Consider the following 56150-nt stretch of genomic DNA (forward strand, 5'->3'; position numbering starts at 1 on the left):
ATTTTTGAATCTCCATACGCTGCTTCCGATCAAGTTTCCACGCTGCAAACGTCATGATTCCCGCAACTGGAGCAACTGGCAACAATCCAATCGGAGTAAACAGACCCAAGAAGAACATGCATCCAGCAACGATATACAGAAGACGCGGAAAACTGAACATTTGACGGGTGATATCTTCACCCAGACCTTCGCCGGATGTAGAACGGGTAACAATAATACCAGCTGCTGTGGAAATCAACAGGGCAGGAATCTGGCTGACGAGCGCATCCCCGACTGACATCGTCGTGAAGCGGGAGGCTGACTCAGCAAAGCTAAATCCATGTACGAGCATCCCGATGATGAAGCCGCCAATAATATTGATAATAAAGATGATAATACCAGCAATAGCGTCCCCTTTTACGAATTTACTCGCACCATCCATCGCTCCGTAAAAGTCCGCTTCGTTTTCGATCTTTTTCCGTCTAGCCCTCGCGTCTGCTTCTGTGATCATCCCTGCGTTCAAATCAGCATCAATACTCATTTGCTTACCAGGCATGGCATCCAGGGTAAAACGTGCTGCTACCTCTGCTACACGTTCGGAACCTTTCGTAATAACGATGAACTGAATGATAATCAGAATCAGGAACACTACGAAACCTACTACCTGGTTGCCACCTACAACAAAGCTTCCGAACGTTTCAATTACTTTCCCGCCTTCACCATGCGACAAAATGTTTCTCGTCGTCGATACATTCAGTGCCAGGCGAAAGAGTGTCGTAATGAGCAAGACCGTTGGGAAAATGGAAAACTCCAGTGTTTCCTTTGTATACATGGACACAAGCAAAATGGTCAATGCAAGGGAGATGTTCAGAATCAACAGTAAATCGAGCAACTCCGAAGGGAGTGGGATTACCATCATGACCACAATGCTTATGACGAATAGGATCGTGCCTATTTCCTTGAATTTGAATCCCACCGTTTATCCTCCTTCCTCTTATTTCACTTTCCCCTGCAACTTGTATACGTACGCTAGAACTTCCGCGACCGCTTTAAACAACTCTTCGGGAATTTGTTGTCCGATCTCAACCTGACTATAGAGAGCCCGGGCCAAGGGCTTGTTTTCCATCGTAATGATCCGGTGCTTTTTGGCCACCTCTCTTATTTTTAAAGCAAGGTAGTCTTGTCCTTTGGCCACTACTGTAGGAGCACTCATCGCATTCGAATCATAGCGGATCGCCACAGCAAAGTGCGTCGGGTTCGTAATGATTACATCCGCTTTGGGCAACTCTTGCATCATCCTTCGAATCGCCATGCTGCGCTGCCTTTCGCGAATCTTCCCTTTTATGAGCGGGTCCCCCTCAGCCTGCTTGTGCTCATCCTTGAGATCTTGCTTTGACATCCGCAAGTTCTTTTCATGTTCATATCGCTGGTAAGCGTAATCGAGGATTGCTAGGATCAACAGGAGCACTCCTAGATATAATCCTAGTTTGGCAACCTCTGCTGCCGTAAAAGAGAGAACATTTCCTAGCGATTTTAAAGATAGCTGCAAGATTTGATCGATTTCGTTCCATAAAATGGTGTACGCAACATAAATCCCAGCGCTGATTTTCAATATCGATTTAAGCAATTCAACAAGGGAACGTAACGAGAGGATTCGTTTTGCCCCTTTAATGGGGTCTATCTTCTCGAGTTTCATTTGTAGCGTTTCTGTACTGATATGCCAACCTACTTGCATGTAATTGACTCCAAATGCAACCAGGAATGACAGGGCGAGTACAGGGCCCACAATCTTAACCGCCTCAAAAGCCATTTGAACGACCAACAGCTTCAAATTCTCTTCGTTAACCTGCCAGCTCGTATATGTAGTTAATGATTCTCGCATCAGACTTTGGAAAGTCCCTAGCATAGAAGAACCGAGCATCATCAGCAAAAAAAAGAATGCCGTCAAAGCAATACTCGCAGACAAATCCTGACTTTTTGCAACTTGTCCTTTTTTGCGAGCGTCTTGCTTTTTCTTCGGCGTCGCTTTCTCCGTCTTTTCCCCGTTGAAGAATTGTAGGTCGATCGGATAGGCAAACCTTATTTGCTTCATGGTGAGCCTCCGAGTGCTTTGATCATTTCGGCAAATGCCCGGAACATATTTTCAAACAATCCATTTAATGTAAGCAAAAATGCTGGCATCACGACAATCAGCAGTGAAAAGCTGGCGAGTAATTTTAATGGCAATCCGACAACAAAGATATTAAATTGAGGGACGGATTTGGCGATAATACCTAGAGAGAGATCTACTAGAAATAATGCCACCACAATGGGTGCTGCCATCATAAACGCACTCAGGAACATGTTCATAAACACGTTTACCACAATCATCATGACATTCTCGCTGCCAATAGCAGCCCACATCTTATCAACCGGAATCACTTGATAGCTGCTCATAATCCCGCGGATGAGCATGTGGTGTCCGTTAATGCTAAAAAAATAAAGAACAGCCAGCATGTTTTTAAAGTTACCCGTAATCGGAATGTAAGCGCCGGTTTTCGGATCGATTACGTTTGCCATGGCAAGTCCCATTTGCATATCCATCATTCCGCCAGCTACTTGGACGGCGATAAACATCATTTCACATATGTATCCAAGAATGAGACCTACTAGCGCTTCCTTGATTACGTACACGACAAAGGTCAAATCCATGGGAATCTGGGATTGAACAGGCAGATACTGAAAACTGATCAACGCCATAATAAATGCGAGCGCAATTTTAAACTGATTAGGCACGCCTTTAATGGAGAAAAAAGGCGCAGATACGACAAAAGCACTCATTCTAACAAACGTTAGCAAAAATATAGGCAGGTACATCAGAAAGAGATCCATACGCTACCCAACGAAACGATGGAGATTCCCGAAGATATCCATCGTAAAATCAAGCATGACTCGCAGCATCCAAGGCCCCACTGCCAGGATCGTAATAAAAACAGCTACAATCTTTGGGATAAAGGCAAGTGTCTGCTCCTGAATTTGAGTCGTTGCTTGGAATACACTTACAAGTAATCCAACCAGCAAGGCGATCCCGAGAGCAGGTGCCGCAACGATCAGGATCGTGTAAACAGCATTTTGGGCAATCTGCATCAGTAACTCTTGTGTCATGCTCTATACCTCCTAGGCCCCTACGGAAAATCGCTAAAAACTGGTTAGTAGTGATTTCACTACGAGATACCAACCATCCACCATGATGAACAACAGGATTTTAAATGGCAAGGAGATCATCACAGGTGGCAACATCATCATCCCCATTCCCATTAAAATACTGGAGATGATCATATCAATCACAAGAAATGGGATAAAAATCATAAAGCCGATCTGAAAGGCTGTTTTTAATTCACTAATCGCATACGCCGGGACTAAAGCATTTAACGGAATATCTTGAATCGTCTTCGGTCTTTCTGCTTTCGTAAACTCGAGAAACAGCGCCAAATCCTTTTCCCGTGTCTGTTTCGCCATAAACTCCTTGAACGGGATGACCGCCGCATTAAAAGCTTGTTCTTGTGTCATTTGCCCCTTCATAAAAGGCTGCACTGCCGTTTCATTCACTTTACCAATCGTGGGAGCCATAATAAAAAACGTCATGAATAAAGCGAGTGCGATAATGACCTGGTTAGGAGGCATCTGCTGCGTTGCCAAAGCATTTCGAACAAATGACAACACAATGACGATTCTCGTAAAACTGGTCATCAAGAGCAAAATGGCTGGAGCAACAGAAAGTACTGTTAAGATCAGCAGAATTTGAATCGCCGAGGATGTTTCCTGAGGTGTTCCATTCCCGCCGCCTATTTTCAAATCAATGCTCGGAACGAGTGGTGTTCCCACAGGAGCTGCCAGCACCATGTTTGGTACGGCTAACAGCACGATAGCAAGCACGAGCACCTGCAAAACATATTTCATTTTCGGTCCCCTCTGTCCTGAGCTTCCTCTTTGGTCCAAGCGTCCATTTGAACTGGCCCTTTATTCATATCTTTCCATTGTCCCTTTAACAGCTCTTGAAAGGTTTGTCCATCCACATCAGAGGAAAATAACAGCTCTTCATCAGCCTGCTTTTTCTTTCCAAAAGGCAACCAGCTGAACGTGAACGGGTTTTTCAACGGCTTTATCTCTGCATCGGACAGGATCAGATCGACTTCATCCCCTGGTTCAATCTGCCTAAGCAGTTGAACGTTGTCACCGACACCAATGACGTACAAAGACTCTCCGATCATCACAACCTGCAGAGTCTTCCCATTCCCAAGTGCAGCGGCGCTAATTATTTTAATTGGCCCATGACTTTGAGCAGTTTGTCGCTTACCTAGAAATCTTAGTAATAAATAGATGAGCAGAACGATAAAACCGAGTGAAAAAATAACCTGAACGAGATAGCCAATCATACTTCCTGTTCCGGTGCCCGGAATGGCCGCCGGCTGTTCGCCGCCGGCAGGCGCATTGCTTTTTGGTACATTCCCTTGATTGTACGAATCTGCCACAGTGTCTTCTGCGAGGGTCGCACCTGGGAAAACAAGCAGCAACAGGAGTAGACTCAAGACCCAGATGATCCCTGTTCCTGCATTCCGGATCTTCATCATTAGCTCAAGGTCTTCTTGATCGCTTCCAAAACGCGATCGGCCTGGAATGGCTTCACGATGAAATCTTTTGCGCCTGCCTGAATCGCATCAATAACCATTGCCTGTTGTCCCATCGCAGAGCACATAATAACCCGCGCGTTAGGGTCCATCTTTTTAATTTCTTTCAGTGCAGAGATGCCGTCCATTTCTGGCATCGTGATATCCATCGTTACCAGATCAGGGCCCAATTCCTTGTATTTTTCAACAGCTTGGGCACCATCGCTTGCTTCCCCTACGACACTGTAACCGTTTTTCGACAGGATCTCCTTGATCATCATGCGCATGAATGCTGCATCATCTACGATTAATACTTTGTTAGACATGAATAGTTCCTCCCCAATGCATAAGTGTTGATTGGTTTATTGTAATTTTTGAACACGATCGATCTGACTGATGATATCTGTAACACGTACACCGAAGTTCTCATCGATAACGACAACTTCCCCTTTGGCAATCAACTTGTTGTTCACCAAAATGTCAACGTGCTCACCAGCCAGCTTGTCCAACTGTATGATAGAGCCAGCAGACAAGTCAAGGATATCTCTGATTAACTTCTTGGTGCGTCCTAGTTCGACTGTCACTTGGAGTGGAATGTCGAGAAGTAGGTTAAGATTTTGTTCGTCTCCTGTGTACATCGGAGCCCCGCCAAGTGGAGCAAATTGTGCCGGCTGTACATTTGCTTGGTTCGCAACTGGACTGCCATAATGCTGGGGTGCCGGTGGTGCCATTGGTGGCTGTTGTTGATATGCTGGCGGGTAAGGTGCATAACCAGGCGGCATCGCATGCTGTGCATAATAATCCGGATACATCGGTTGTGGCGGATACCCCATTGGTGGCGGTGCGTAACCCACTTGTGGCTGCTGTTGATACATTTGCTGCGGTGCAGCAGGTGCTTCAAGCGGAGGGGCCACTGGAGGCGTCTGTACAGGCTCTGGCTGCGCCATTTGTGCAGGTGGTGCCGAATGAGTGATTGCTGGTATAGCTGGCATCTCCACGGCTTCCACAGCTGCTGCTGCTTCGTCCTCAGAGCCTCCAACCAGTCTATCAATCATTTTCTTCGCAAAAGAGAGAGGGAGCAATTGCATAATGTTTGAATCAATCAGTTCTCCATGTTCTCCTACCTTCAATCGGAAGGATACTTTTACGAGTGGGCTATCATCGTCAGAAAAGCTGTCTCCACCCTTGCCTTGTGCCAAGTCCATCACATCAATGCCTGGCGGAGTAATGTTGATAAATTGATTGAAAATCGTGGACATGGACGTAGCAGCCGAACCCATCATTTGATTCATGGCTTCTTGTACAGCACTAATATGTAGCTCAGACATCTCAGTACTCTCTGGTCTACCGTCGCCGCCCATCATCAAATCAGCAATAACGGCAGCGTCTTCCATACGGATTACAAGCAGATTGATTCCTTTAAAACCATCTGTGTACTCAACGTGAACCGCTACGTGAGGAATTGGAAATTCGCTTTCTAGCTCGTTAACATTTACAACAGTAACAGTAGGGGTTGTAATGTCTACTTTTTGGCTCAACAAGGTTGATAACGCAGTAGCCGCACTACCGAATGAAATGTTCCCAATTTCTCCGAGGGCATCTTGTTCAAACGGGGATAGATATTCGGCAACATCCTGATTTTCTACCGAATCAGCTTCCTCTTCATCCTCAACCAAGTTGTTTGCGCGAAGCAGCGCGTCAATCTCGTCTTGAGAAAGCATGTCTCTACTCATTTTGTTCCTCCCCCTCCTCTATGACTTCATCAATCTGAACAGCAACGCGCCCTTTAAGCGTTCCTGGCTGACCCAGGAATTTCAAGTGGTTACCCACTTTAATTTTCAGCTTGTTATCGATTGCTTGATCAAGCTGAATCACATCGCCTTTTTGCAGCTGCAAGAAATCTCCTACGGAAATCGTTGCTGTTCCCATTTCAGCGATAATCGGCAGGTTTGCCGTCTTAACGCGTTCTTCTACACGCATGCGCTCGTCTTCATCACGCGTTTTTTTCTGCTTGGAGAACCAATACTGTCCTGACAATTTTGTCATGATTGGCTCCATCACGACGTGAGGTAGGCAAAGGTTAATCATCCCGGTTGTATCGCCAATCTTTGTACTGAACGAGATAACGACCACAATTTCGTTCGGAGATACAATCTGCATAAATTGCGGATTCATCTCCAAGCCTTCTTGATATGGATCCAACTCAATAATTTGCTTCCATGCCTCGTGGAATGTATCCAGTGCTTTACCGAATACACGCTCCATCACCGTTGTTTCAATTTCCGTAAGTGCGCCCATTTTTTCCGGGAGAGCACCCTGTCCACCAAGAAGCCGATCGAGCATGGTGTAGGCGATGTTTGGGTTCACTTCCAAGACCATACGACCTTCTAATGGAGGGGCTTCAAAGATGTTTAGGATCGTCATCTTGGGAATGGAGCGAATAAACTCGTCATACGGTAATTGATCGACGGAGGCAACCGTAATTTGCACGAAGGTACGGAGCTGAGCGGAAAAATACGTCGTCAACAACCGTGCGTAGTTTTCATGAATGCGTGTCAATCCTCGGATCTGATCTTTGGAGAACCGAAGAGCACGCTTAAAATCGTACACTTTGACTTTACGCTCAGTCTCTTCCTTTTTCAGCTCGTTGGCATCCATCTCCCCTGAAGAGAGGGCAGCCAACAACGCATCAATCTCACTTTGTGAGAGAACCTCGGCCATATGTCGTCACCTCCTTGCTATGTATCCATTCATCGCTTCCTTACGACAAGACTCGCTTGGTAGTTACCACTTGAACGATCTTACCTTCTTGCATGAGGGAGCTGATTTCATTCATGATTTTCGCTTCCAGTTTATTGACGCCTTCTGTCCCTTTGATATCTTCTGGTGTTAACCCAGCAAGTGTTTTAATAATCACTTGATTGACCTGTGGCAAACGCTGCTCAAGCTCCTCTTTTGCAGAAGAATTCTCAGCGGTAATGTTAAAACGAACAATCATGTAGTTATTCGTGAGCAGGTTGGTCGTAATCTCACCAGTGTCAACGGAATACTCTTTCATTTCCTTAGCAGTCAACGGTTTCATCTGCTTTTCTTCCGAAGAAGCTGTCTGTGCTCCCGGAGCGAGATAAGTCTGCCAGAGCACAAATGAAATCACACCTAAAAGTGAAATTGCAATAATGATGATTAGAGCCATGTTAAACAAACGATTTTGAAACATCGCACTGCCTCCCGCTATTCATTTGAATCGTCCGGCATTTTGGGTGTTACGGTTGCCGGATGAGCGTTCTGGTAAAAAGCCTGTACACGCTCAGCGATCGATTCTGCCGAATCTTTGACGATGTACTTTCTGTCGTTGAACAAAGTAATAACGCAATCGGGAGTAGCCTCTACCGTCTCAATATGAGTGATATTCAGATAAAACGTGGCGCCGTTAAATCGGGTCAATTTGATCATCGGCTGCTCCTTTCTGGATGAATGGGGGGAAGGACTTTTATGCTTCCCCCGCATTTACCCGTTACCTATTTATCGCTTCAGGTTTACCAGTTCTTCCAGAACAGAGTCGGATGTGGTGATGATACGGGAATTCGCTTGGAATCCACGCTGTGCCACGATCATCTCAGTAAACTCTTCGGAAAGGTCTACGTTAGACATCTCAAGTTGACCAGCGATGATGCTTACATTCGCTTCACCCGGTGCTACTGGTTGATTTGGATCCTCATCTCTAGGTCCAGCGTTCACCGTGTTCTCATACAAGGAATTTCCGATTTTTTTCAAACCGCCTGGGTTGTTAAAGGTCATGACACCCACTGTATTGTCTGACGCAAGCTCTCCTGCCTCATCAACCGTAGTAATTACGCCATCCTTACCAATTGAGTAGGAAACAGCTGTCGCCTGGTCGATCGTAATTACGCCACCGTCTGCGTTCAGCAGCTTCAACCCTTGGGAATTAACAAGGTTACCTACAGAATCACGTGTGAAATTTCCGGCGCGCGTGTAGTAAATGGTTTCTCCATCATCAGGTGAAACCATGAAGAAAGCATCGCCTTCAATGGATAAATCTGTTGGCAGGTTTGTAGTCATCGGGCTACCAGCCGAGAATACTGTATCAACAGCAGCGATAGATGAGCCCAGACCAATTTGCAGCGGGTTTGTACCGCCCTTGCCACCGTCTGTAGGAGCGCCAGCCCCCTGAACGTTTTGGCTCAAAATATCTTGAAACATTACGCGACCTTTTTTGAAACCAACCGTATTCACGTTTGCGATGTTGTTTCCAATCACATCAAGCTTAGTTTGGAAACCGCGCATACCTGAAATACCCGAGTACATGGAACGAAGCATTTTTTGTTTCCTCCTCTTCTATGTCACACGCAAGGGTTACCTCTGTCGGTCGGTAACCGCCTTGGGCTTCCTCTTCGAGGTCCAGCCCTTCTTTTTTGGCGCTATACGATTATGGCGCTATCAATATTCGTAAATACATTGTCTTTCAAGCTACCATCGTCTACGGCGGTAATAATTTTCCGATTCACGATGCTCACGACGTAAGCCACATTATCCATCAGGATGAGAGACTCTTGTGCTCCCTTTGCCGCTGCTTTTTGTACGGCGGATTCTAACCGTTCCAGCTGTGGGGCCTCTAGCGAAATTCCCCTCTGTTGCAGACGGTTGGCTGCATGTTGGCTAAAGCTCAGAGGCGATGTTTTCGCAGTATGGCCAAGCGATTCAGTCAAAAATTGTTGAAACGGTTTACCGCTAGCTGGAGCAGTCTGTACTGTAGCTTTAGTAACGTGATTCGTTTTCGGAGGAAAATAGGGCTGCGCCACACGAAAATGGTTCATGGTGCTTCCTCCTTTATTCCATTCCTAAACGATATCGTTAATGCCGCTAGTCGTTTCTCGGAGACGATTCCATAAGTCTTCCGTAGATTCGGTATTGTCTACCAATGCATCAAGAGCAAATTCTTGTTCCGATTGCTTCTGTTGTTCCTGCTCTTTTCCTTGCTGTCTTGCCTGCTCTCGTTGCTGCTGGAAGCTGAAAGCCGTTTCCTGCTGCTGGTTCACTTCTAAGCGATCGACTTGCAAGCCTTGTTGAGTCAGTGCAGCTCGAAGCTGTGGCAACTGGTTGTCCAGCATGTCCTTGGCAGCTTGAGTTTCAGCATGGAATTGGGCGGTAATCACGCCGTTGTGAGACTTGATCGTAACGTCAACTTGACCAAGCGATTGCGGATTGAGTACCAGCTTCGCTTCATGGACGCCATTTACTTGCTTGATGTTCAGCTTGTTCACAAAAAGCTGTGTCACCTGTTCTGGCAATTGATTTGCATGAACCTGATGTGTTTGTACGCCTGGCTGTTGGAACGTCTGGCCCGGTTGCGCTTGACTCGTTGTTGTCACCACAGGTGCATTTGTAAACGTTAAGCCTTCGTCACCAGGCTTGTCCTGATTTAGTAAGCCTGCTTGCAAAGATGGCTGGACAGTTTGAGCCTGAATTCCTGCCTCTTGTTTATAAGCGGCTAGTCCGGCATTCACACGCATTGGCTGAATGGCTTTAAAAGCATCCTGCTGCGTTGTGTTTGTCCCAGCCATGACCTCGGAACGAAGATGTACTGCACTTGAACTTGGCTTCCCTGTTTCCCCATTCGCTTTTTGGTTTTTCAGGGCCTCAAGCAGAGCTGCCAGTTTTTCCAGTTTTGCTGAGGCAGGCTCCTCTTGAGGAAGCTTCGCAAGCAGTTGTTTCCACTCATCACTGAGCTTATCGACATTCCCTTGCGTCTTACCTAATAATTGCTCAATTGCTGCTGTCTTTTCCTCAATGTGGGGTATGAGCTCTTCTGGGACATGTTGACCAGATGAAAGCAGCTGAGATAGCAGCGCCATCATTTCTTCCAGCGCTTTTCGTTCCTCTTCGCTCAAGCCTTCAGGTGCTACACCAAGTTCATCTGTTGCTGACATGTTTTGAAATGCCGACAGCATTTGCAGAGAAAAAAGGTCACCCAATCCCGTACCTTCCTTGGATGAAGGCACGCCCTGAGCCATTGTTGCACTGGTAGAAGCTCCAACTACGCTGTTTGCAATCATTTCGTTCACCTCCTTGTTTTTTATTGTTGCTATGAAAAACGATAGAAGAGCAGTATTTACTGTCTTTTATCGAAGCAACTCTTCAGTGATGCGTGCCGCCAGGTTGTCGCTATTCTTCTTGTCTGCTTTGGCAATCGCAGCGAGAGTTTGGGCCCGTTTATCCTCGGGCATTTCAGTCATGAGTTTTAATGCCTTCGCCTTATTTGTCTCCATCAGCGAACGGATGAGCGCAGCTGAATCATCAGGTGCCATCGCAGCAAAAGACTTCGCTAAAGAATTGTTGATATCGCCCGCAGGAAGCTGGTCCTGCCCATTTCGCTGTTCGCTTAAAGCTTCTGTCAATACTTTTACGCGATCTTGAAGGGCAGCGATATCATCGTCTTTGGCTACAACAGAATCTTTTAGCAGGATGGAAATGTCAGCAGCGGTTTTCGGATCCATTTTGGCTAGGATGTCAGCTCTTTGGGCAGGCTTCATCTTGCTCATAACTGTCACTGATTCTGTCAATTTGAGATTTTCGATGATCGCAGCGGCATTTTTGGCTGACATGGTAGTATAAACCTTTGCTAAATCCGCATATTGCTGCTGACGTTCAGCCTCTGTTGTCCGCTTTTCTTCCATCATCTTACCCAGATCTTCTATCTGCTTCTCAAGCGCTTGAATCGTAGAGTCCTTTTGGGCGGATTCAGTTTGCAGTGTTGCCAAAGCCTGTTGATTCTTCGCTTGATCGTTCTGCAGGCCCTTTACCTGTTTCATCAGCTCAGGTTTTTCATCCTTCGCGGGAGCCGTCACATAATCGTCCGGGACCAATTTTTCCACGTACGGTATGGAGTTAGCCCAGGTTAGAACATTGCCGAGCACATTGATCCCCAGTAAGCTCAGAAGCACGCCTCCAAGGATACAAGCGAACAGCGCGGGAATTACAATCATGTAAAAAAACCATTCCCACCTGCCGTACTCCCGTTCTTCTTGGATTTCTTCCATCGTGTACCTCCCTCAGTTGCTTCGACGAAGATAGAGCTGAGTGCCAATCTCGTCCAACTCTTTTTGCTCTCTCAGTTTTTCTGCGTCTAGAAATTGATGGAGAGATCGTTCACGCAGTCGATTCCATAATTGAGACTCTTTCATTCGTTCCGTCAGGTGAGTTTGGCAGCGCTCAACGTCTTGCTCACATCCGTGCAGTGTTCTCCGCTGGTTTTTGATAGATCTGGCGACAGACTGTTGATACTGAGTAATTGAAATGAGCTCTGCAGCGCTGCATGTCTGCTCTTGGACATCCTGCAGCAGATTGGTCATTTGGTCATGTTGTTCATTCAATTGGTACAGCTTCCACTCTTCTTCATTTTTTCGTTGAATGGATTTGCCGAATGCCCACTCTGCCTGCTCTTTTTCTTTTTCCTTCAGATCCAATACCTTTTGAAGATGAAACTGAAACACCTTCACACTAGTTCACTCCTCCGAAATGGGTCGTCAACGCTTTTATAGCACTTTGCAACGTAGAGGGCTCGTGCGTCCCTTGTGCCGTAAATTCACGTATAACATCCCGATAACGAATTGCCGCGTCAATTTCTCGGTTAGTACCTGGCTTATACGCCCCAATATTAATGAGATCTTCTGCTTCACGGAAAGTGGCCAAATGTCTTTTAAGCTGTCTCGCTGCTTCTCCATGTGCATCACTTACGATCTCGCTCATTACCCTGCTGACACTCGCCATCACATCAATTGCTGGAAAATGTCCTTTTTGGGCAATTTTTCGGTCTAGTACAATATGTCCGTCCAATATCCCCCGTACCGCGTCTGCGATTGGATCATTCATGTCGTCAGAGTCTACCAATACGGTGTAAAAGGCTGTAATGCTTCCGCGGTCTGCGGTCCCTGCTCTTTCCATCAGCTTTGGAAGAAGCGCGAATACAGAAGGCGTATAGCCTCTCGTGGCCGGCGGCTCACCAATCGCCAGGCCTACTTCACGCTGTGCCATCGCAAAACGAGTGACGGAATCCATCATGAGCATGACATTCAATCCACGGTCTCGGAAGTACTCTGCAATGGAAGTGGCAATCAGCGCACCCTTAATACGAATCATCGCAGGTTGGTCCGATGTAGCTACAACTACAACCGACCTCTTTAGTCCTTCTTCCCCCAGATCACGCTCAATAAACTCCATAACCTCACGCCCACGCTCACCGATCAGCCCTATGACGTTGATATCAGCCGTTGTATTGCGGGCGATCATTCCCATTAGCGTACTCTTTCCTACACCAGACCCCGCAAAAATACCGACACGCTGTCCTTTTCCAATCGTTAAAAGACCATCGATAGCCCGAACTCCGACACTCAGCGCCTCTTTAATGCGAGGGCGAAGAATAGGATTCGGCGGAAGATTGTTTGTTGGATAAGAAGATAATCCAAATGGGAGAGTGCCTTGATACGGACGTCCTAATCCATCTAAAATCGAGCCGAGAATCTCCGTTCCCACTTTCACTTCAAGTGATTGACCAGTTGCCACGACATCACATCCTGGTCCGATGGACGTCAGCTCCCCAAGTGGCATCAAGAGCACTTTGTTTTCGCGAAATCCAACCACTTCAGCAATGATCGGCTCTTTGCTATTCGTAGGATACAGATGGCAAATCTCGCCGAGCTTTACCTCCGGGCCTTGTGATTCAATGGTAAGTCCTACTACCTGTGTTACTTTTCCGTTTACACGCATCGGGTCCAGACCATGCAGCACCTGTTTGTATTTTGAAAGATCGAGGATGCTCATGTCGTCTCACTTCCTCGCGCAATTTCCAGCAGCGCCTGCTTAATTTCGCTTAGTTGTGTATCCACACGTGCATCTACACTACCCAAGTGGGTACGAATGACACACCCGCCATCTTGAACGGTGTGATCCGGATAAATCGCCAGCTCAGCTTGTCCATCGAGCAATTCAAGTAGCTGGAAGCGATGCTCTTGAATGTAATCAAAGTAATTATGATTGACACACACCGTAATTTGACCGTGAACGCGGGAACGACTCAGCACTTTTTTGGACATTTGGAGGACCTGCTCTGGTGATTGCTTCAGCTCTCCGCCAATTACCTTTCTAGCTACCTCTATACTGAGATCAACTAAAAACGGCTCTGCCTCGGCGATGATTTGCTGCTTTTCTTTGTAGGCTTCTTCCAATAGCTTTCTGGCCTTGGTAATGGCCTCTACTTTTTCTTCATAAGCCTGTCGCTTGCCATCTTCATATCCAGCTTCGTAGCCTTCACGTGCAGCTTCTTCCTGTACTTGTTGAAAAAGAGAAGCTGCTTCCACACGCTTTTGTTCCCACCACTGATTGATTTCTTCTTGTACTTGTTCCTTTAACAACTCAGCCTGCTCAGTCGCCTGCTGCAAGATCTTTTGAGCTGTTTCTTCCGCGTCTTCTATAATCGTTTTTGCTTCTATTTCTGCTTGATTAATAATTTGGATATTTTCTTGCAACCTTTCGGAACTTTCTTCCGTCTTTAATGGTACAGGCGTCACCGAGAGGAGCACGGAGTCCTCTACAGGCCGATAATTGGCCATCTTGATGATCCTAGACAATGATATCATCTCCTCCACCGCGAGCGATGATGATCTCACCAGCCTCCTCTAAGCGACGGATAATAGCAACGATACGGGATTGAGCTTCTTCTACATCGCGTAAACGGACGGGTCCCATAAACTCCATTTCTTCTTTGAACGTATCTGCCATCCGTTTGGACATGTTCCGGAAAATAACTTCCCGCACTTCCTCGCTGGATACTTTGAGCGAGAGCTGCAGATCTGCATTCTCCACGTCGCGGATAACGCGTTGGATGGAGCGGTTGTCCAAAGTAGCGATATCTTCGAAAACAAACATGCGTTTCTTGATTTCTTCTGCCAGCTCGGGGTCTTGAATCTCGAGAGAATCCAAGATCGTACGCTCGGTACCGCGATCCACGCCGTTGAGTACAGCCACGATCGCTTCGATGCCACCGGCTTGCGTGTAATCCTGCGTAACCGTCGCAGACAGCTTTTGCTCAAGAACTTGCTCAACCTGCGCAATAACCTCTGGAGACGTACTGTCCATCATGGCAATGCGCTTGGCTACCTCTGCCTGACTCTCCTGAGGAAGAGCTGACAAGATCATAGCTGCTTGCTGCGCTTCCAGATAAGACAAGACAAGAGCAATCGTTTGTGGATGTTCGTTTTGGATAAAGTTTAGAATTTGACCGGGATCAGCTTTCCTAGCAAAGTCAAATGGCCTCACCTGCAGGTTGGCTGTCAGTCGGTTAATAATATCCATGGCTTTGGTTTCACCCAATGCCTTTTGCAAAATATCTTTTGCGTAGGTAATACCGCCTTGCGCGATAACTTCTTTTGCTACCGCGATCTGATGAAACTCTGCAAGAATTTTATCTTTTTCATCCGTATCGACTTTACGAACATTGGCAATTTCCAATGTTAGTTGCTCGATTTCATCTTCACGCAAGTGTTTGAACACCTGGGCAGAGATTTCCGGCCCGAGTGAGATAAGAAGAATTGCAGCTTTTTGACGTCCTGTCAACTCTTTAGCGCCGCGAGCCATACCTTTCACTCCTTAATCTTCTGCTAGCCACGTGCGAAGCAGAACTACAAATTCATCTGGCTTGCTTCGCGCCAATTTTTCAAGCTGCTTCCTGACCATAACCTGGTCGCCATCCTCCTGATAAATCAAATCGGGAACATCCAACGATTGGGATGGAGTCAGCAAATCTTGAACGTCTTCATTTTCTTGCTGCTGTTTGGCTTGGCTACGTCTGCGAACCAAAAGGAATGCAACTGCTGCAAGCGCCAATGCTGCAATACCACCAACAGTCCAAAGTACAGCAGGGCTAAGAGAATTACTTTCTTCTAAAGCCACTTTTCCTGAGAACTCGCGCGGGAAGACAGAAATATGTTTATCCAGCTCGTCTTGGGTCAAATCAATTGCTTGGTTACTCAAGGTAACACGTACAACATTTCGGAGTACTTGTTTGATGCTGTCAATAGTAGCTGGGTCTAACTGAGTGCCAGCTGGTGGTTCAACACCTACGTTAATCGTCAAGTCTTCGATCTCATATGGACTCTTCACGACATTTCGTGTAATTCGATTTACTTCACGGTTAATTGTGTCATTTAACTCTTCATACTGACTGTTGCTGCCGTTTGGAGTATTTGCTTGGTACTGGGGAGAAGAATTATCGCCCGTACCGGTAATTCCGCCAGGCGGTACACCCTGTCCAGAAAATGCTTTAGATAATTTTTGCGATGAAATGATAAGACCTTCGTTATTTTCTTTATCCGGTGCCTCTACGAGATTTTCCACACGGTTTTCTTTATCAAAATTCATTTTAACAAAAGTATGAACAATGACTTTGTCCCGTCCCATGATGGTTCCCAGAAGATTGTACAAATTCTGCTGTATTTTCTTTTCTACTTCAGCTTTGATATCTTCTTGTTGTTTAAAGCTGCTCAAAGAACCTTCACTTTCATTCCCATCCGTGCGATCCAATGAATTGGAGTACTGGTCCGTAATCGCGATTGCTTCCATCGGCAGCTTCGGAACACTTCGTGATACGAGCAAATAAAGGGAATTGATCTGTTTCTGCTCAAGTGTTGTTCCAGGTTCTACATCAACGATGACAGAAGCGGTAGCTGTATCAGGTGTTTCTGTTACCCACAAGCTTTCTTGTGGCAGGGTGATCATGACCTGTGCACTTCGCACCCCTTTAACCCGCTCCAGCATTTTGCGCAATTCCTGCTGCAATGCTTCTTTTTTCATCACATCGAATTGGCGATCCGTAACTCCAAGTGTGTTTGAAAAGATTTCTGAGTTGATTCCTGCCTGACTTGGAATTCCTTTGGCAGCAAGATCCACAATAACATCTTGGGCTACTTTTTCCGGTACTTCAATGCTAGTTCCATTTCCCGTAATTCGATAAGGAGTTTGAGAGCCTTCCAGCTCTTTCTTAATTGCCCCAATCTCTTGCTCACTCAATTGTTGATTATATAGCGGCTTGTATACCGGTTGAGAAGCTATGTATATGTATAAGCCAAGTGAGATGAGGAGAAATAGAGAAATTCCAACAATCATCCATCTTTGTTTTTTTGATAACTGGTTCCATTTTGACGTAAGCTGTTCTCTGAATAATGCCAGACGCTCGTTCATGATTCACCTCTCACAGGATACCAACAACAAATCATACAGACATACGCATAATTTCTTGATAAGACTCGATCATCTTGTTACGCACTTGCAGGGTCATCTGAAGCATGATCGAAGATTTTTGTCCAGCTGCTGTTACTTGGTGAATGTCTTCAATCTCCTTGGATGCAAATTTGTCGCTGAGAATGGCGGACTCAATTTGCGCTTGATTCACTTCGGTGATTGCATCAGATAAAAAGGAGGAAAATTCCTTTGATACTTCCGCTGGTGTTTGCAGCTTGTTCACACTAGGCGTACGAATAGAGCTTACTTGAGAAAGAGCGTTAATATCCATTTGTTACAGACCACCCGCTTTATCTTATTTCCAAAGCTTTCATCATCATCGATTTCGAAGCGTTAAACGCAGTGATATTCGCTTCATAAGCTCTTGATGCTGCAATGAGATCTACAAATTCCTTCATCGGATCCACATTTGGCATCAGTACGTATCCGTCCGCATCTGCATCCGGATGAGATGGATCATACATTCGTTTAAAAGGTGTATTATCCTCGCGAATACCTGTTACCCGAACCCCAAGCTCACCACCGTTGTTGTTAAAAACATTTCCGACAGCCATTTGCAGCATATTGTCGAAAGAGCTGCTCGATCTAGGGGCCATTTCTAACATTTTCCGTTTGTACGGCTGCCATGCTCCATTTACATAAGTGGCTCTCGTAACCTCTTGGTTCGCAATATTGGCAGAAATCGTGTCCAGCATCAATCGATTAGCAGTCAGTGCAGAAGCGCTTGCGTTCATTCCTTGAAACAAACTCATCCTTATTTACCTCCGCCCTCAATTACGCTTCGTAGCTTTTGGAAGGATCCTGCGGTCAGTTGTGTCAAACCACCATACCAGATTTGGTTTTTCGCTAGCTCCGCATTTTCTGCTTCCATGTCTACGTTGTTTCCATTGTTTTGTACATAAGCTGTTGGATTAGATACTTGTTGCGGCATTGCGAAGCCCCCACTATTTTTGAAGGGAATGTGCCGCTCACTTGTTCTGTAGGCTTCCAAATTTTTCTTGCCAATAACCCCATTCAGTTCATCTTGTAAGTACTCTTCAAAGATGACTTGTTGACTTTTGAAATAAGGGGTATTTATATTGGCAAGATTGTTTGTGATCGCTCTGTGTCGCATAGAGGCTGCGTCCATCGATCGTTCTAGGACCTGAAGATGATAGCTATCCAGCATGTTCCTAATCCCCCTATATTTGTCGTCAAAGCTTCCTCAAATCTACCTAAATTTCCTGTATTTTCGACATTTAAGATACGCTTCAATCATAGCAAAACTGTAATAGTGAAAAAAGCCCCTTTTCATGAAGATTTTCAAAATGATTCAATCGCACTAAATCACCTATTAGCCCTGATTTTTTACTGCATTTTACAATTATACGATTGATATTGCCATATTTTTGCATGCAGACTTTGACGAATTTATGGATGAAAATTTGCAAAGTTGTGTCGGGTTTTGTTGATTTTAGGCATTTGTACCCATGAAAAAAGGCGCAGCAACATAAGTTGCTACGCCTTTTGTTTAACCTCGTGTAACTTTAGTCTACGTTCGATTAAGAGGTTTTCAGCTTCTCCAGCTCAGGTAACAGCTTCTCATTCAACACTTTAATAAATGTACCTTTCATTCCAAGGGAACGAGACTCGATCACACCTGCACTCTCCAACTTACGCAGAGCATTGACAATCACAGAACGGGTAATACCTACACGGTCTGCGATTTTTGATGCAACGAGGAGGCCTTCTTTTCCTTCCAGCTCTTCAAAGATATGCTCAACCGCTTCCAGCTCGCTATAAGAAAGAGAACCAATCGCCATTTGGACGACAGCCTTGCTTCGTGCCTCTTCTTCAATTGCCTCAGAGCGCTCACGCAAGATTTCCATTCCTACTACGGTTGCCCCTACTTCAGCCAAGATCAAATCATCATCTACGAATTGATCGTTGATTCGTCCCAAAATAAGTGTTCCAAGGCGGTCACCGCCACCGATGATCGGTACCAATGTTGTCCAACCAGAACGGAATACTTCTTTCATTTCCTCAGGGAAAATGGTGTATGGGCTATCTACATCCAGGTTTGCAGATGTTTCTTCTACTTTCAAGAGGCCCATGCTATATTCTTCAGGGAAACGGCGCTCTTCCAGCATTTTGCGAATACGCGCATTGTCCATCTCTTGGTGGATAGCAAAGCCAAGCAGTTTACCTTTGCGGCTTACAACAAAGGTATTCGCTTCAATTACATCACTCAATACTTGCGCCATTTCATTGAAATTAACGGCATGACCTGCAGATTTTTGCAGCATGCGGTTAATTCTTCTTGTTTTCGACAGTAGATCCATCTTAAATTTCCTCCCAATGTCTGTGTGATTCCTACCCAATGTTCGTTACAAAATATACTGACTTAAGTCTTTGTTTCCTACGATGTTGCCTAGTTTTTGTTTCACATAATCAGGCGTGATCTGCACAACCTCCAAGTGAATATCTGGGGCTTCAAAGGAAAGATCCTCTAACAGCTTTTCCAGTATGGTGTGCAAACGTCTGGCACCGATGTTATCCGTGCTTTGGTTCACTTCAGCAGCCAAGCGAGCAAGCTCATGAATGGCGTCTGGTGTGAATTCAACATGCACGCCTTCTGTTTCCAAAAGGGCAACATACTGCTTCAGAAGTGCGTTTTTAGGCTCAGTTAAAATCCGGACAAAGTCCGGGGCGCATAGGCTGGTCAGCTCCACTCTGATGGGAAAACGACCCTGCAGCTCCGGTATGAGATCGGACGGCTTTGCCATGTGGAATGCTCCTGCCGCTATGAACAATACGTAATCTGTCTTGACTGGTCCGTATTTGGTCATAATGGTTGAGCCTTCAACGATCGGCAAAATATCACGCTGAACTCCTTCACGGGATACGTCGGGACCACGACCATCTTTTCCAGCGATCTTATCGATCTCGTCGATAAAAATAATCCCGTGATTCTCAGCCCTGCGAATCGATTCCTGCGTTACTTCATCCATATCCACCAGTTTTTGCGCTTCTTGTTGAATTAATACCTTTCGCGCATCTTTAATTCGCAATTTTCGCTTCTTGGTTCGTTTTGGCATCAGGCTGCCGAGCATATCTTGCATTTGCATCCCCATTTGTTCTGTACCCGGAACCTGGAACATGTCAAACATTGTTGGGGACTGATCTTCTACATCTATCTCAATGATTTGCTCTTCCAATTGACCATTTGCCAGCTGCCAAGCAACCTGTCTGCGCCCTTGCTCTACCGAAGCCTCTTCTGGATCATTTGCTGGCTGTTGCGACTGCTGTTGCCCTCCGAAGAACATCTCCAGTGGATTTTTAAAAGAGCTCTGCTGTTTACGTGAAGGAACCAAAACCTCTACGATCGCTTCATTCGCAAGCTTTTCGGCTTTTTCCTTGACTGATTCCATTTTTTCTTGCTTAACAGTGCGAATGGAGGCTTCCACCAAATCGCGAACCATGGACTCAACATCTCGTCCTACATAACCAACTTCTGTGAACTTGGTTGCTTCTACCTTAATGAATGGAGCTCCGGTAAGCTTGGCAATCCGCCGAGCAATCTCCGTCTTCCCAACACCGGTTGGTCCAATCATCAAGATATTTTTCGGTACGACTTCGTCAATTATTTGTTCTGGCAAACGGCTTCGACGGTAGCGATTTCGAAGCGCCACAGCGATGGCTTTCTTGGCTTGTGCCTGCCCGACGATGTATTTATCCAAATGCTCTACGATCTTACGCGGGGTTAATTGCTCAAAATTCAGCACAGAAAGTCCTCCCTTTTGCTCAATTCAACTCATCCACAACAAGATTGTTATTCGTGAATACGCAAATCTCAGCAGCAGTACGCAGTGATGCTTCCGCAATTTCTCTTGCACTAAGGTGGGGTGCATACGTCTTTAATGCTCTTCCGGCAGCAAGTGCAAAGCTGCCTCCAGATCCGATTGCCAAGATCCCATCATCTGGTTCGATGATTTCACCATTACCCGATATGAGCAGTAAATGATCCTTGTTCAGTACAATCATCATTGCTTCCAGGCGACGCAAAATTTTATCCATACGCCACTCCTTGGCCAGCTCGACGGCAGCTCGCTGCAGATTTCCGTGGTACTCCTCCAGCTTACCTTCAAACTTTTCAAAAAGGGTGATCGCGTCTGCTACTGATCCAGCAAAACCTGCCAGAACCTCTCCGCGATAGAGACGTCTTACTTTTTTGGCACCGTGCTTCATCACCATGCTGTTGCCAAAGGTTACCTGACCATCTCCAGCCATCGCTACAGATCCATTATGCTGTATAGCAAAGATTGTTGTTGCGTGAAACTGTTCCATCACTGATTCCTCCCGTTTATGGCCGTTTGGCGGAACCGGTATCGCGCGAATTTGCACGCGGATGTGCGGTATCATATACATGGCGTAAGCGCTCTTTGGTCACATGCGTATACACTTGAGTTGTGGAGACATTGACATGCCCCAGCAGCTCCTGAACAACACGCAGATCAGCTCCACCGTTTAACATATGGGTTGCAAATGTATGCCGAAACGTATGAGGCGATACACGCAAATGCAGAGCGTACGTATCAACGTATTTGTCTACAATCCGGCGAACACTGCGGTCGGAAAGTGGTTCACCACGGTAATTGACCAGCAGATTGCCGTGGTCTTCTTTTCCTGCCAGCAGCTTTTCTCTTCCATACTCTAGGTATTGCCGAAGAATCTCACAAGCATAACTCCCAACTGGCACATACCTTTCTTTTGCTCCTTTTCCATATACAAGAGCGACTCCCATGTCCGGGTTAACCGCGCTCACAGAAAGTGTGACGAGCTCCATGACGCGCATGCCACTTGCGTACAGTAGTTCAAAAATCAGCCGATCTCGAATTCCTAGTGGAGTGGAAGTGTCTGGCAGATCAAAAAACGCCTGAACCTCTTGTGGATACAGAAAGGAAGGAAGTTTCTTCTCCATTTTCGGAGTGGAGACGAGTTGGAATGGATTTTGTTCCAGCTTACCTTCACGCAATAAAAAACGATACAAGCTTCTCAAGCTGGAGAGCTTGCGTGCGATACTTCGCCGAGAAAGCCCCCTACCCACTAATTGCGCAAGGAAGGAGCGACCATGCAAATAAGAAACAGCAGCAAATACGGTGATTTGGTGCTGTTCCATAAAGGAGACAAATTCGCTGATATCTGCCACATACTGCTTTACCGTATGAGGAGAGGCGTTTTTTTCGACTCGCAAATAACGGGTAAACATCGCAAGATCCGCAGAATTCTGTTGCGAAATGTCCATACGGGATGCACCCTCCTCGAAGCACCTATATAGTAACACAGTCGAAATTCGGATATCAACGTATATTGTGTCGTTATTGTGTAAAATTCTGAATTGTATCTAGCGCCCGCTCAGCCAATTTTTCATTTTTCTCTCGCTTGTTTCGAATTCGCTCTGGCCACTCAGGAACCAAGCCGAAATTTGCGTTCATCGGTTGAAAATGCTTGGAGTCGGCTGTCGTGATATAACGGGCCATGCTGCCGATGACTGTTTCTGGAGGCAATACAAGCAGTTCCTCACCCTTTGCCAGTCGTGCAGCATTTATCCCCGCCAACAAGCCAGACGCAGCGGATTCTACATAGCCTTCAACACCTGTCATCTGACCAGCAAAAAAGAGGGTCTCACGCTCTTTATACTGGTATGTAGGCTTCAACAGCTTTGGAGAGTTAATGAAGGTATTACGGTGCATAACACCGTAACGAACAATCTCACAGTTCTCCAAACCAGGAATCATAGAGAAAACACGCTTTTGCTCAGGCCATTTCAAATGGGTTTGAAAGCCTACGATATTATATAGGGTTGCAGCACCATTATCCTGTCTGAGCTGAACTACTGCATAAGGCTTTTTGCCCGTTCTCGGATCAATGAGTCCCACTGGCTTTAACGGACCAAACACCATGGTTTGACGCCCACGCTTTGCCATGACTTCGATCGGCATGCAGCCTTCAAAGAAAATTTCTTTTTCAAATTCCTTCAAAGGAACTGCTTCAGCAGCAATCAGCTCATCATAAAAGCGATTGAATTCTTCTTCTGACATCGGACAATTCAAGTAGGCTGCCTCACCTTTATCGTAGCGGGAAGCCACAAATACTTTGTTCATATCGATTGATTCTTTTTCAAGAATCGGTGCTGCTGCGTCGTAGAAGTACAGGTACTCCTCACCGGTTAGGTCCTTGAGCTGCTGGGACAGTGCAGGAGATGTCAACGGTCCTGTGGCAATCACGACGATCCCTTCAGGAATTTCTGTAATTTCTTCCGTAACCACCTCAACCAGAGGATGGTTTCGCACTGCCTCTGTCACATAATCAGCAAATTCATGACGGTCTACCGCAAGCGCTCCTCCAGCCGGAACAGCACAACGGTCCGCAGCACTGATGATGACAGATCCTAGGCGACGCATTTCTTCCTTTAAAACACCAACTGCATTCGTCAAGGTATTCGCTCGTAGCGAGTTACTGCAGACCAATTCAGCGAACTTGTCTGTATGATGTGCAGGTGTCTGTGTTTTTGGTCTCATTTCGTACAATTTCACGGGTACTCCGGCCTGTGCAATTTGCCATGCGGCTTCACTTCCAGCCAAACCGGCGCCCACAACAGTGGTAGTTGGCAATGTCATGCTGTCAATCCTCCAAACCTACAAAAATCTCAAGAATCGCATTAGGAATCTGCTTCTTCCTGATAATCGCATTTGGTACAAACGATGCTTACGCCTTGTTTCTTCCGTTTTTTCTCTATTAACATGCTAGAGCATTTCGGGCATGGTCTTCCAATCGGTTTGTCCCAAGAAACAAAATCGCATTCAGGGTATTGATTGCAACCATAAAAAATTCGGCTCTTCTTAGATTTACGTTCGATAATCTCTCCGGTTTCACATTGCGGGCACTTTACACCAGTTTCTTTTACGATTGGTTTGGTGTTCCGACAATCCGGGAATCCGGAACAAGCAAGGAATTTCCCAAAACGTCCGAGCTTATATACCATGACGCGTCCGCAAAGCTCGCACATTTCATCAGATTCTTCGTCTTTTAGTTCGACTTCCTTCATCTCTTCTTCCGCGAAGGCAACCCGTTTCGCAAAGCCACCATAAAACGCATCGAGGACATTTACCCAGTTGGCGATCCCATCTTCAATACCGTCCAGGTCACTTTCCATATGTGCCGTAAACTCCACGTCAAGGATCTCAGGAAAGAACTCCTCCATCAGGGTGATAACGATTTCTCCTAATTCTGTGGGAACAAATCGTTTTTCCTCGAGCGCTACATAGCCGCGTTTTTGAACGGTTTCCAAAGTAGGAGCGTATGTAGAAGGACGACCGATGCCTTGTTCCTCCAACGTCTTTACTAAACGTGCTTCGGAGTATCGAGGAGGTGGCTGTGTAAAATGCTGCGAAGGTTCGATGCTTTTCTGCTCAAGTGTCTGTCCCTCTTCGATCGGTGGCAAAAAGCCCTCTTCTTCTGTTCCGTCATCGTCACCTTCAATATATACCTTCATGAAGCCCGGAAATTTTACCTTAGAGCCTGTTGCCCGAAAAATGACATCTCCGATGGCGATGTCTACGCTCATCGTGTCCAATACTGCCGAAGACATTTGACTTGCCAGGAACCGTTCCCAAATCAACCGATACAGGCGCAGTTGATCACGGGACAAAAACTCCTTGATCTCATCCGGCGTACGCATAACCGCCGTAGGGCGGATTGCTTCGTGGGCATCCTGTGCATTCTCGTTTTTGGCAGCGGTGCGCGGCTCCGACAAGACATACTCTACTCCAAACTTTTCCAGTATGTATGCTTTTGCTTCTTCTTGTGCGGTAGCTGATATGCGGGTCGAGTCAGTACGCATGTAGGTAATCAAACCGACTGCCCCTTCTTTGCTGCCGACGTCAATACCTTCGTACAGCTCCTGAGCAATCCGCATGGTTTTTGCTGTACGGAAATTCAGCTTTCTCGCCGCCTCTTGCTGCAAGGAGCTGGTAATGAACGGAGGCGCAGGATTCCGCTTGCGCTCCCGCTTCGTTACTTTCCGAACGACATACGGCTGATCCGCCATCCTTTTATAGACTTCCTGAACATCCGCCTCTGACTTCAGTTCAATTTTTTCGTCTCCATAGCCATAAAATTTGGCTTCAAAGTCTTTTCCGTTGCTGTTGAGCTTGCTTGCTATCGTCCAGTATTCTTCCGGAATGAATTGCTGAATTTCCCGTTCCCGATCAAGAATCATTTTTACGGTAACGGATTGTACACGACCAGCACTAAGACCTTTGCGCACTTTTTTCCACAAGATCGGACTGATATTGTATCCAACCAATCTATCGAGAATACGACGAGCCTGCTGCGCATTCACCAAATCCATGTTGATGTGACGCGGGTGTTTGAAAGCTTCTTTGATGGCATCCTTCGTGATTTCATTAAACACGACCCGAAGCGGCTGGTTTAGATCCAACCCCAAGTATTGAGCCAAATGCCAAGCAATTGCTTCCCCTTCGCGATCCGGGTCGGCCGCGAGGTATACTTTTTTCACTTTTTTGGCGGCATCTTTCAGGGTTTTCAATACGTCCCCTTTGCCGCGAATGGTTATGTATTTGGGTTCAAAGCCACGTGTCACGTCCACACCCGTCTGACTTTTCGGGAGGTCCCTCACGTGTCCCATAGATGCTTTGACAATAAATTTGCTACCCAGATATTTTCCAATGGTTTTCGCTTTCGCAGGGGATTCTACGATTACGAGCGTGTCAGCCATTTTTTTCCTCCCCTTTTAGTAAGGAATCTTCCCTATTATTAAATATGCTCATCCGATTTGTCAAACACTTGCAAGACTTTAGGGGGACTCCGGGTACAGAAGATCCAGCCTAACGCTTCGCGAAATACCCCCCAGCCAGAGCAACAAGTGCTCCTTTTGCTTCTAGGCGAAACAAAACCTGATGGAGACTTCTGCGCATATCTGGGTCCAATTGAGCCAGCAGGTCATCCACATGAATGCCTTCATGTGTAACGATACCTATGATCGCCAGCTCATCTTTATCCAATAAGTTTTGGTCCAAATAATCGCGCTGACGAGGCTCGGTTTCGGGAACGAATGGATATCCCAGCTCATCCAGAACATCAAAACCACTTGTTACTAGCTTTGCACCTTGTTTGATCAAGTTATGCGGCCCCGTGCTCAACGATGAAAAAATTGGACCTGGAATCGCAAAAACATCCTTCCCTTGCTCTAATGCACAATCTGCTGTAATTAGCGACCCGCTTCTTTCTGCAGCTTCTACCACTAAAATCCCCATACTAAGCCCGCTAATAATTCGATTTCGCTCAGGAAACAGCCCTGGTACAGGTGGTGTTCCAGGCGGATATTCAGATAGAAGTAGGCCAAACGTTGCAATTTTTTCATAAAGTGCGCGATGACGAGGCGGATAAACCTGATCGATTCCACACCCAAGAACACCTACTGTTTTTCCATTGTTCTTCAGTGTGGTTTCGTGCGCTTCCCCATCAATCCCATAAGCCAAACCTGAAATAATCACGAGTCCTGCTTGCACCAATTCCTTCACTAAAAAAGAGCAGCTCGCTCTACCATATGGCGTAGGCTTTCGCGAGCCGACCACTCCAATCGCTGGCTCTTTCAATATCTGTAGCTCTCCCCGATAAAATAATACAAGTGGAGGATCAGGAATGTGGCGTAGCTGATCGGGAAAATCCTCATCTAAAAAGCATACATACTGTATACCATTTGATATACGCTCACGCAGCATTTTCAATGCAACTGTTTCTTTGCGCAGTTGGTTTCCTTCTTTCATAATAGATGCTGACAGCTTCAGCTTGTGGCTGAGTGAATCCCATTTTTTCATCGCTTCTTTAAATGAACCTGCCATTTCATACATCGCTCTCAGCTTCACTCTTCCCAGCCCAGGAACACTTGACAACAAGTAAAGCCAGTCTCTCTCACTCACCTGGTCCACAAACATGTCTTCCCCTCCTCCATACCTACCGTTTTACAAAGATCGTTGGTATCGAGTGTTATTTTATCGAAAGACAGTGGTCAGACTCAAAAATAAAAACGGACAGGCCTATAACCTGTCCGCTTTTAGCTATTCACAAGCTTATTTGCTCATAACTTTGTCGAGCATGCCGCGCTCAGTCAACAGTTGAACCAAAGTTTCACCGATAACTGCAGGCGTTTTTGCTACGCGAATACCACATTCTTCGAGCTTCGCGATTTTCTCAGCAGCTGTACCTTTACCACCGGAGATGATCGCACCAGCGTGGCCCATGCGTTTTCCTGGAGGTGCAGTTTGTCCGCCAATGAAGCCTACTACTGGTTTTTTCATGTTAGCTGCGATCCACTCAGCTGCTTCTTCTTCTGCAGTTCCACCGATTTCACCCAGCATGATTACTGCTTCAGTGTCAGGGTCTTCGTTGAACATTTTCAGTACATCGATGAACTCCATGCCTTTAACAGGGTCTCCACCGATACCTACAGCAGTGGATTGACCGATGCCGCGAGTAGAAGTTTGGTGTACTGCTTCATAAGTCAAGGTACCAGAGCGGGATACGATACCCACTTTACCTGGAATATGGATGTAACCAGGCATGATACCGATTTTGCACTCACCTGGAGTGATAACGCCAGGGCAGTTAGGTCCTACGAGAAGGGTTTTCTTGCCTTCCATGTAACGTTTTACTTTTACCATGTCCAGAACAGGAATACCTTCAGTGATGCAAATAACCAAATCCAGCTCAGCATCTACTGCTTCCATGATCGCGTCAGCAGCGAATGGAGGAGCAACGTAGATTACGGAAGCAGTTGCGCCCGTTTTGGCTACAGCTTCTGCCACTGTGTTGAAAATTGGAATACCGTCAACCTCAGTGCCACCTTTACCAGGTGTTACACCGCCCACCATTTGTGTACCGTATTCAACGGCTCCGCGAGTGTGGAACAGACCAGTTGCACCCGTAATCCCTTGCGTAATTACTTTTGTATTTTTATTAACGAGAATACTCATCGCGTTATTTTCCCACCTTTTTTGACGTATCTACTCGCTTTTTCTTACTTCACCAAGGATACGATTTTTTCAGCGCCATCTGCCATAGATTCAGCAGCAACAATGTTCAAGCCAGACTCGTTGAGGATTTTCTTACCCAGATCAACGTTTGTACCTTCGAGACGAACTACGAGAGGTTTGTCCAGTTTGATTTGTTTTGCTGCATTCACTACGCCATTTGCGATAACATCACATTTCATGATGCCGCCGAAAATGTTGACGAAAATACCTTTTACTTTTTCGTCACGGAGAATAATTTTGAACGCTTCTGTAACTTTTTCTTCAGTAGCTCCGCCGCCAACATCAAGGAAGTTAGCAGGGTCCCCACCGTAAAATTTCACGATGTCCATCGTAGCCATTGCCAGACCAGCGCCGTTTACCATGCAACCGATGTTACCATCGAGAGCGATATAGGACAGGTCGAACTTGGAAGCTTCGATTTCTTTTTCATCTTCTTCATCCAGGTCGCGCAGAGCTACGATGTCAGGGTGACGGTAGAGTGCGTTGCTGTCGAAGTTCAACTTAGCATCGAGTGCCATTACTTCGCCGTCGCCAGTTACAACCAGTGGGTTGATTTCAGCGATAGAAGCATCTTTATCAACAAAAGCTTGGTACAAGCTCATCATGAACTTGGCAGCTTTGTTAATCAGCTCTTTTGGAATATTGATCGCATAAGCCAGGCGACGAGCTTGGAAGCCGTTCAGACCAGTTACTGGATCAACTACTTCTTTGAAGATTTTTTCTGGAGTATTAGCTGCTACTTCCTCGATGTCCATACCGCCTTCTTCAGAAGCCATCATAACGACGCTTCCAGTTGCGCGGTCAACTACTACACCTACGTAGTATTCTTTTTTGATGTCGCAGCCTTGTTCGATCAGAAGACGTTTAACTTCTTTACCTTCTGGACCAGTTTGATGAGTAACGAGTACTTTGCCAAGAATTTCACTGGCATATGTACGAACTTCATCCAGATTTTTTGCGACTTTTACCCCGCCAGCCTTACCACGGCCACCAGCGTGAATTTGCGCTTTTACTACGTTTACTTGGGTGCCAAGTTCTTTTGCTGCTTCTACAGCTTCTTCAACTGTGAATGCTACGCGTCCTTCAGGAACTTTTACACCGTACTGCTTAAGTATCTCTTTACCTTGATACTCATGAATGTTCATTCTCCATCCTCCTATGGCAGATAAAGATCGGCAGGCTTTTAGACCGGTATGAAGACTCGTCGTCTCCCCCAGTCTTAAAGCACCACTATCAGTGCAACGTTACTATTCTACGACAAAAAATGCAAAAGTGGTAGTGATATGTTGTCTTTATCCTGACCAATAACGACAAAGTTCATCAATGAAAACACTTACTTTCGAAGGTTTTCAAACAATTTCCACACGTTTTGAGCCAGTTCATTGTGAGCATACCACGATTGATCTAGCTTAAAATAGCGTGGATAAAAGACAACGGACCGCTCTGTCCCATTTACCAAAAATTGCAGTTGAAATTGTTCTTTTCCAGGAACTTCCGGCGGCTTCTCCAGTAATGTTCCTTTTTGCAGCAAACGCACCGTTTGATGAGCGATTCCTTGCTCAACGGTGGTTTGCGTGACATCCAGCTCGCGGTTTTCTCCCACCATTTCGCCTGTTGCAGTCAGGCGTATACGCGTTGTCTTAAACAGTCTCTCCAGCGATTGCTCCTCTGTCTCGCTAGGCGGGAGCCATGTCGTCATTCGCGAAAACAATTGGCCATCTACATGAAAAAGATGTTTTTCTCTACCAAAAGGCACCGAGATCATTGTGGGTGTCAGTACAGTTACCTCAAGTGGTTTTTGCGTCGAACCAACACGAATTTTGTAAGTCGGAAATAGCGGGTACTGTTTTGGATTTTTTTCGGTTTCGGGAACGGCGGTATTTAAAACGTTTCTGATTTGATCAAGTTCGGTCCCTGCGAGCACAATCGTTTTGGAAAGGTCATCAGCCGACAACAGCGCGTTATCGAACTTTTGAGCGAGCAGCCCTTTTCCCGTTTGCTTATGAACCCACTGATAAAAATAAATGGCACCATTCCCACGATATGTACTTTCTCCGAACTGGCTTGCTGTTTCTCCCACCGTTACAACCAGTGGGGCCAGTTGCTTGCGATATAATACAAGGGTAAATCGAACATCCTCTTGCTTGAGCGGCTCCGTCGATAGCTGCAGATCCTGTCCTTGGGTAGGCAGTTCCTTGAGGAAAACAGGCAGATCGAGCGCAACCTCCTGTCCATCCGTGGACATGACCGTTACTTTTTCAACGCCTCCCAGCTCTGTTTCCATCCGATCTCTCATGTCACTTTCAGTAACTTTGCTTCCTTGCGCGCATCCAGTCATTACCATGCTTGCCACCAAAATACTAAGCAGATAGGCACGTAAAGACGATTTCATGCAGCAACCTCCTTCGTCGTGTATGCAATCCAATCACGATTATGCTACAGAAGCCCCAATCGACGGCTGATTTCACTGCCCAGCTTTCGTTTTACGTAGATTTCTCCAATTTGATGAGGGTCCTTGACCACGACCGAGCGATTGTTCGTGCGAATAACCACGTACTTTTCCCCGTTCTTGTCCAATCCGCAAATCAATTCGGATGCAACTTCTACAAAGATGGCGACGACATATCTCCCTTGTACTTTTTGCAAGGAAATTTTAGGAAATGGCGTTAGGAATGGCACTGTTTTATCCTGTATGTATTGAGTGATAGCCAGGATATACTTATCCGGATCGCCGTAATGTTCAACTTCATGGTCTACACCGCAAATACTTCCTTCGTCGGTTATGCCGAGAAACAAATTTCCATTATTGGAATTGGCAAATGCCACAATCGACTTGATAATGCCTGTTTTGGATAACAAGAAATCGCGCTTGAATTCAATCATATCATTTTCACCCAACTGTGTAGCTACAAGTGGATCATCGACACGTCCAAGATAACGAAATCGGCTAATGGCCCCCAATCGATAGACGTACTCTTCGAAAAGGTCTGCCGACAAGGAAATATCTTCCAGAACTGCATCTGTATTTTGCCATAACTTATACGTTTGCGGGGCAAAGCACATATCAAAAACCATGTTTGTTCCTAAGGATCGGATGTTCATCCCAATCGCTGCAGGCTTGGCCGCAATCGGTTGATACGGTGGATCACTCTCAACTTCTAATACCCCTGAATGAAATAAATAATCAAAATAATGGCGCGGTAAGGTTGCCCGCTGTTTTAAAAGCTCTCGTACGGTTTTAGACCTTCGGCTCTCTTGGTAAAAGTCAAAACGCACAGATTGTTCTTCCAGGTGAGTTACGATAGCTACAAACGAACAAATTTGGCGCATGATTCCCCTCGTTCTTTTGATTTAGTCACTTGTCATTCATTGGTCATATTTTAACGCAACCCTGAAGGGATTGACTAGTTATTTCTAAATAATGATGGGTCTAATGGAACATGTAGCCATTCCTACTCAGCCATATATTCCGTCTAGATTTTCGATTGCCTCCTCCCGAAAAGTCTATATTTGAAAAGTATGCAGAAGCGTCTGGAGCTTGATAGAAAATAACATATCCCCTTGTATTTTTAATTTACCTGTAATGATAGAAGCAGCCGGATTTAATTGTCCGTTCAACCATTTTAGTAGATCAGCTTCTGACAACTCGACTCTGCATCCTGCATCAAGAGTAAAACCTCTTTGATAAGAAGCACGATCATTGGCGAATATAACCTCATATTCACCAGCCTCTTTGCCTTGAAGAGTAATGTGGTAAACGGCATTGAATCCAGCAATTTCACTAGGCTTTGAATTTGTATTTGCAATAAATTTCGATAAAGCTATCTCCACCTCGGACACCAGAACACCCTGCTTTCTTGCACTTATGAACCAGAATGAATCAAAAAAAAGTTGCTTGATCAGGCTCACTTTACATATGGTTCACTATACATATATTATCATTATTTTCTGGTTGTACATTAGAAAACTTGGCTTTGCAAGCCTTTTAGCGCAGGCAGGGCCTTAGTTGCGCTTATACTATCTTCCTTAGAATTTTAAACTTTCCGATAGTAAAAAAAGAAAGCCGGATATGCCCGGCTTACTTTACACGTACAGCTGTACCCGTCGCAATGACCATCATCATGCCCTCACGCAAGGTTTCAAAATCCAAATCTACACCTACAATGGCATTTGCTCCAATGGAACGGGCTTTTTCTTTCATTTCACGAATAGCCATCTCGCGCCCTTCTGCGAGCTTGCTCTCGTACGTACCACTTCGTCCTCCGATAATGTCCGTAATTCCTGCGAGAAAGTCACGGACAACGTTTGCGCCCATAATGACTTCTCCACTGACAATATCCAGATATTCTTCAATCTCTTTGCCTTGCAATGTGCTAGTAGTTGTAACGATCATTAGTTAGCCTCCCGTACTTCAAGTTGTTCTTTTCAATAAGTATTACGACTGAAGAAGCTACAGGTTGCGCTAGACTTTTACACACTTCTCGTATACTCAGCAATCAGTGTATGCATGAAGAGAAGTGCCTATTCCTGTCCGAAGCACTGATGTAATTTATGTAGCAAATGTAGGATAATCATTTTGTAATTTTGCCGCTGAGGATTCCAGACTCGCTTTTTCCATCAAATCTCTCAGGGAGTATGAAAAAAAATCCGGCTCCTCATACCCATTTACATGGCCGACAGCAGCGGAAATCCTGACGTTTCGTATATGGGTGGGTTGCGTCAGTAATGCAATCCCTTTTTGGACCTGATCCTCTTCCGCTGTTGAAATCATGACGAATTCATCCCCCGCATATCGACATAAATGGTCACCTTTCTCAGACGCGAATGAAGCAAGCACGGAGGAGTACCTTCGAATCACATCATCACCAAAAGGGTGTCCATGTTTTTTGTTGATCTGACCAAAATCATTTAGGTCGATGAAAAGCAAATGAAAAGGGATGTTTTCCTTTAAAAACTGCTCACCAACATACTGAATATACGGTGCTTCGTATAGCCCTGTTAACGGATCAATGAATTCAGCAATTTTCATCCGAACAGCTTCTTTGGTAAGCACTCCGATTAACCGCTCTCCATCCATGATGAGAGCGACCTCGCCATTGTCCTCCTGTAAATAGGAATGCGCCTCCCATACATTTAGATCTGCTGAAAAACGACTCGGATACCCACTCATCGCATCTGCTACGATTCGATTCGGATGCGCGGACAAGACATCGCGGGAGGTAACTACTCCCATAACGACTCCGTGATCTATGACAACCAACCATCGCGTATTACATTCATTCATCTGCTCCGCTGCATAAGAAACACTTTTGCCAGAGGTAATCGTGCTAACGGATGTTGTCATGATTTCGGAGATTGTCATAGCAGATCCACCTCACGTTGAATCGAGACTGCTATTTTCAGCTCAGATCGAAGAACCATTGAATCACTAATCATGCGCTCTGATTCCTCAAGCACAATTTTCATAAGCAATTTCTCATCCAGCATCTGCAAAAGAGTATTTCGAAGCAAGACGGCCTCAATCTTTGGATGATCCATTTTAATTAGCGTAAATTGCTCCGGTGACAGGGCTTCGGCCATTCTTCTGACCGCTTCCGGTCCTATCGGAGCTTTTCTTCCGATAATGAGCATGTCTTGCATTGGTGGAACTTCAAATTCGGATATTTTAAGAGAAAGGGTTGCCTTCCTAGAATAAACATTTTTTTCACTGCTCATATGTATACCTCCACATTCAACACTTGCTTCTTAATCGTCCAACAAGCTACCTGGCTTCCCAAACAGGTATCCCTGACCGATTACGACACCAAGTAAAGAAGCACAAACAAAATCCTCTTCCTCTTCTACGCCTTCAAGAATAAGTTGTGAATCATTTTGGCAAAATTCCACAAATAGTTTTACTGTTTCCTGTTTATCCGTAGAAGTGGACAACTCGTGAGAAAAAAAACGATCAATTTTAATGTAATCAGGTGATATATCAACAATTTTGCGAAACGTGTTCATTCCTTCACCCACATCGTCTAGCGCAATCAAAAAGCCTCTTTCTTTTAAGTCAGAAATTCTCTCTTTAAAGATGGGATCGTGCCAGACCTCGCCTTCCATGATCGATTCGTTAATTTCCAAAACGATCTGGCCAAGAAAGGGATAATACTCGCGGCTGACTTCTTCAATAAAGAGAGGAAAGGATGCGTCTGTAATTGTCGATGGAAATATATTGACGAATAACAGATCCCTTTCATTTTTTGTTGACTGATGAAAAAAGGTAGAGAGGGCATAGTGCAGCGATTGCGTGTCGAGTTCTGGTAATTTCCTGTTTTCCTTTGCCACCTGAAATAAGGACTCAGGATTAATCCCTGCCTTACTTCTCAGCAATACCTCATACCCGATTCTCTGTCTTTCGGGGAGATGGCAAATGGGCTGAAATGCGTGATAGTATTCTCTTTTTTCAAATAGCTCCGCAATGCTCTCCATCAGTTTTCCTTTCCCTTTCCTAGCGATTGATGAACACAAAGAAAAAGCTTCTCCCAATTAATGAGGAGCAACTTATCGCTGACTTCCTCATGGAGAGTGCTGGAAAAACCAACACGCGTTTTTGATAAAAAATTACCACATGAGACGTAATAATTGTTTTTTCTCATTGGTTTTTTAGGTAAAATTGATTACTCTTTAGTGATTCTTTGTCGACATTTTATGTCTTTATCCCTATTCATTCGCTAATTTTTTGCAAATTCCTTTCCATATCATGCTAATTCACGATAAAAAATTGGAAATTTGACAAATGATCGTCGCTGCCATTAATTAGTAAAATATTCAAAAATGTCTTACAATCTTTTCCTATGCATTCGATCACAATAAGAACCAAATTACCCGCATTTACGTATCGTATATCTAGAAGAAACTGGTGGGCGATTAACCTTACGAAAAAAGGACGATGATCCATGCCGAATGTTTCTACCTCTTCTATACACGTATCACCTGGTCATTCTTTTTCTTTGTCCCTTGAGGCAAATCCATCTACCGGATATCAATGGCTTTTATCGAATCCACTAGATGCCAATTTTCTGGAGTTTGTTTCGACTCACTACACCCCCGCCTCTCCCTTACCCCGAATCGGCCAAAGTGGTCAGCAGATCTTTACTTTTCAGCCATTGCGTACAGGCGTTACCTCTATCGCACTGAAGTATTGTCGCCCTTGGGATGTGAGTGATTGCGCCAATGTACATTTTTACGCGGTGACAATAGCTTGATACTGCTTATCTAAACAGGCTTGCGCTAAAAGGTGAGCGCCCTATCCAAAGCTCGGTAGCGAATCGCTTCTGCAACATGCTCAGCAGCAATGTAATCCGCCCCCTCCAAATCAGCGATCGTTCTCGCTACCTTTACGATTCTATCGTATGCTCGTGCACTTAAGCCCAAGGTCTCAAATGCAAGCTGCAGCATTTCCTGCCCTTCCTTATCTAAACGGGCATACCGGCGCAGCTCATCGCCATTCATCACACTGTTAAACGGACAGCTGGTTCGGTATCGATACCGCTGCCACTGGATGTTCCTGGCTTGTTCTACCCGTCCCCGAATGATCTCGGAGGATTCCTCGGCAATACGCTTGTGTAACAGATTTACAGGGACCCGCGGTACTTCGAGGTGCAGGTCGATACGGTCGAGAAGTGGGCCGGAGAGCTTGGAACGGTATTTGTGGATTTGTTGTGGAGTGCACGAGCAGGCTTGCTGATCTCTGGTAGCGAAAAATCCACAGGGACAAGGGTGAAGATAACACCCTTGGAATATCAGTAAAGAAAGTGACATCCTATTCTCCTTTTTTGGACGTAAAAGATGATACTCCAGGAGGTCGACTAAAAGCAGCTCGAATAGCAAAGCACATGTACCTAATCGATCTTTCAACTATTACAGGACTCTGTACTAGAACGATCGGGTTAGTAGAGTCCAATAAACAAATAGCTTCACCTCCAACCCTCAGACTTCTATCGAAAGCTCTTGATGTTCCTATCTCATTTTTAGGTTGCTTTGAGCAATTACCCGAGACAACGTTGGGTAACCGAATCACCAAAGCACGCTTGTATCATGGCTATACAAAGAGAGAATTTGCAAAGCTCTTAGATGTTGATGTCAGAACACTCTTTAACTGGGAAAATGATCGATTCGCTCCCTTAGATTCTCATCTAAATTTATTAACCAGCTACTTAGATATAATAATGAAAGAATAAAATTTTTTGCCGTTAAAATAACAAAAACCGTCACCTAATATGGACGGGTTTTGTATTACTTTTAAGCCTTACGATAACCTTCATTTTGTACGTCCGCCTCTGTACAAAACATGTCTACACTGGTAGTTGTTATATGATATGACTAACCGCCAGGGACATGTACAAACAAAGCGCGACAGGAACTTGACAAGAGATAGCAACGGAAGAAAATCGGTGGTACCATATAGATAGAAATTTCTCTGTAACCTACCTATTATGGGATGTGAGTTAATGACATTTTCTTTTGACCCATATGAAACAAGAAGATGTGATCATTGTTTGAAAATAAATGAGTTTTGGGAACTCGAAAAACTAAAATTACAAAAATGCTCAATCCTCCAAAAAGACGAGACTTACCTATTATGCGAGTATTGCATTGGTGCAATCGAGGCAATGGGTGAAGGTGTAGAAGAAGTACAATATTGGAACGAATGGGTATCCAATAAACGATTAGAAAAAGATAAGTAAGAGTAAACCCTCCTAAAGATAATAGTCCGAAGGAGGGTTTTGTTATGCGTTGACTTTAATTTGGTTTTCTCTGGAGCAGTTACGAGTCAGCTATTTCTTGTATACAATCAGGCATATTATTTTTTCGCGCTGCCAACCAGCGCTATGCAGAAAATATGAATTCGACAAAAACGGGTGACCGTAGCATTCCGCCTTTAGTCCAGTTACGGAATTTGACACGGGCTTTGATAAGCGGCTGAACGTATACAAAATCGCGATCTTCCCCTGTAATCAACAGCTTGGCTACACCATAGAATGCCTGCTTATGAGTTGGTGGTACTCCAAGCTCGATCACACCTTGTGAATTAAACGTAACATATAATTTACATATTGTAATTTATATGTTACGTTGTAATTGGAGGATATGCTATGAAAAATAACGTAAAGCTTGCCCGTATAAAAGCGGAGTTAACACAGCAGGAGCTTGCCGATGTGGTGGGCATTACCCGGCAGACGGTCAGTCTGATCGAAAAAGGAAAATATAATCCATCATTAAAATTGTGCCTACAAGTTTGTTATGCAGTGAATGCCACGTTAGATGAGATTTTTTGGATAAGCAGGGGGGATTTTGATGAAAAAAATCAAGGATGAACGATTGATAGCGCAGAATTTACAAAACACAAGAATAGCCTATATCGTACAAACAATAGGTATTTTTGGTATTCTTGGCTATGAATTTTTCAAAAATGGAATGGAGGGAATGACGAAAAACCCTCTATGGTTGGTCTTTATGTTGACCGCAATCGTTTACAATTACTTAAACATGAGTGTAAGCGTTGAGAACGAAAAAAGGCCAAAAAAGCCAGTCAAGTCGTTTATTATTAGTTTTGTTGTAGTTACAATTATTGCTGTTGCTTTTGGAGTACTCACATCAATTACCCCAAATTTAAATTGGAGCGATGGACTGCTAATAGGGGGTACTATATTTGTCAGTGGGATTATCCCTATTTCATACATTTATCGACTTAGAATAAAACAACAAAAAGGTATGGAAGAGGATGAGTAATATTAAATTAAGCAATCGGGCGCTTTAACGGAGCAACGAAAAAAGCCTAATTTCTCAAATATAAATGTTGAGAAATTGGGCTTTTTAATATGGGAATTTCCTTAACGTTGTAAATCCGCATTTTCCTGACGCTACCCCTATTTGTTCAAGTAACATCGGGTATATAAATTCCATATAGCATCACCGATATAATTGTATCAATTAAGAGTGTTACGAACTCTGGTAAATACTTCGTTTATCACTGACTCTAGCGACGGCGGCTGTATATCTTTTCTGGCATCTATGAATTTTTTCTTAATGTCGCTTAATCTTTTTTGTACTTCCAACCGTAAGGACAGCTCATGTACCCGCAATATGTCCACCTGACCGCGCTGCGACCAAACGATTAAAACCTCGTTTGCTTCTTCTTTTTCCTTAATTACTCGTATTCCGTTTGCTTGGAGCTCTTTTGCTGCTTGTTGTTTTCGCTTATACATTTGGCTGCCAAGATGCCATAGAATACTGTTATCCAGCACTGGGAATCGCATTTGCGCAGACTCAAGGTGAGGTAGGTCATTTTGTATGTATTTGACTCCTTGGTGCCATATCAGCCATTCCTTTACAAGATCGTTCGGTTCCAATGAAAGCATCCTTTCTGCTCACTTCCTGTTAGTCGCATTATATGCGAACACTTAGCGAACAAACAACTTCAAATTATTTCGATGTTTTTGTAAATCATTTCAAATATATTGCAATTTTTGTATTTTTATAATAAGATTAGTTTTGCAGTAAACTTTTTACATAAATAGGAGGTTTGTGATGACGGTTTCATTAAGATTCAAAAGTTTCTTTACCCTGTTAATGGCAGCAGTTCTTTTGCTTTTGCCGAACACCTCTGCTTTTGCAGGAGTGGTGGATTACCCACCACCGCAGTTAAAGATTAAACATGCTCCCCAAGAGTATTCACAATGGTGCTGGAGTGCCATGTCCGTTATGATTTTGGATTATTACGGAGAAAAAATGACCCAGAGTGAATACGCTAAGTATGTAAATGGCCATACAAAAAACGTTCAAATAATGGATTTCGAATTCACTGAAGCCCTAGATGAAAAGGGCATTACTGGGAAAATGATACCACGCAAAGAAACTACTTATAAAAAAATTACATCATCAATTGATCTAGGTCAGCCAGTAGCAATATTAACAAAAAATCACAGAACAGGAAATGGACACATAATTCTCGTCATTGGTCATTTCATGAAAGATGGTCAAGAAGCTCTAATTATTAACGACCCAGGTCAGATGGTTACAGACTGGATTTTCTTTGATGAAATCGGAACTGGTAACATAGAATGGCAACAAACTTGGCTTAATATCAAAAAGACAAAGTAATACATTTGCTAGATAAGGGGATGGCCAACGTGCCGTCCCCTCGCTTTTTTATAAAGGTAAATTCTCAGACATTCTGTTCTCGCTGATATAGCATTTCGGAGACTCACACCCCCATGCACACGCCTGCTTTCCTCCAAACAGAGCAAAACCATTTCGATTCCGATCCGGTAAATACTCGTATCTCCCAAAAAGTTCCTTCTTTTGTTTACCTTTTCAATTTTAGGATTGTTTAAATTCGTAAAATTCACTATTATCTATATAAAAATGGAGGAATACGATGAAAGCAACAGGGGTTGTTAGAAAAGTCGATGAGCTGGGGCGTATCGTGCTTCCGAAGGAACTACGAGACATTTTTGATATTAACATCAAAGATCCGCTAGAGTTCTATGTTGATGATGAACGTATCATATTGAAGAAGTATGAACCCGCATGTGTATTCTGTGGGAATGCCTTGAACACTTTACACTTTAAAGGGAAACTGATCTGTTCATCCTGTGTTAGTGAAGCAAAAAATGAATCGGAATAAACAGAAGAAACCCTCCCCGGACAAAAAATCCGAAGGAGGGTTTTCGACATTTACATGTATTTCTTCAACCATTCTACAACTGCTGGATAAATCAGATTTACGGCTTATTTATAGGCCACTAGTATTTATGGTTAACCTGCTGATAAAGTAACACCGTCTCCAGTGAGCTCTACATTGTCGATTACTACAAAGTTGGCACCAGTGACTTTGCTTCCGGTTCGTACAAATTTGAATACGATTGTATTCACCCCAGCGTTCAGTGTTGTTTCGAAAAGTGCATGCTCGCTCATACTGCCTGATTTATCAAGGATGGTCACACCGTTCACTGTAACGATCAGCTTGTCATAATTTGCTTCGGATAACGTCTGGTAGTAGAACGACAGTACTGCTGTTTTTCCTGCTGGTACAGTTGCTTTAAACGATGTTTGGGATGTCATACCGGTTCCAATCGCTGCGCTTCTGTAACCATACATAGATTTAAAACCGAAATTAGAGTAGCGGTACCAGTCACCAGTGAATGGAATCGTAAAGTTGTTGTCCTCAAAGTCTTCCTTAATGACAGTTCCAGCAGCCACTACATTGAGGGTAAAAGAACCCGTCTGAGAGCCACTGTATCCGCAAACCATAATATAGTAGGTTTGACCGGCTACAAGGTCGACTTTCAGCTTTGGCTGAGAGTTTCCGGCCCCATCATCGTCCTGTGCAATTTGATCGTAGTTCGCATCATAGATACGAGCATAAAGATCAAGGGAGCTAGTGGTAGAAATGTAATAACGTTGTGTCTTACTTGGTACATATTTAAAGAATTTTCCAAGTCCATTCGTCAGTGAGTTGGTAACGCTGTTACCAGACATTACGATAGCGGTAGAAGTCAGTTTACCCGGGTAATCAGCATGTGTTGTCCAAGGTGATCTTACCATACCATATCCAAAATCTTTATCTTTACCAGGAGCGCCCAACTCTTCGACGTAATTTTCGATGAGGAACTTAATATCGTCTGGTGAATAACCTGGATTCATTTGTCTGTATAAAGCTGCCAAACCAGTTACATGCGGTGCAGCACAAGATGTTCCGTTAAAGGCTCTATAAGATGAACTTAATGATACATAGTCTGTTCCAGCTTTGTTTGCTGCACTTGCTGTTGTCGTCATAACTGGATCAGCCGGGGCAGCTACACTGATTTCTGGACCACGACTGGAGTAGGGTGCAGGTTGTTTGTTTGCCTTTAGCGCTGACACTGCAATAACAAAATCATATTTAGCAGGATAACGTACACTGTTATTGGGATCACTCAACTCAATGCGCTCATTCCCGGCAGCACAAACGATGACTGCACCACTATCATATGCAGCTTGAAATGCTGCCGTTGTACCTTTATGTTCCAAATACCGACTAAAACTACAATTTATTACTTTGACACCTTGACTGATTAACCAATTGATTCCATTTACAACAGCTTCAGAATTTATAGACCTATAATCTGGATCGTTGTCGTCCACCTTGACACCATAAAGTAGTACGTCAGGAGCGACACCAACATAGCCAGAAGCGTTGTCTTTTCCCGCAATAATACCAGCAACACTAGTACCGTGGTCATGTCTGTCTGCTTCAGCGGGTGTTGTTCCACCGTGAACAGCTGTATAGGCATTGTATCGTGCCGTCCATGTTAAATCCTCATGGTTTGCACAACCAGAGTCAAGGATTCCAACTTTAACACCTGCACCTGTCCATCCTCGAGAACGGAACTGAGCAATGTCACTGAAGTTTGTACTGTGTGACCATTCAGTGATTTGGGCCATATTCAAGTCAAATGTACAACTTTCTTCTACAGCAAGTACATTAGGATCTTTACGTAATTCCTCAAGTATCTCATCCCCTGCATCTTCAAGCAAAAAAACACGAGGAATATTTTCTAATTCGTGTTTTACTTTCACCTTCTTACCTTTTGCAGTATGCTTTGCAAGATGATTCTCAAGTTTTAATTTGTTTTTCTGATGGCTTTTCTCTTGCTCTTTAAATGTGATCATGTGAAGTTTACTCATAATCTCTCTCCTTTGTGATCTAAACTTGTAATAATAAAATTCAGTAGCGATACACACCGACTTTTTTGAGACAGTGCAGCACAATGATAGATTCTGAAATCCACCAGATCGGACACAAGCTTCTCTTTAAGGTGACATACAAATCCCCTCCTTCATCTACCAAATCGCGAGCAATGCCCGCCGAGCAGAGAGCGAGTGGACGAGCCTTAAACTCGCATAAGTGTGCGGCGATTTCGCCTGTTTCCCCGCTGGCCGGGTACAACAAAAACCACCCGGCAAATGTACCGGATGGCTTGTTGTCTCTCTTTATTTCTTTCGCTTGACTCAAGTATAATCCAGATTCGGAAAAGAAAGGCAAAATGAACGTCAGTGTCAGGTTGTGTAAACCAGTGTCATCCTCTCGATTTTATCTTGGAGATTTTGCAGTCGCTTCCATTTGCTTTTTGTTCCAAAAAGTAGAAAAGCCCTCCCGCCGGGTAATCCGGAAGGAGGGCATCGCAATCTAGATATATTTTTTCAACCATTCTACTACTGCTGGGTGTGTCAGATTTACAGCCTCACATCCTGGAGAGCTTTCCCTCACACTTCCTTTTTGGATACCCACAGAAGCAAAATTGACTATTACTCCAACTACATCACCATATTCATTAACTGCAGCTCCACCACTGTTACCGTGTTGGGCAGCTATGGAACAGTCAAATTCCCATGGTTCCTTTGCTGTACTGATTTGGCACAACTGTCCGCTACGTGTTATCCATTCTGTGTACTCTGCTTCCACGGTCAAAAGTTTTTGTCCTGTGACAAGTGGTTCTGTATTCACTGGCAGATACGGTAAATTTGCCGGGGCGTTCTCAATCCGGTACAGCGCTAGATCCACAGCATCCTTTCCGATCCCCGGATGCTCAGAAACCATAGCAGCAGTATACCAATCACGCGAATTTGTCTTAAAACGGAAGGACGCCCGTCCTTTAGATACGTGTTTGGCTGTAAGCAGTAGTCCACCTTTCAACAAGACGCCTGTGCCGCCACCACCTACATCCACATGGACACTCGCAGCCAGTGTGAGCTTTTCAATATCTGCCCATGACTTCGGCTTCTTAACTGGCTGTTCTGGTTCTGGTTTTGGCTTCGGTTGCTCCGGTTTTGGTGTCTCCGGTACTGGTGTTGCCAACTTCTTAGCCATGTTTTGGATGAGCAAAGCCGCATAGTCTCCCCGTACCGTACCACCTTCAAATGCGTTTTCTAGCCAATATGCAGGTGACTGAATGACCTGTTCGCTTTGAAGCACCTTCAACGCCTCTTTTGTCTTCTCGTCTGGTTGTTTATTCACAGGTTTATCAACAGGTTTGGGATTATTTTGTGCTTTGTTGAAGTAATCATCCAGATACTTAACAGGCTCGAAACAATTCTTTTCGCGATCCGCGATCCATCCGAATTGAGGTGATGAGGCTTTGCGAATCTCGTAGTGAAGATGGCTGCCAGCACCTGGATTACTTGGTGTTGGTTTCGGCGCTACGCTCCCCGTGTTCCCTTGCCTCCCAATCAATTGTCCTTGCTTTACTTTATCGCCAACCTTTACAGAAACACCGTCCAAATGCGCGTAGCAGTGCAAGTGGCCCGTTTCTGAATCGCGGATTGCCACAACAATCCCATAGCCGCCGAAACCACTCCCTGCAACACCTTCCTTTGCATGGATGACTTCTCCGGCTACAAAAGCGTTGATAGGTGCTTTATGCGTTTTAACCAAATCGATGCCTGTATGAAATTCACGATTACCATTGATCGGGCTTGGACGCCAGCCAAACGGCGATGTTACCCGGTACTCTTGCATAGCAGGTATCACTTTTGATCACTCTCCCGCCACTGGAATGTATTTTTCATGCCAGAATGAATTCCAATCGCCCCAAGCGCTTCAATGAAAGCCATTTTACCAGCTTCCAGAAAGTCTCCATGAAACAAGAATGCGTTGGTCAAATTAAAAGCGACCGCCAAGAAGACGATCGTCAGTGGAATGAGACTATTGGGGAACTTCTCTCGGCCTTTCAGCCATCCTCCGATTGCTATAACAACGGCAATCACCAATCCAATTTCGATCATTTACGATACCCCTTTCCAGAATAGAGCAATCGCCCCAGTGATGACCGCGCCAATGACAGTCCTCCAGAGCCACTTCTGATTGTCCTTTATTTCGTCCAGACGCTTATGTGCTGATTTGCCATATTGTAAGGCTTCATTTGCCGTATCCTTGGCTTTTTCTGCTATTGTCTGTACGTCGGTCATAGAGTCAATCTTTGTCTCTACCCGAACTACGCGCTCACGAATGTCTGACAACATGCGTGTCTGTTCATCCATTGCTCATCTGCCTCCTCACCCCCTCGGGGCAATAAAAATAGCCCCGATCGGATCGAGGCTGGCTCATGGTCATGATGTCATAAGAAAACGCCCCCTCCACTTGGAAAGAGCGTTACGCCAAAGGCTTACCGTCTGTACCCAGACCCATAGATTCCAGGTCAGTTTGTACCGCATCCTTCAGGTTTGCAGGAATCTGGTCAAATGTACGGCGACCATTGATAATCAAGCTTACGCATACCAATACCATTGTTTTTTCACCTCCTTTCAAGCATAAAAAAATAAGCCATATCCATAGTCGTTGAAGCATGTTTCCTGCCTCCTTCTATGTGGGCTTATGTCAGTGGTCCTGTGACCATTTCATATAGCTGTAAAACGGCTTCTTGGGTATCCAAATTTGCCTTTTTGTTTTCCTCTGTGGCAATTTCTAGCTGAGAAATTCTGTCTTCTTCTGGAAGAGGAAGAGTGGCGTATTCATACCACAGCTCTTTCGTTTGTGGATTGTAAAACAGCATTACTTGCTTATCTGGGTGAAATTCTTTTTGCGGCTCTGATTCTACTAGCGCACCCTTTTCCAACAGCTCTTGTTCCGTTTTGCCTAATCCATGAATTTCATCAAAAGGCATGTAATGCGTAAAAGTTACAAGCGCTTTTGTGTCTGTGATCCTCTCAAATTGAATAAATATCATTATGTGCATACCCCTTTCTTTATAATCCGTAAATAACAGTCATTCCTGGTATGATACTTTGCGATTGAACAAACGCGATAAAATTATCTGAATTTGGGTTTGCAGCAACGCGGGTGGCGGTACACGGAACTTTGTCGATATATGAGTAATTAAATCTATTGAAAACCAATATGTGACCACTATGGGTTGTCAAAAAGATTCTAGTTTTACCAAAGGCGATAGTGCCCGCGTTGTAGTCGTTATTTGTGTATGAACCCAATTCTGCACTTGCTGCAACTAGTTCCGTTTTCCCGGTGCCGTCGGCTTTCCATTTGACTGTTGCACCTATCATTTCTGGAACCCAAATGTTGTTATCTCCGCTGAAAATCTCGAAATAATTCTTTGTATAGCCGTCATTTATAGGGGTTGATACCGTTGTGCCCGTGGTATTAACCTTGTAAATTTGATAATTCCCTAGTGTAAACACTTCGCCATCATCTGTTGCTTTTAGCCCTTTCGGCACTTCTGGTGTTACCGGTGATGTCCAAATCGGCGAGCCGTCAGTCAGTGTATATTTTTTTATCTTTTTGGCTGTGATGTCGGCTGTAAACAACCCTGTCGAGCATCCACAAATATACTTTTCACTCGATGTAACTGTTTTTGACCAAACCAATCCGCCGTCACTCACTCGCCTTTTTCCTAATGTGGTTCCTGAGAGGTAATAAAAACAATCCTCCGCTCTATTCAACCACACATAAGTACCGTCGGTTCCAAGTTGGACGTTGTAAACCTCGACAAAATCCTGCCTTATCCGTCGCATAATCGGATATCCAGCTGTTACTATTAACATATCGCCATTGTCTAGCATTTCCGCGAAAATACTGAACGGGTCAGGGATATTATACAAGTTGTAAAGCACTCGTCTTCCCAAAATGCTGTAATATTTTTTAGGCGATCCAGTGACACCGAAAATAGTCTTTCCAGTAACGATGTTTTCAGGAAGCAAGTTGAGATCACCTTCAACGTAACCAGCGCCATTGTGATATCCGTAAGTGATCGGTTGGTTTGCTCTAGTTGGTTTGATGATAACAGTGCCTCTGTTGGGCATCGTGCCTGCCGTGCCAGCGATGGTTGTTCCTGTCAAAACGTTTGCTGCCGGAACAACAACTCCTTTTACCACCCCTGACCCATTGTGATATCCGTTCAATATCGCTTGATCGGTAGGGCCTGGTATAATCGTTACTGCGCCCCTGTTCGGCATCGATCCGGATATGTCTCCTTCATCTGTTGAAGCAGTTTTGCCGCTCAAAATGTCACCTGCTGTTGCATTTCCTGCCCCCCCTTCACCCTGTAAGATAAAATTTCCCGTTGTAGCATTGTACCGGAAAGTATAGATACCATTTGCTTTCAGATTTGTTGCGTCAACTCCATTTGCTTTCTTTAAAGGCTTTGCCCCTAATTTGTTGACGTTAATCGTTGCAGGTCCCGCATTAGAATTTGCATGGATTTTTAATACGATTTGCATTCCATCCACGTATGCAGCAGGTGGTGTTGCAAACGTAACGACATAAGCATTCACGTTACCTGTAGTAACTCCATATAACGGATGTTTGACGTTGTCCTTAATATGGTCCTCAAATTCTTCATACGTCACAAATCCACTTGGCGAAATGACTGCTGTTACTTGGCTTGCACTTCCTACCGCAATGTTTACCTGAAACTCCCGCGAAAATGGTCCAGCTGAAATGGGCGGGATGTAATCACCCTTCGTTCCTGCATTTGTATATCCATACAGGATTTCGCCCAAATCTGGGTCTTGTGCATAAATCCCAATCTCGCACGAGTACGTAGATTGGGTAATATCTGTGTTTTCAAAGCGACCTTTGACATGGGCGGTCGCACCCGTTCTGCTAAACCCATAAATAGGAACCCAACCAATAGGCTGTACCAGATCGGTCAGAACAGCTGGATCACCGCTGTATGAACCCGACCCAATCCGCATGCGCGTGTAATTGATCGCAATACCTGACTGTGCTTTTGCGTATAGATTCTTTCCTTGTTGTGTGATGACCATAATAGGATAAAGTGCCACTTCAGTTCTCCCCTCCTTATAAAGCTTCTGAAGAAATCGCAATGCGGTCGCAACCGCTCACAACTCCGCCTACATAATCCATTCGATTCGCCTCCGACAGCCACCAATCTTGAGGCATTTCAGAGTTAACGGTTGTAATGTCTTTGCCAGTCACAAGCATGCCAACATAGTCCATCCGATCCACTTCTGATTGCCAAGAAATGTTGATACGGACGGTGGACGGTTTAGGAATGATGTATCCCACCGTGACAAGCAATACGCTGTGGAGACCTAAATCACCACGAATAATTGCTTTCATGGTCATGTCCTGGTTGTCATTTATTTTAAGGCGCGCCGTTGGAAACAGATTGTCCCACATGTCATATATTTGTGGGAGTGTACCATCCCACTGGTTCTGAGCAATTTTAGCTTTTAACGCAATACGATAAATGTCGTCATCCATGATGGGAGAGGTTCCATCTTCCAATTGAAAAGGCAGGTACCTTGACCTGCCCACCAAATCCCCTACTGTATCGAGTTGGACACCGACTGCCTTCTCAACCGAAAATGCTTCCGGTATGCTTTCTGCTATTTTTACGGCTGCATCTTCTCTCTCTAGCATGACGTTTAACCAGCGCATGAATTTGTCTTTGTTCCAGTGTTGTGACGTGATTAAATCACGATACGATTCTATCGCCATTTTTGGATCACCCCACAACATTCACGGTGACATTGACTTTGGATCCCCGAACAGCTTCAAAAAACAGCAAGGGTATATCTGCTGTTGATTGTGATTTTCCCAGTCGTGCCGCTGTCAAACTGGTAATAGAAAAGGTGGGGCTCGTCAGTACCCTATTGGCTTGCAAAGCAGCTCCCCATAAACTTGAAATGACCAGGGTCGTGTTACCCATCGAAACACTATTAATAAAGTCGGCCACATAACTCTTGATGTCATCCTCTGTCTGCGTGGTAAATCCAGCGAGTCGCTTAACATGTACGACAACAGCAATATCTACATAGGTAGGACGATAATATCGAATGGGTGTGGGTTCGTCGTACATATCCGTCACCATTTTTGTTGTGGTTCCGTTCGTATAGCCTCCTGGTGTTTTGCGCTTGGCAATGGTTTGTGCAATCTCCTGATCGTCGCCACCCTCCACTACTGCTGTGATTGAGTGCGGAGGATGCCCCATCTCGTTCGTTTGGCCTGTGTCATTCTCGTATACTACGTACCTCGTCACGCCACTCAGGCCTGCGATAGCACCCTTTATGCCTTCTAACACCGTTCGGCTTGGATTCGCTGTACTAATGGCTTGACGCGCTTTCAGCTGAGGGTCACTCTCGGTATATTTACCAGGGACGGCGGCTTCCGGGTTTGTGACGCTTGTCCATCCCAATGTAGGAGTGACGATTCCTGTAATCGTATTGGCTTCTGCTTCTATGGGGCCTGGCGTCTGACAGGTTGCCGTCGTGGCATAGATCCCTTCTGATCCAATCGTGATAGATGAAGGCAGGGACCAGAAGTTCCCCGCATTATCCGAAACAATGCCATCCTTGATAATGGTACCCGGTGTTCCCCCGACGACTGCCGGTGCTTTTGAATACGCATCCCCTAATCGTTTAATCCCGTTGATTCCAACAATCACGTCCAAACCTGGCCCCATTGCAGTAGCTGGTCCTCGACTGTTGTACACAGCTTGGCAGATCAGATAGGAGTCATATAGCTTATTGGCAAAGACAGAAATTAACTGATAGTCCAGACTGTCATTTCCGAGATAGATGTCTTGCCCAAAAATCTGTTTGGCTTGACTGATCAGGTCATCTCTAATGTCTGTATAAGAGGGCATATGATAACCCGTTTCATCAATGTAAGGAGCGAAGTAAGCCATTATTCCATTTCCCTCCTTCCGAATGACATTGTAATGGGAATGGCTTCGCCAAAATCGGTTTCAGCCGTGCATTGGAACCTATAGGTTCGATCTTCATATGTGCTCTGGAAATTCATGATCTGGCTGACATGTGGCGTTTCGATAATCCTTGCTTGTACCAACAGGTCCACACCTTTTATGTTATCTGGATGACCTATCGTACCAAGTATGTTTTGAAAGAGAGGCAAACCATCGTCCAGCTGCTCCCACCATTCCTCCATGAAAAGCTTCAATCGGGTATAGATTGCCTGCCCAACAGCTGCTGCCTTCGTCAGAAACGGCCTGCCCATCGTGTAGTCACCGCCGACCATTTCCCTGTATCTCATGTGTCCACCTTCCCTCCACCACCAATCCAATCGTTATACCTTTCCTCCGTGGTCATATTTACGCCGTTCACACGAACAGCAGGAGCAACAAGGTCAATGGTTCCTGGTTTCATGCGGATGAATTCACTCCTGTCCTCATTACGCAGCTCCACATGTTTTTCAGAGAAGTCTTCCAGTTTCTTCGGCTGGCTCCATAAGCCAAGAATTGCAATCGCATCTGAAAGATCATGCCTGCGTTTTTCTATCTGGTTTTGAATGTCACCAAGAGAAAACCATGCATCTATACACATATCAGAGAAGACAACTAAGCACTCGTCATCCTTCTTAACTGGGAAGGTCAGGACGTATCCGCCCCCACGTGGGAACATTACAGGAACGTCTAGCAAGACAGGAATCTCAACCCATTGGTACTGCATGTTTTCTTGTTGTACATGCTCTCTCAATGCAATTTGGACCTCAGCTGTCTGTTTATCGGCATCAAATTTCTTGATGATCCCGGGAACGCTGACCCTCATTGTACTGAAAACCCTATCAATCATCGTGTGATATAAATCAATATCATTTTCCTTTAGCCGTTCGGGAACAGAAACCCCCATGTGATCACCTCCAAATATTTGCTCCACCGGATGGCATCAGACCTGGAATGACGCCACCTGCTTGTGACACTGTATCGCACTCGGTATACCAAGCATCTCCACGCGTATCCCCATTTTGACGAATGCCAATGATGCGATAGATGCCGGCAGCATCCAACCCTCGCTGAATTTGCCCGAATTGAAAGGTCTGCGCTTGTATTTGACTGTTATCGATCCGCACAAGCGAATTAATTTTCAATCGAGGGTTAAGCAGGCACTTGAAACTCACCCCAAAGTCAGTTTGCATCGGGGTACCGATCAATCCAGACTCTGGTGAAAGATCAACAATCTCGTTTGGTGGGTAGTCCTGAGCTGTGATGATATTCACCTTGCCATCTTCGAGGTAAAACGTAGCTGCGTTTGATTGAGCAATCTGTCGCAAGTAGTCTTTACCCAACCCGAAAAACACTTTCCCTCTTGTAAGAGCTGCGGGCTGTAAATAATTCGAAATGGTACCTTGTTGCGTTGGTACTTTTGCTTGACTGGTAACAATACCAATTTGACTCCGTGCCGTTTGCCCTTTCACAACCGAAAGAGCGACCATTCCATTATTCAGGAACCGGTCGCCATCCACAGAATTGAGTATTAATTTGTAATCAACCCCATCCTCTTTTCCCCTTATTGCTTGAATTACATTCCCTCGGAAAATAAGGCCGTACTGTTCACCTTCGTATCCAGCCTCCACGATGACGGTATCCCCTTCGTTAATAACCTGGTTTTCTGTCTCTGTATTCAAGTTGTAGATGGTGACCGTTGAAAAGTTCGGCTGCGGCGTGAGGGTTTTTTTGATATCAAACACACATCGCAAATCAGATACATCCAAAGCTGTCCCTTTGCCATTAGAAACAAGCACACGATACCTTCTCCCGTACAAAACATTACCGATCTTCTGACTCTTCGCTACAATACCGTAGTTGGTAGAGGGAAGAGTGATATCATTGATGAGATTCGCGGATTGCCCTCCACTTCCATTCCCACCGGTTGCATTACTATTCGGTACAGAAGTGGAAGGAGACCAAGAACCTCCCGCCCCGCCGCCAGCGTACTTCTGGTATATCTTTAAGCGTCGTTCATAATCCCAGTCTGGAATCTTTTTTCCTACGTAAATAAGGGAGAATTCGCGAAAATCACCTTTAGCTGCTTTCCAAGTCCTCCCGATCACTCGAACTGCAGCCGCCGTAGCCAGAGCATCATCACTTAAAACGAGCCGTGTCTGTTCTTGGAGAGTAGATGGCCACGTCTTATTAGATCTATTGGCTGCGTATTTAAATGAATCTGTATGCCACTTGGGCCATACTTGGCCCGGACCTAAAGCATTCCCGCTATCTCCAGTTTTATTGGTGAAGTTGGTTTCCGCCTCTATCGTAGCCAGAACAATGTTCAAATCTACACCTTGTACTTGTGCCTCATAGACAGCAAGGTTCTTAATGTTTTCAGCCACCTGCTCCACATCCTCTACACTTACTGAAAAGAAAAACGCCCCTATAAGGAGCGCTCTAGCAGCTGTTATGAAGTTCATCATGGCTTGGATATTTTATTTCCTATGATCTTTTCCGTCATTCAATTGTCACTCCAAACAATAAAATGTTCCTTACCCAAAGAATCAAAAGTCGGTGTTGAATTGCAGCCTGTTGTAGACACAAGCACAGCGCTTCCAATGTTTAAATAACCATGTTGCATTAATAAATTTGCCGACGGATAGTCCCCAGGTAGTAAAGGTAACGCGTCAATTAGCAATTCTCCAGTGGAGTGATTTGAGATTGCCATAAACCAGTATCCGCCAGGTTCATTGAAGGTAAGAGAAAAACCCAAAGTGATATTCTCATCGCCTATAGGTAGAGTGCATACGAAATTTTGATTCATTGATGGCACTATTGGAAGAATTACAGCAGCCACTCCTTCTTTCACCGCCCTAACAATTTTTTGAGACCTGCTTCAACAAGAATACTTTTATTTTCATTCACAGGTTCTCCTTTACCTCTATTCGCGCGATCTGTAACAGCAGGCTTGCTGCTAATCTTCACCGTGCGAACCTGTGCGACCATTATTTCACGCAATGTTACTGTGCAGCGCAGACCATTCAGCGTTTTATAATCGTCAGGAGCTGATATTTCTTCAATCAGCATGTTTTGATAAAGACCCAGCCTTGAATGCACTTGTAGCGGCACCCGGATAGCTTGTAATTCCTTCACTACTTTGAATGCTTGAACAGATCGACTCCAGCCCCCTGTGAACTGTCCAGGAATGAGACTTGTTGCTGCATCCGACATACCGATCTCCATCGTCAGTTCCTGTGGCTCAAGGTAAGAGTGATCTGTAACCGCAGCTCCAGTTTGTACAGGGTGCTCGGTAATTTTAAGGCGACTGGTGTGTGTCGACCGTAAAAAAGCATCGAAGAACCAGCCGCCAATGTTGGTTTTCAAGTAAACAAGAGAGGAAATGGGAGGCGAATCTAGATTAAGAATAGGTTTCTGTGCCATCTGTCCACCTCCACATTAGTAAGGATTTCGCATTGAGCGTTGATTCAGATTAAAGTCGTCCCATTGATTGTTTACCTCTCGCGCAACCTCCCTTGGCTGTGAGCTGGCGATGTTGAATACGGGGTTGCTGGTGTTGTAGATAAGCGTCTGCTTGGACGACGAGGTTGTGTTATACATGTAGCTATTGGCGTACATGCCACTCGCCATGGCTTCGTATTGTTGGAATGCTTCTGGGTTAATCATCATAGCCATTTTCGTGAATCCATCGTTGAGATCCTGATTGAAGGTGCGGAAACCTTTCACAAGATCGGAATCATTCAACGCTTTTTTGAATGACGGTTCCAATCCCCGCGGCAAGCTGTTAATGCTCAATTCAAGGCGGGCATCCTGCGTTTTCGATCCCTGTTCCTTTGCTTCCCATAGCGCTTCCCTCGGCATCCGTTTGTATCCGGTAGAGCTTCGTTCAGGAGCTTCGGGTTTCTCATCTTCCTCGAAAAATTCTCTTTTTGCCTCTGCCATTAGCGCATCATCACCTGTGACAAATGCCCTGGCTGACTTGAGAGAAAACGTGACAGCCTTGATAGTCTCATTGATGGTTTGAAGAGCGAACTTTAATTTACCTTCCAAAAAGTCCCCAATCCACTCGAGAACTACTTGAGTTTCTTCTAGTCCGTAGAGCTTGTCTACAAACTTGGATATCTCATTGTAAATTTCGGAAATCTCTTTTCCAAGACCAATAAACGACTCTTCAAGCCCGGATAGTGTACCTTCTTCGTTCAAATCATCAAATACATCCCCAACCCACGAACCGAAATCTTTAATGATCTGAGTGGCCGTTCCGACGTTCGTTGCAATTCCCTCTTTGAAGTTATCTAATGTGCCATTGTCATCGAACTTTCTGTACAGGCGTTCTATCCATTCAAGCCCATCTTGTATACCAGTGCCTATCTTCCCAAAAACACCTTGGAGGTTTTCACCAAAACGTTTGATTGTCCCATCATTCTTTAGCAAATCAACGAAATCCAATACCCTTTTCCAGAAGGGACCAAAAGCACTTTCGCCACCTTCAAGGTAGGTATAGAAGTCATCAAGTAGCAAAAGGATGCTCGTCAGAAGAGTAAAGGCAATCCCCAGTGGCCCGGTTCGTAAAATTAACCCTAAGCCCAGTAACGCTGCTCCAATTACCTTGATTTCCTGCGGGATTTTCTCACCCAATTTAGAAAATAACCTGTATAGATCCGTACCAGCCTTTACAATCGTGAACCCGAGCCTGCCTACCCAGCTTATTGCCTGCGCCACATTTTTTGTCCAGTGAGGCATGTCCTTGATGATCTTCTTGTTGATATCCTGAAGATTGCCCCTGACCCTCTTTAAAGGACCCTCCATATACTTGAACAGGTAGTAACCAATCCACTGGAGGGCGTAGCTGCCTGACAGTTTCAATTGCTGGAACTCGAACTGAATGGACTGGATGAACTTGATTTGCTCCTTAAACTCTGCAGGTGGCCTCATATCCTTGATAGAAGCCCGCAAAGTCTTGAAATCGTTCATCAACCCAGGATTAAGATACAAATCCTCAATGGTCACGCCCATTGCCTTCAGCGTCTTGTTGAGCTCTTCGGCGGCGTCCTTGGACATTCCCATCCTTCTTGCAAACTGTTCATTCGCTAGGTCGGCATTTGCCAAACTACTAAGAAAGGCGTAAACACCAGTGGTCGCGCCCACCATAGCCCCGGTAATCGCGGTGCCTGCGATGGCAAAACCCTTAGCAGCGGTACCGATGAACTTTTTGGCTCCATCTTCAACCGCCTGCATTGTATCGGACGCTTCTTGGAAAGAATCTTTGTCCACCTTCATCCCGAGAGAGACCAGATACTCTTTGATGACGTCAATCATCCGATTAACCCCCTCTGGCGCAGGTCGGCTATCTCTTCTGCTCTCCGTCTGTTTTCTTGTTTCACCTCAAGAATCTCGTGAGCGTCGAGCAAGTCGTCGAGGTCGTACACATCTTGAACCACATCGCGATGGACCCACATTCCTGCAAGAACGGGAGCGAATAGAAACTCGTCAACATTTTCTAGCCTTGCTGGGACGAAGTCAGGCCCGGAACGATTCCACCCAGGCCGCTGCCTTGAAAAAAACTTGTCAGATTAAACACAAGTGCATGGATAGTAAGCCCCATTACCAACATTGTGTCGTCCTCCAGATCCTCAACGCCAAATGTACCATTATCGTTTAGCACAGGGGCTAGACCCGCTGAAAGTGACTCGTAGCAAACTTTCAAAGCCTGCTCCTGAATGTAGGTAAAGTCTTGCTCTGAGATATTTCCAAGATGACTCATTACTGTCGAGATTACTTTGTCATCAACCTTGAAATCCTCGAAGGAGCCCTCCTTCTCGTCCTTCATTAGTCCACTTTTGAACAGTGGCATTAGTGATGTAAAAATGGGCATCAGAATTGTCGTTAACTTGATCAGGATGAATGAACCCGATCTGGCCGGAAACTTCCGAATACGGAATTTCCGACCGCTGATTTCCACGTCTTTATGCTTAACTGGTGCTTGCATGACTGATCCTCCCCAATTAAAAAAGAGCCCCTCGGCTCCCGTAGTAGTGTTATTCCATTAAGCTACTGACTGATCGATATCTGCCGCCATAAACACCCAAGAAACCTGTTGCCCTTGTGCTTGGAATGGCTTGTCCGGTAGCTTCTGAAAAGAGACGCCTGTTGATCGAATCAAATCTTGCATCGTGGACGAACGAAGCGTGATGGAAATACCAGCCCATTCCGATGTAGGGGCTTGTTCCAGGTAGTTGTACAGCTTCAACAGCCACTTATTCAGGCCAGATGTCTGTTGTACCGAAATCGTAATTGTGCCATTTCGCCCTTTGATTTTTGATACCATGACAGTTCCATCAGCAGCAACGTCATGTGCTGAGCGATCGGTTGTCATGGATACCGAGATGCTGCCAGTCCCTTCACCTGTCGCTACATACTGTCCAACAGCCGGGTGTGCAAGAACACCTGCAAGGTCAGCAAAGCTATAAGTCGTATGAGACACTTAAATTCCCCCTCCTTCCTCTAGCGATTCACCGTAACATTAACAACAACATGCTCAATAGCCCCTGCCATCTTGACTGGAACGTAAATAGGCGGTGCAACTCGCTTATCTCGTTCGTCTTGTGTTTGATCCGCGATTCGTTCAGCAAGAACCAGATAGCCCTTGGACAGCGTATCTCCCCTTTGAAGGGTCAGGATCGGAGAGCCCTTCCACACACCAGGAGCAATCGCGCCGCGGATTACCGACTTCTCGCATTGCTCTGAAATCGCACTCAGCAAGAGAGACAAGCCGTCCTCTGTTTGCGGGATTTTCTTTGCCATGACCAATGCGTTGACTGCCCCAATCTGAATTTCTGCTTGGAGCATATCGAGATTCAATACCTCGTCGAAAGAAACACCGCTCGCCATCTTCCCTTGTGTGAGCAGCTTGAATTTTGGTCCGAAATTGGTGTACACGTTCCCGTTTAGCTCTCGAATTTTCACAGCTTCCGTTGTGGAAACCTTCTCCGGCGTAACCCCTACTTCTGTTTTGTAGGCTAACGTGTAGGCCGAGTTTGCACCGCCCGTGTTAGCTCCCATCGCATAACCCATTGCTGCAACGGCTGCATGTGGAGTGGTGCTGTATTGTCCGAATGTCCGTTTATACGACTTGTTTTTCAACGTCTCCATGATGTTACCGGTAACGATCTCATCCTTGGTCGTGTAAAAGTACACAGACGCTGGTTCCATCGCTTCCACTGCGGCTGCCACTGCCTCAATCTCCCCTGCAGTCGCATCCACTACATAGCAAGCATACCAATCGTTGTTTGCTGATCGGCAAGCCGTGATTGCTTCTGAGGCGGTTTCACCATTTGCTGCATCCCAACTACCAACTACGAGTTTGACCGGAG

General features: G+C 45.1%; 68 protein-coding genes and 1 pseudogene (2 of these 69 running past the window's edge). 7 read left to right on the forward strand and 62 right to left on the reverse strand.

Going from position 1 to position 56150, the window contains the following annotated elements:
• The 39 genes from flhA to SB752_RS18945 all read right to left on the reverse strand — a co-directional run.
• Positions 1–955, reverse strand: partial view of a flagellar biosynthesis protein FlhA gene (gene flhA / locus SB752_RS18755; protein WP_410717105.1) — the beginning only. 1088 nt of this gene lie to the left of the window's left edge; the window shows 955 of its 2043 coding nt (coding positions 1–955); it begins with the start codon at positions 953–955; the stop codon falls past the left edge of the window.
• Positions 956–973: 18 nt separating this feature from the next.
• The gene (gene flhB / locus SB752_RS18760) at positions 974–2071 is read right to left on the reverse strand and encodes a flagellar biosynthesis protein FlhB (RefSeq protein WP_410717106.1); all 1098 of its coding nucleotides are present in this window, start codon (positions 2069–2071) and stop codon (positions 974–976) included.
• A complete protein-coding gene (gene fliR / locus SB752_RS18765; protein WP_410717107.1) occupies positions 2068–2850 on the reverse strand; it encodes a flagellar biosynthetic protein FliR in 783 nt (260 codons plus the stop codon). The genes flhB and fliR overlap by 4 nt, the downstream gene beginning before the upstream one ends.
• 3 nt (positions 2851–2853) lie before the next feature.
• Entirely contained in the window at positions 2854–3123 is a 270-nt protein-coding gene (gene fliQ, locus SB752_RS18770; protein ID WP_103105958.1) for a flagellar biosynthesis protein FliQ, read from the reverse strand.
• A 33-nt stretch (positions 3124–3156) separates the two neighbouring features.
• Entirely contained in the window at positions 3157–3918 is a 762-nt protein-coding gene (fliP, locus tag SB752_RS18775) for a flagellar type III secretion system pore protein FliP (protein WP_213022410.1), read from the reverse strand.
• Positions 3915–4589 carry a flagellar biosynthetic protein FliO gene (locus tag SB752_RS18780; protein ID WP_410717108.1) on the reverse strand — a complete coding sequence of 225 codons (675 nt, stop codon included), beginning with the start codon at positions 4587–4589 and terminating at the stop codon, positions 3915–3917. Before SB752_RS18780 ends, fliP begins: the two co-directional genes overlap by 4 nt.
• Positions 4589–4951: a response regulator gene (locus SB752_RS18785; RefSeq protein WP_103105955.1), complete on the reverse strand. Its 363-nt coding sequence runs from the start codon at positions 4949–4951 to the stop codon at positions 4589–4591. Before SB752_RS18785 ends, SB752_RS18780 begins: the two co-directional genes overlap by 1 nt.
• Positions 4952–4987: 36 nt before the next feature.
• Positions 4988–6358, reverse strand: coding sequence for a flagellar motor switch phosphatase FliY (gene fliY / locus SB752_RS18790; protein WP_410717109.1), 1371 nt, complete (start codon positions 6356–6358; stop codon positions 4988–4990).
• On the reverse strand, positions 6351–7346 hold the full coding sequence (gene fliM / locus SB752_RS18795) for a flagellar motor switch protein FliM (protein ID WP_289136452.1): 996 nt from the start codon (positions 7344–7346) through the stop codon (positions 6351–6353). Before fliM ends, fliY begins: the two co-directional genes overlap by 8 nt.
• Before the next feature lie 40 nt (positions 7347–7386).
• The gene (locus SB752_RS18800; RefSeq protein ID WP_410717110.1) at positions 7387–7842 is read right to left on the reverse strand and encodes a flagellar basal body-associated FliL family protein; all 456 of its coding nucleotides are present in this window, start codon (positions 7840–7842) and stop codon (positions 7387–7389) included.
• Positions 7843–7856: 14 nt separating this feature from the next.
• Positions 7857–8078 carry a flagellar FlbD family protein gene (locus tag SB752_RS18805; protein WP_049738778.1) on the reverse strand — a complete coding sequence of 74 codons (222 nt, stop codon included), beginning with the start codon at positions 8076–8078 and terminating at the stop codon, positions 7857–7859.
• A gap of 69 nt (positions 8079–8147) precedes the next feature.
• Positions 8148–8963, reverse strand: coding sequence for a flagellar basal body rod protein FlgG (gene flgG / locus SB752_RS18810; protein WP_410717111.1), 816 nt, complete (start codon positions 8961–8963; stop codon positions 8148–8150).
• 101 nt (positions 8964–9064) lie between these two features.
• Positions 9065–9460, reverse strand: coding sequence for a TIGR02530 family flagellar biosynthesis protein (locus SB752_RS18815; protein ID WP_410717112.1), 396 nt, complete (start codon positions 9458–9460; stop codon positions 9065–9067).
• A gap of 24 nt (positions 9461–9484) precedes the next feature.
• A complete protein-coding gene (locus SB752_RS18820) occupies positions 9485–10699 on the reverse strand; it encodes a flagellar hook-length control protein FliK (protein ID WP_410717113.1) in 1215 nt (404 codons plus the stop codon).
• 66 nt (positions 10700–10765) lie between these two features.
• Positions 10766–11683: a MotE family protein gene (locus tag SB752_RS18825; RefSeq protein WP_410717114.1), complete on the reverse strand. Its 918-nt coding sequence runs from the start codon at positions 11681–11683 to the stop codon at positions 10766–10768.
• Between the two features lie 12 nt (positions 11684–11695).
• Positions 11696–12142 carry a flagellar export protein FliJ gene (gene fliJ, locus SB752_RS18830; RefSeq protein WP_410717115.1) on the reverse strand — a complete coding sequence of 149 codons (447 nt, stop codon included), beginning with the start codon at positions 12140–12142 and terminating at the stop codon, positions 11696–11698.
• A 1-nt stretch (position 12143) separates the two neighbouring features.
• Complete coding sequence (gene fliI, locus SB752_RS18835) at positions 12144–13463, reverse strand: flagellar protein export ATPase FliI (RefSeq protein WP_410717116.1); 1320 nt, start codon at positions 13461–13463, stop codon at positions 12144–12146.
• Positions 13460–14278: a flagellar assembly protein FliH gene (gene fliH / locus SB752_RS18840; protein ID WP_410717117.1), complete on the reverse strand. Its 819-nt coding sequence runs from the start codon at positions 14276–14278 to the stop codon at positions 13460–13462. The genes fliI and fliH overlap by 4 nt, the downstream gene beginning before the upstream one ends.
• Positions 14262–15275, reverse strand: coding sequence for a flagellar motor switch protein FliG (fliG, locus tag SB752_RS18845; RefSeq protein ID WP_103105944.1), 1014 nt, complete (start codon positions 15273–15275; stop codon positions 14262–14264). The genes fliH and fliG overlap by 17 nt, the downstream gene beginning before the upstream one ends.
• A gap of 12 nt (positions 15276–15287) precedes the next feature.
• A complete protein-coding gene (gene fliF, locus SB752_RS18850) occupies positions 15288–16877 on the reverse strand; it encodes a flagellar basal-body MS-ring/collar protein FliF (protein WP_410717118.1) in 1590 nt (529 codons plus the stop codon).
• A gap of 31 nt (positions 16878–16908) precedes the next feature.
• Positions 16909–17208, reverse strand: coding sequence for a flagellar hook-basal body complex protein FliE (gene fliE, locus SB752_RS18855; protein ID WP_410717119.1), 300 nt, complete (start codon positions 17206–17208; stop codon positions 16909–16911).
• A gap of 19 nt (positions 17209–17227) precedes the next feature.
• Positions 17228–17689 (reverse strand): flagellar basal body rod protein FlgC, encoded by a 462-nt coding sequence (gene flgC, locus SB752_RS18860; RefSeq protein WP_410717120.1) that lies wholly within the window; start codon positions 17687–17689, stop codon positions 17228–17230.
• Between the two features lie 2 nt (positions 17690–17691).
• Positions 17692–18105, reverse strand: a complete 414-nt coding sequence (flgB, locus tag SB752_RS18865) for a flagellar basal body rod protein FlgB (RefSeq protein WP_410717121.1) — start codon at positions 18103–18105, stop codon at positions 17692–17694.
• A 373-nt stretch (positions 18106–18478) separates the two neighbouring features.
• On the reverse strand, positions 18479–19258 hold the full coding sequence (gene codY / locus SB752_RS18870; protein ID WP_103105939.1) for a GTP-sensing pleiotropic transcriptional regulator CodY: 780 nt from the start codon (positions 19256–19258) through the stop codon (positions 18479–18481).
• Between the two features lie 45 nt (positions 19259–19303).
• Complete coding sequence (gene hslU, locus SB752_RS18875; protein ID WP_410717122.1) at positions 19304–20701, reverse strand: ATP-dependent protease ATPase subunit HslU; 1398 nt, start codon at positions 20699–20701, stop codon at positions 19304–19306.
• A 19-nt stretch (positions 20702–20720) separates the two neighbouring features.
• Entirely contained in the window at positions 20721–21263 is a 543-nt protein-coding gene (gene hslV / locus SB752_RS18880; protein ID WP_049738763.1) for an ATP-dependent protease subunit HslV, read from the reverse strand.
• A 16-nt stretch (positions 21264–21279) separates the two neighbouring features.
• Positions 21280–22221, reverse strand: a complete 942-nt coding sequence (gene xerC, locus SB752_RS18885) for a tyrosine recombinase XerC (RefSeq protein ID WP_410717123.1) — start codon at positions 22219–22221, stop codon at positions 21280–21282.
• 73 nt (positions 22222–22294) lie between these two features.
• Complete coding sequence (trmFO, locus tag SB752_RS18890; protein ID WP_410717124.1) at positions 22295–23596, reverse strand: FADH(2)-oxidizing methylenetetrahydrofolate--tRNA-(uracil(54)-C(5))-methyltransferase TrmFO; 1302 nt, start codon at positions 23594–23596, stop codon at positions 22295–22297.
• Positions 23597–23637: 41 nt separating this feature from the next.
• A complete protein-coding gene (gene topA / locus SB752_RS18895; RefSeq protein ID WP_410717125.1) occupies positions 23638–25716 on the reverse strand; it encodes a type I DNA topoisomerase in 2079 nt (692 codons plus the stop codon).
• A gap of 109 nt (positions 25717–25825) precedes the next feature.
• The gene (gene dprA, locus SB752_RS18900) at positions 25826–26935 is read right to left on the reverse strand and encodes a DNA-processing protein DprA (RefSeq protein ID WP_410717126.1); all 1110 of its coding nucleotides are present in this window, start codon (positions 26933–26935) and stop codon (positions 25826–25828) included.
• 135 nt (positions 26936–27070) lie between these two features.
• Positions 27071–27973, reverse strand: a complete 903-nt coding sequence (sucD, locus tag SB752_RS18905) for a succinate--CoA ligase subunit alpha (protein ID WP_410717127.1) — start codon at positions 27971–27973, stop codon at positions 27071–27073.
• Positions 27974–28017: 44 nt separating this feature from the next.
• Positions 28018–29178: an ADP-forming succinate--CoA ligase subunit beta gene (gene sucC, locus SB752_RS18910; RefSeq protein WP_016743310.1), complete on the reverse strand. Its 1161-nt coding sequence runs from the start codon at positions 29176–29178 to the stop codon at positions 28018–28020.
• Between the two features lie 188 nt (positions 29179–29366).
• Entirely contained in the window at positions 29367–30425 is a 1059-nt protein-coding gene (locus SB752_RS18915) for a hypothetical protein (RefSeq protein WP_410717128.1), read from the reverse strand.
• A 44-nt stretch (positions 30426–30469) separates the two neighbouring features.
• The gene (locus tag SB752_RS18920; protein WP_410717129.1) at positions 30470–31363 is read right to left on the reverse strand and encodes an AlbA family DNA-binding domain-containing protein; all 894 of its coding nucleotides are present in this window, start codon (positions 31361–31363) and stop codon (positions 30470–30472) included.
• Between the two features lie 174 nt (positions 31364–31537).
• Positions 31538–31873: an SCP2 sterol-binding domain-containing protein gene (locus SB752_RS18925; RefSeq protein ID WP_410717130.1), complete on the reverse strand. Its 336-nt coding sequence runs from the start codon at positions 31871–31873 to the stop codon at positions 31538–31540.
• Between the two features lie 238 nt (positions 31874–32111).
• The gene (locus tag SB752_RS18930) at positions 32112–32426 is read right to left on the reverse strand and encodes a YbjQ family protein (RefSeq protein WP_103105930.1); all 315 of its coding nucleotides are present in this window, start codon (positions 32424–32426) and stop codon (positions 32112–32114) included.
• 156 nt (positions 32427–32582) lie between these two features.
• The gene (locus SB752_RS18935; RefSeq protein WP_410717131.1) at positions 32583–33395 is read right to left on the reverse strand and encodes a diguanylate cyclase domain-containing protein; all 813 of its coding nucleotides are present in this window, start codon (positions 33393–33395) and stop codon (positions 32583–32585) included.
• Entirely contained in the window at positions 33392–33748 is a 357-nt protein-coding gene (locus tag SB752_RS18940) for a hypothetical protein (RefSeq protein ID WP_049738752.1), read from the reverse strand. The genes SB752_RS18935 and SB752_RS18940 overlap by 4 nt, the downstream gene beginning before the upstream one ends.
• 30 nt (positions 33749–33778) lie before the next feature.
• The gene (locus SB752_RS18945) at positions 33779–34501 is read right to left on the reverse strand and encodes an EAL domain-containing protein (protein WP_410717132.1); all 723 of its coding nucleotides are present in this window, start codon (positions 34499–34501) and stop codon (positions 33779–33781) included.
• A 467-nt stretch (positions 34502–34968) separates the two neighbouring features.
• Here SB752_RS18945 and SB752_RS18950 point away from each other — a divergent pair, with 467 nt between their 5' ends.
• Positions 34969–35277 (forward strand): protease inhibitor I42 family protein, encoded by a 309-nt coding sequence (locus tag SB752_RS18950; protein ID WP_410717133.1) that lies wholly within the window; start codon positions 34969–34971, stop codon positions 35275–35277.
• A gap of 25 nt (positions 35278–35302) precedes the next feature.
• Here the strand turns inward: SB752_RS18950 and SB752_RS18955 are convergent, their stop codons facing one another.
• On the reverse strand, positions 35303–35833 hold the full coding sequence (locus SB752_RS18955) for a magnesium chelatase subunit ChlI family protein (RefSeq protein WP_410717134.1): 531 nt from the start codon (positions 35831–35833) through the stop codon (positions 35303–35305).
• On the opposite strand from SB752_RS18955, the gene SB752_RS18960 reads away from it, so the two are divergent.
• Together SB752_RS18960 and SB752_RS18965 are read left to right on the forward strand one after the other, a co-directional pair.
• Positions 35827–36252 (forward strand): helix-turn-helix domain-containing protein, encoded by a 426-nt coding sequence (locus SB752_RS18960; RefSeq protein WP_410717135.1) that lies wholly within the window; start codon positions 35827–35829, stop codon positions 36250–36252. The genes SB752_RS18955 and SB752_RS18960 overlap by 7 nt on opposite strands.
• A 270-nt stretch (positions 36253–36522) precedes the next feature.
• Positions 36523–36759 carry a hypothetical protein gene (locus tag SB752_RS18965; RefSeq protein ID WP_410717136.1) on the forward strand — a complete coding sequence of 79 codons (237 nt, stop codon included), beginning with the start codon at positions 36523–36525 and terminating at the stop codon, positions 36757–36759.
• 142 nt (positions 36760–36901) lie between these two features.
• Here SB752_RS18965 and SB752_RS18970 read toward each other — a convergent pair.
• Positions 36902–37096 (reverse strand): annotated as a pseudogene (locus SB752_RS18970) (ATP-dependent DNA ligase); the annotation flags it as partial.
• Between the two features lie 71 nt (positions 37097–37167).
• On the opposite strand from SB752_RS18970, the gene SB752_RS18975 reads away from it, so the two are divergent.
• On the forward strand, positions 37168–37389 hold the full coding sequence (locus tag SB752_RS18975) for a helix-turn-helix transcriptional regulator (RefSeq protein WP_410717137.1): 222 nt from the start codon (positions 37168–37170) through the stop codon (positions 37387–37389).
• A complete protein-coding gene (locus tag SB752_RS18980) occupies positions 37370–37804 on the forward strand; it encodes a hypothetical protein (protein ID WP_410717138.1) in 435 nt (144 codons plus the stop codon). Before SB752_RS18975 ends, SB752_RS18980 begins: the two co-directional genes overlap by 20 nt.
• A gap of 197 nt (positions 37805–38001) precedes the next feature.
• On the opposite strand, the gene SB752_RS18985 is transcribed toward SB752_RS18980, so the two are convergent.
• Positions 38002–38424 carry a YhjD family protein gene (locus SB752_RS18985; protein WP_410717139.1) on the reverse strand — a complete coding sequence of 141 codons (423 nt, stop codon included), beginning with the start codon at positions 38422–38424 and terminating at the stop codon, positions 38002–38004.
• Positions 38425–38602: 178 nt separating this feature from the next.
• Between SB752_RS18985 and SB752_RS18990 the strand changes: the two genes are divergently transcribed.
• Together SB752_RS18990 and SB752_RS18995 are read left to right on the forward strand one after the other, a co-directional pair.
• Entirely contained in the window at positions 38603–39175 is a 573-nt protein-coding gene (locus SB752_RS18990) for a papain-like cysteine protease family protein (protein ID WP_410717140.1), read from the forward strand.
• Positions 39176–39452: 277 nt separating this feature from the next.
• Positions 39453–39701: an AbrB/MazE/SpoVT family DNA-binding domain-containing protein gene (locus SB752_RS18995; protein WP_410717141.1), complete on the forward strand. Its 249-nt coding sequence runs from the start codon at positions 39453–39455 to the stop codon at positions 39699–39701.
• Between the two features lie 131 nt (positions 39702–39832).
• Here SB752_RS18995 and SB752_RS19000 read toward each other — a convergent pair whose 3' ends face one another.
• From SB752_RS19000 to SB752_RS19095, 20 genes are all read right to left on the reverse strand, one after another.
• Positions 39833–41743, reverse strand: a complete 1911-nt coding sequence (locus SB752_RS19000; RefSeq protein ID WP_410717142.1) for a S8 family peptidase — start codon at positions 41741–41743, stop codon at positions 39833–39835.
• 40 nt (positions 41744–41783) lie between these two features.
• Positions 41784–42071 carry a hypothetical protein gene (locus SB752_RS19005; RefSeq protein ID WP_410717143.1) on the reverse strand — a complete coding sequence of 96 codons (288 nt, stop codon included), beginning with the start codon at positions 42069–42071 and terminating at the stop codon, positions 41784–41786.
• 174 nt (positions 42072–42245) lie between these two features.
• Positions 42246–43586 carry a peptidoglycan DD-metalloendopeptidase family protein gene (locus tag SB752_RS19010; RefSeq protein WP_410717144.1) on the reverse strand — a complete coding sequence of 447 codons (1341 nt, stop codon included), beginning with the start codon at positions 43584–43586 and terminating at the stop codon, positions 42246–42248.
• Positions 43583–43840 (reverse strand): hypothetical protein, encoded by a 258-nt coding sequence (locus SB752_RS19015; RefSeq protein ID WP_410717145.1) that lies wholly within the window; start codon positions 43838–43840, stop codon positions 43583–43585. Before SB752_RS19015 ends, SB752_RS19010 begins: the two co-directional genes overlap by 4 nt.
• Positions 43841–44095 carry a hemolysin XhlA family protein gene (locus SB752_RS19020; protein WP_289142448.1) on the reverse strand — a complete coding sequence of 85 codons (255 nt, stop codon included), beginning with the start codon at positions 44093–44095 and terminating at the stop codon, positions 43841–43843. It lies immediately after the preceding gene.
• Between the two features lie 112 nt (positions 44096–44207).
• A complete protein-coding gene (locus SB752_RS19025; protein ID WP_255323533.1) occupies positions 44208–44342 on the reverse strand; it encodes a CD1375 family protein in 135 nt (44 codons plus the stop codon).
• A gap of 85 nt (positions 44343–44427) precedes the next feature.
• A complete protein-coding gene (locus SB752_RS19030) occupies positions 44428–44781 on the reverse strand; it encodes a hypothetical protein (RefSeq protein WP_410717146.1) in 354 nt (117 codons plus the stop codon).
• Between the two features lie 19 nt (positions 44782–44800).
• Positions 44801–46852, reverse strand: a complete 2052-nt coding sequence (locus SB752_RS19035) for a hypothetical protein (RefSeq protein ID WP_410717147.1) — start codon at positions 46850–46852, stop codon at positions 44801–44803.
• A 16-nt stretch (positions 46853–46868) separates the two neighbouring features.
• A complete protein-coding gene (locus SB752_RS19040) occupies positions 46869–47531 on the reverse strand; it encodes a baseplate wedge 1 family protein (protein ID WP_410717148.1) in 663 nt (220 codons plus the stop codon).
• A gap of 7 nt (positions 47532–47538) precedes the next feature.
• On the reverse strand, positions 47539–48720 hold the full coding sequence (locus tag SB752_RS19045) for a baseplate J/gp47 family protein (protein WP_410717149.1): 1182 nt from the start codon (positions 48718–48720) through the stop codon (positions 47539–47541).
• Positions 48720–49085: a contractile injection system sheath initiator gene (locus SB752_RS19050; protein ID WP_410717150.1), complete on the reverse strand. Its 366-nt coding sequence runs from the start codon at positions 49083–49085 to the stop codon at positions 48720–48722. The genes SB752_RS19045 and SB752_RS19050 overlap by 1 nt, the downstream gene beginning before the upstream one ends.
• Positions 49082–49681: a Gp138 family membrane-puncturing spike protein gene (locus SB752_RS19055; RefSeq protein WP_410717151.1), complete on the reverse strand. Its 600-nt coding sequence runs from the start codon at positions 49679–49681 to the stop codon at positions 49082–49084. Before SB752_RS19055 ends, SB752_RS19050 begins: the two co-directional genes overlap by 4 nt.
• A 4-nt stretch (positions 49682–49685) precedes the next feature.
• On the reverse strand, positions 49686–51161 hold the full coding sequence (locus SB752_RS19060; RefSeq protein ID WP_410717152.1) for a phage protein: 1476 nt from the start codon (positions 51159–51161) through the stop codon (positions 49686–49688).
• A 119-nt stretch (positions 51162–51280) separates the two neighbouring features.
• Positions 51281–51616, reverse strand: a complete 336-nt coding sequence (locus tag SB752_RS19065) for a phage baseplate plug family protein (protein WP_410717153.1) — start codon at positions 51614–51616, stop codon at positions 51281–51283.
• 8 nt (positions 51617–51624) lie between these two features.
• Complete coding sequence (locus SB752_RS19070; protein WP_410717154.1) at positions 51625–52200, reverse strand: phage baseplate protein; 576 nt, start codon at positions 52198–52200, stop codon at positions 51625–51627.
• Positions 52201–52215: 15 nt separating this feature from the next.
• Positions 52216–54096 (reverse strand): hypothetical protein, encoded by a 1881-nt coding sequence (locus tag SB752_RS19075; protein WP_410717155.1) that lies wholly within the window; start codon positions 54094–54096, stop codon positions 52216–52218.
• A complete protein-coding gene (locus SB752_RS19080) occupies positions 54093–54236 on the reverse strand; it encodes a DUF6889 family protein (RefSeq protein WP_410717156.1) in 144 nt (47 codons plus the stop codon). Before SB752_RS19080 ends, SB752_RS19075 begins: the two co-directional genes overlap by 4 nt.
• A gap of 41 nt (positions 54237–54277) precedes the next feature.
• Positions 54278–54766, reverse strand: coding sequence for a phage tail assembly chaperone (locus tag SB752_RS19085; RefSeq protein WP_410717157.1), 489 nt, complete (start codon positions 54764–54766; stop codon positions 54278–54280).
• 57 nt (positions 54767–54823) lie between these two features.
• Positions 54824–55261, reverse strand: a complete 438-nt coding sequence (locus SB752_RS19090) for a tail tube family protein (RefSeq protein ID WP_410717158.1) — start codon at positions 55259–55261, stop codon at positions 54824–54826.
• A gap of 20 nt (positions 55262–55281) precedes the next feature.
• Positions 55282–56150, reverse strand: the 3' portion of a protein-coding gene (locus SB752_RS19095; protein ID WP_410717159.1) for a DUF3383 family protein. Its footprint extends 226 nt past the window's final position; only the last 869 of its 1095 coding nucleotides appear in the window; its start codon lies beyond the right edge, outside the window; it ends in the stop codon at positions 55282–55284.

This window comes from Brevibacillus sp. SIMBA_040, from assembly GCF_046535075.1.
Lineage (GTDB): Bacteria > Bacillota > Bacilli > Brevibacillales > Brevibacillaceae > Brevibacillus.

What these genes read in the sequence shown, in the direction of transcription:
- SB752_RS19085 (WP_410717157.1), bottom strand. Translation starts at nt 54,766, where the DNA reads ATGCAAGCACCAGTTAAGCATAAAGACGTGGAAATCAGCGGTCGGAAA.
- SB752_RS19045 (WP_410717149.1), bottom strand. Translation starts at nt 48,720, where the DNA reads ATGGCTTACTTCGCTCCTTACATTGATGAAACGGGTTATCATATGCCC.
- fliI (WP_410717116.1), bottom strand. Translation starts at nt 13,463, where the DNA reads ATGAGCATCCTCGATCTTTCAAAATACAAACAGGTGCTGCATGGTCTG.
- SB752_RS18785 (WP_103105955.1), bottom strand. Translation starts at nt 4,951, where the DNA reads ATGTCTAACAAAGTATTAATCGTAGATGATGCAGCATTCATGCGCATG.
- SB752_RS19020 (WP_289142448.1), bottom strand. Translation starts at nt 44,095, where the DNA reads ATGGATGAACAGACACGCATGTTGTCAGACATTCGTGAGCGCGTAGTT.
- fliG (WP_103105944.1), bottom strand. Translation starts at nt 15,275, where the DNA reads ATGGCTCGCGGCGCTAAAGAGTTGACAGGACGTCAAAAAGCTGCAATT.
- codY (WP_103105939.1), bottom strand. Translation starts at nt 19,258, where the DNA reads ATGGATCTACTGTCGAAAACAAGAAGAATTAACCGCATGCTGCAAAAA.
- topA (WP_410717125.1), bottom strand. Translation starts at nt 25,716, where the DNA reads ATGGCTGACACGCTCGTAATCGTAGAATCCCCTGCGAAAGCGAAAACC.
- SB752_RS18915 (WP_410717128.1), bottom strand. Translation starts at nt 30,425, where the DNA reads ATGAAATCGTCTTTACGTGCCTATCTGCTTAGTATTTTGGTGGCAAGC.
- flgB (WP_410717121.1), bottom strand. Translation starts at nt 18,105, where the DNA reads ATGCTGGATAGCTATCATCTTCAGGTCCTAGAACGATCGATGGACGCA.
- fliP (WP_213022410.1), bottom strand. Translation starts at nt 3,918, where the DNA reads ATGAAATATGTTTTGCAGGTGCTCGTGCTTGCTATCGTGCTGTTAGCC.
- fliF (WP_410717118.1), bottom strand. Translation starts at nt 16,877, where the DNA reads ATGAACGAGCGTCTGGCATTATTCAGAGAACAGCTTACGTCAAAATGG.
- SB752_RS18980 (WP_410717138.1), top strand. Translation starts at nt 37,370, where the DNA reads ATGAAAAAAATCAAGGATGAACGATTGATAGCGCAGAATTTACAAAAC.
- sucC (WP_016743310.1), bottom strand. Translation starts at nt 29,178, where the DNA reads ATGAACATTCATGAGTATCAAGGTAAAGAGATACTTAAGCAGTACGGT.
- SB752_RS19000 (WP_410717142.1), bottom strand. Translation starts at nt 41,743, where the DNA reads ATGAGTAAACTTCACATGATCACATTTAAAGAGCAAGAGAAAAGCCAT.
- SB752_RS19025 (WP_255323533.1), bottom strand. Translation starts at nt 44,342, where the DNA reads ATGGTATTGGTATGCGTAAGCTTGATTATCAATGGTCGCCGTACATTT.
- fliR (WP_410717107.1), bottom strand. Translation starts at nt 2,850, where the DNA reads ATGGATCTCTTTCTGATGTACCTGCCTATATTTTTGCTAACGTTTGTT.
- SB752_RS19015 (WP_410717145.1), bottom strand. Translation starts at nt 43,840, where the DNA reads ATGATCGAAATTGGATTGGTGATTGCCGTTGTTATAGCAATCGGAGGA.
- fliH (WP_410717117.1), bottom strand. Translation starts at nt 14,278, where the DNA reads ATGATATCATTGTCTAGGATCATCAAGATGGCCAATTATCGGCCTGTA.
- SB752_RS18930 (WP_103105930.1), bottom strand. Translation starts at nt 32,426, where the DNA reads ATGATCGTTACAACTACTAGCACATTGCAAGGCAAAGAGATTGAAGAA.
- SB752_RS18945 (WP_410717132.1), bottom strand. Translation starts at nt 34,501, where the DNA reads ATGGAGAGCATTGCGGAGCTATTTGAAAAAAGAGAATACTATCACGCA.
- SB752_RS19075 (WP_410717155.1), bottom strand. Translation starts at nt 54,096, where the DNA reads ATGATTGACGTCATCAAAGAGTATCTGGTCTCTCTCGGGATGAAGGTG.
- SB752_RS19050 (WP_410717150.1), bottom strand. Translation starts at nt 49,085, where the DNA reads ATGAGATACAGGGAAATGGTCGGCGGTGACTACACGATGGGCAGGCCG.
- SB752_RS18955 (WP_410717134.1), bottom strand. Translation starts at nt 35,833, where the DNA reads ATGTCACTTTCTTTACTGATATTCCAAGGGTGTTATCTTCACCCTTGT.
- SB752_RS19030 (WP_410717146.1), bottom strand. Translation starts at nt 44,781, where the DNA reads ATGATATTTATTCAATTTGAGAGGATCACAGACACAAAAGCGCTTGTA.
- dprA (WP_410717126.1), bottom strand. Translation starts at nt 26,935, where the DNA reads ATGTTTGTGGACCAGGTGAGTGAGAGAGACTGGCTTTACTTGTTGTCA.
- SB752_RS18940 (WP_049738752.1), bottom strand. Translation starts at nt 33,748, where the DNA reads ATGAGCAGTGAAAAAAATGTTTATTCTAGGAAGGCAACCCTTTCTCTT.
- fliE (WP_410717119.1), bottom strand. Translation starts at nt 17,208, where the DNA reads ATGGATATTAACGCTCTTTCTCAAGTAAGCTCTATTCGTACGCCTAGT.
- SB752_RS18990 (WP_410717140.1), top strand. Translation starts at nt 38,603, where the DNA reads ATGACGGTTTCATTAAGATTCAAAAGTTTCTTTACCCTGTTAATGGCA.
- xerC (WP_410717123.1), bottom strand. Translation starts at nt 22,221, where the DNA reads ATGGACATTTCGCAACAGAATTCTGCGGATCTTGCGATGTTTACCCGT.
- hslV (WP_049738763.1), bottom strand. Translation starts at nt 21,263, where the DNA reads ATGGAACAGTTTCACGCAACAACAATCTTTGCTATACAGCATAATGGA.
- SB752_RS18805 (WP_049738778.1), bottom strand. Translation starts at nt 8,078, where the DNA reads ATGATCAAATTGACCCGATTTAACGGCGCCACGTTTTATCTGAATATC.
- SB752_RS18780 (WP_410717108.1), bottom strand. Translation starts at nt 4,589, where the DNA reads ATGATGAAGATCCGGAATGCAGGAACAGGGATCATCTGGGTCTTGAGT.
- SB752_RS19080 (WP_410717156.1), bottom strand. Translation starts at nt 54,236, where the DNA reads ATGTGGGTCCATCGCGATGTGGTTCAAGATGTGTACGACCTCGACGAC.
- SB752_RS18950 (WP_410717133.1), top strand. Translation starts at nt 34,969, where the DNA reads ATGCCGAATGTTTCTACCTCTTCTATACACGTATCACCTGGTCATTCT.
- flgC (WP_410717120.1), bottom strand. Translation starts at nt 17,689, where the DNA reads ATGAGTTTGTTTCAAGGAATGAACGCAAGCGCTTCTGCACTGACTGCT.
- SB752_RS18935 (WP_410717131.1), bottom strand. Translation starts at nt 33,395, where the DNA reads ATGACAATCTCCGAAATCATGACAACATCCGTTAGCACGATTACCTCT.
- SB752_RS18975 (WP_410717137.1), top strand. Translation starts at nt 37,168, where the DNA reads ATGAAAAATAACGTAAAGCTTGCCCGTATAAAAGCGGAGTTAACACAG.
- SB752_RS18800 (WP_410717110.1), bottom strand. Translation starts at nt 7,842, where the DNA reads ATGTTTCAAAATCGTTTGTTTAACATGGCTCTAATCATCATTATTGCA.
- SB752_RS19055 (WP_410717151.1), bottom strand. Translation starts at nt 49,681, where the DNA reads ATGGGGGTTTCTGTTCCCGAACGGCTAAAGGAAAATGATATTGATTTA.
- SB752_RS18965 (WP_410717136.1), top strand. Translation starts at nt 36,523, where the DNA reads ATGACATTTTCTTTTGACCCATATGAAACAAGAAGATGTGATCATTGT.
- SB752_RS19070 (WP_410717154.1), bottom strand. Translation starts at nt 52,200, where the DNA reads ATGGCACAGAAACCTATTCTTAATCTAGATTCGCCTCCCATTTCCTCT.
- SB752_RS18995 (WP_410717141.1), top strand. Translation starts at nt 39,453, where the DNA reads ATGAAAGCAACAGGGGTTGTTAGAAAAGTCGATGAGCTGGGGCGTATC.
- SB752_RS18815 (WP_410717112.1), bottom strand. Translation starts at nt 9,460, where the DNA reads ATGAACCATTTTCGTGTGGCGCAGCCCTATTTTCCTCCGAAAACGAAT.
- SB752_RS18825 (WP_410717114.1), bottom strand. Translation starts at nt 11,683, where the DNA reads ATGGAAGAAATCCAAGAAGAACGGGAGTACGGCAGGTGGGAATGGTTT.
- flhB (WP_410717106.1), bottom strand. Translation starts at nt 2,071, where the DNA reads ATGAAGCAAATAAGGTTTGCCTATCCGATCGACCTACAATTCTTCAAC.
- fliY (WP_410717109.1), bottom strand. Translation starts at nt 6,358, where the DNA reads ATGAGTAGAGACATGCTTTCTCAAGACGAGATTGACGCGCTGCTTCGC.
- SB752_RS18920 (WP_410717129.1), bottom strand. Translation starts at nt 31,363, where the DNA reads ATGCGCCAAATTTGTTCGTTTGTAGCTATCGTAACTCACCTGGAAGAA.
- fliM (WP_289136452.1), bottom strand. Translation starts at nt 7,346, where the DNA reads ATGGCCGAGGTTCTCTCACAAAGTGAGATTGATGCGTTGTTGGCTGCC.
- SB752_RS18820 (WP_410717113.1), bottom strand. Translation starts at nt 10,699, where the DNA reads ATGATTGCAAACAGCGTAGTTGGAGCTTCTACCAGTGCAACAATGGCT.
- flgG (WP_410717111.1), bottom strand. Translation starts at nt 8,963, where the DNA reads ATGCTTCGTTCCATGTACTCGGGTATTTCAGGTATGCGCGGTTTCCAA.
- sucD (WP_410717127.1), bottom strand. Translation starts at nt 27,973, where the DNA reads ATGAGTATTCTCGTTAATAAAAATACAAAAGTAATTACGCAAGGGATT.
- SB752_RS19040 (WP_410717148.1), bottom strand. Translation starts at nt 47,531, where the DNA reads ATGGCGATAGAATCGTATCGTGATTTAATCACGTCACAACACTGGAAC.
- fliQ (WP_103105958.1), bottom strand. Translation starts at nt 3,123, where the DNA reads ATGACACAAGAGTTACTGATGCAGATTGCCCAAAATGCTGTTTACACG.
- trmFO (WP_410717124.1), bottom strand. Translation starts at nt 23,596, where the DNA reads ATGACATTGCCAACTACCACTGTTGTGGGCGCCGGTTTGGCTGGAAGT.